Annotated in this window: 52 protein-coding genes and 1 pseudogene (1 of these 53 running past the window's edge); 31 read left to right on the top strand and 22 right to left on the bottom strand. The window is 45.3% G+C overall.

Features of this window, described 5'->3' with window-relative positions:
• Positions 1-236: the 3' portion of a Zn(2+)-responsive transcriptional regulator gene (gene zntR / locus L5M40_RS21090; RefSeq protein ID WP_113939245.1), read on the top strand. The gene continues 265 nt to the left of window position 1, outside the view; 236 of the gene's 501 nt are visible here — the last part of the coding sequence; the start codon falls outside the window, past its left edge; it ends in the stop codon at positions 234-236.
• A 2-nt stretch (positions 237-238) separates the two neighbouring features.
• Positions 239-1,744 (top strand): SO_0444 family Cu/Zn efflux transporter, encoded by a 1,506-nt coding sequence (locus tag L5M40_RS21085; protein WP_263257198.1) that lies wholly within the window; start codon positions 239-241, stop codon positions 1,742-1,744.
• A gap of 163 nt (positions 1,745-1,907) precedes the next feature.
• On the opposite strand, the gene L5M40_RS21080 is transcribed toward L5M40_RS21085, so the two are convergent.
• Together L5M40_RS21080 and L5M40_RS21075 are read right to left on the bottom strand one after the other, a co-directional pair.
• Positions 1,908-2,609, bottom strand: coding sequence for a pseudouridine synthase (locus tag L5M40_RS21080; RefSeq protein ID WP_263257196.1), 702 nt, complete (start codon positions 2,607-2,609; stop codon positions 1,908-1,910).
• 261 nt (positions 2,610-2,870) lie between these two features.
• On the bottom strand, positions 2,871-4,037 hold the full coding sequence (locus L5M40_RS21075; protein ID WP_173496227.1) for an MFS transporter: 1,167 nt from the start codon (positions 4,035-4,037) through the stop codon (positions 2,871-2,873).
• Positions 4,038-4,648: 611 nt separating this feature from the next.
• Between L5M40_RS21075 and L5M40_RS21070 the strand changes: the two genes are divergently transcribed.
• Positions 4,649-6,049, top strand: a complete 1,401-nt coding sequence (locus L5M40_RS21070; protein WP_168827785.1) for a DASS family sodium-coupled anion symporter — start codon at positions 4,649-4,651, stop codon at positions 6,047-6,049.
• Positions 6,050-6,211: 162 nt separating this feature from the next.
• Here the strand turns inward: L5M40_RS21070 and L5M40_RS21065 are convergent, their stop codons facing one another.
• Both L5M40_RS21065 and trxC read right to left on the bottom strand, forming a co-directional pair.
• Positions 6,212-6,646 carry a hypothetical protein gene (locus L5M40_RS21065; protein ID WP_263257194.1) on the bottom strand — a complete coding sequence of 145 codons (435 nt, stop codon included), beginning with the start codon at positions 6,644-6,646 and terminating at the stop codon, positions 6,212-6,214.
• A 57-nt stretch (positions 6,647-6,703) separates the two neighbouring features.
• The gene (gene trxC / locus L5M40_RS21060) at positions 6,704-7,126 is read right to left on the bottom strand and encodes a thioredoxin TrxC (protein WP_113939239.1); all 423 of its coding nucleotides are present in this window, start codon (positions 7,124-7,126) and stop codon (positions 6,704-6,706) included.
• A 234-nt stretch (positions 7,127-7,360) separates the two neighbouring features.
• Between trxC and L5M40_RS21055 the strand changes: the two genes are divergently transcribed.
• Both L5M40_RS21055 and L5M40_RS21050 read left to right on the top strand, forming a co-directional pair.
• Positions 7,361-7,696, top strand: coding sequence for an FKBP-type peptidyl-prolyl cis-trans isomerase (locus tag L5M40_RS21055; RefSeq protein WP_263143341.1), 336 nt, complete (start codon positions 7,361-7,363; stop codon positions 7,694-7,696).
• A 142-nt stretch (positions 7,697-7,838) separates the two neighbouring features.
• Positions 7,839-8,816, top strand: a complete 978-nt coding sequence (locus L5M40_RS21050) for a diguanylate cyclase domain-containing protein (protein WP_263257192.1) — start codon at positions 7,839-7,841, stop codon at positions 8,814-8,816.
• Positions 8,817-8,940: 124 nt separating this feature from the next.
• Here the strand turns inward: L5M40_RS21050 and L5M40_RS21045 are convergent, their stop codons facing one another.
• The 3 genes from L5M40_RS21045 to L5M40_RS21035 form a co-directional block, all read right to left on the bottom strand.
• Positions 8,941-9,285: a cytochrome c3 family protein gene (locus tag L5M40_RS21045; RefSeq protein ID WP_105250378.1), complete on the bottom strand. Its 345-nt coding sequence runs from the start codon at positions 9,283-9,285 to the stop codon at positions 8,941-8,943.
• A gap of 69 nt (positions 9,286-9,354) precedes the next feature.
• Complete coding sequence (locus L5M40_RS21040) at positions 9,355-11,034, bottom strand: FAD-binding protein (RefSeq protein ID WP_219253133.1); 1,680 nt, start codon at positions 11,032-11,034, stop codon at positions 9,355-9,357.
• A gap of 652 nt (positions 11,035-11,686) precedes the next feature.
• Complete coding sequence (locus L5M40_RS21035; RefSeq protein ID WP_263257190.1) at positions 11,687-12,925, bottom strand: OprD family porin; 1,239 nt, start codon at positions 12,923-12,925, stop codon at positions 11,687-11,689.
• 279 nt (positions 12,926-13,204) lie between these two features.
• On the opposite strand from L5M40_RS21035, the gene L5M40_RS21030 reads away from it, so the two are divergent.
• Positions 13,205-13,924, top strand: coding sequence for a FadR/GntR family transcriptional regulator (locus L5M40_RS21030; protein ID WP_263204286.1), 720 nt, complete (start codon positions 13,205-13,207; stop codon positions 13,922-13,924).
• Here L5M40_RS21030 and L5M40_RS21025 read toward each other — a convergent pair.
• The 5 genes from L5M40_RS21025 to L5M40_RS21005 form a co-directional block, all read right to left on the bottom strand.
• Entirely contained in the window at positions 13,921-14,325 is a 405-nt protein-coding gene (locus L5M40_RS21025) for a DUF1850 domain-containing protein (protein WP_263204285.1), read from the bottom strand. The two genes, L5M40_RS21030 and L5M40_RS21025, sit on opposite strands and share 4 nt — an antisense overlap.
• A gap of 45 nt (positions 14,326-14,370) precedes the next feature.
• A complete protein-coding gene (locus tag L5M40_RS21020; RefSeq protein ID WP_263257188.1) occupies positions 14,371-16,404 on the bottom strand; it encodes a TRAP transporter permease in 2,034 nt (677 codons plus the stop codon).
• 108 nt (positions 16,405-16,512) lie between these two features.
• The gene (locus tag L5M40_RS21015) at positions 16,513-17,469 is read right to left on the bottom strand and encodes a TAXI family TRAP transporter solute-binding subunit (RefSeq protein ID WP_105250372.1); all 957 of its coding nucleotides are present in this window, start codon (positions 17,467-17,469) and stop codon (positions 16,513-16,515) included.
• Positions 17,470-17,748: 279 nt separating this feature from the next.
• Entirely contained in the window at positions 17,749-17,871 is a 123-nt protein-coding gene (locus L5M40_RS21010; RefSeq protein ID WP_105250371.1) for a hypothetical protein, read from the bottom strand.
• Positions 17,872-18,236: 365 nt separating this feature from the next.
• The gene (locus L5M40_RS21005; protein WP_263257186.1) at positions 18,237-19,733 is read right to left on the bottom strand and encodes a DUF853 domain-containing protein; all 1,497 of its coding nucleotides are present in this window, start codon (positions 19,731-19,733) and stop codon (positions 18,237-18,239) included.
• A 490-nt stretch (positions 19,734-20,223) separates the two neighbouring features.
• Between L5M40_RS21005 and L5M40_RS21000 the strand changes: the two genes are divergently transcribed.
• The 3 genes from L5M40_RS21000 (at position 20,224) to L5M40_RS20990 (ending at position 22,165) form a co-directional block, all read left to right on the top strand.
• Entirely contained in the window at positions 20,224-20,649 is a 426-nt protein-coding gene (locus L5M40_RS21000; protein ID WP_263163732.1) for a hypothetical protein, read from the top strand.
• 130 nt (positions 20,650-20,779) lie between these two features.
• The gene (locus tag L5M40_RS20995; protein WP_263257185.1) at positions 20,780-21,658 is read left to right on the top strand and encodes a neutral zinc metallopeptidase; all 879 of its coding nucleotides are present in this window, start codon (positions 20,780-20,782) and stop codon (positions 21,656-21,658) included.
• 51 nt (positions 21,659-21,709) lie between these two features.
• Positions 21,710-22,165, top strand: a complete 456-nt coding sequence (locus L5M40_RS20990) for an NUDIX hydrolase (protein ID WP_263257184.1) — start codon at positions 21,710-21,712, stop codon at positions 22,163-22,165.
• 25 nt (positions 22,166-22,190) lie between these two features.
• Here the strand turns inward: L5M40_RS20990 and L5M40_RS20985 are convergent, their stop codons facing one another.
• Both L5M40_RS20985 and L5M40_RS20980 read right to left on the bottom strand, forming a co-directional pair.
• Positions 22,191-23,390 carry a class I SAM-dependent methyltransferase gene (locus tag L5M40_RS20985; RefSeq protein ID WP_263257182.1) on the bottom strand — a complete coding sequence of 400 codons (1,200 nt, stop codon included), beginning with the start codon at positions 23,388-23,390 and terminating at the stop codon, positions 22,191-22,193.
• 207 nt (positions 23,391-23,597) lie between these two features.
• The gene (locus L5M40_RS20980) at positions 23,598-24,026 is read right to left on the bottom strand and encodes a hypothetical protein (protein WP_263257181.1); all 429 of its coding nucleotides are present in this window, start codon (positions 24,024-24,026) and stop codon (positions 23,598-23,600) included.
• A 116-nt stretch (positions 24,027-24,142) separates the two neighbouring features.
• Here L5M40_RS20980 and L5M40_RS20975 point away from each other — a divergent pair, with 116 nt between their 5' ends.
• From L5M40_RS20975 to ubiA, 3 genes are all read left to right on the top strand, one after another.
• Entirely contained in the window at positions 24,143-24,445 is a 303-nt protein-coding gene (locus L5M40_RS20975; RefSeq protein WP_263257180.1) for a hypothetical protein, read from the top strand.
• 602 nt (positions 24,446-25,047) lie between these two features.
• Positions 25,048-27,216 carry a DNA helicase II gene (gene uvrD / locus L5M40_RS20970; RefSeq protein WP_263257178.1) on the top strand — a complete coding sequence of 723 codons (2,169 nt, stop codon included), beginning with the start codon at positions 25,048-25,050 and terminating at the stop codon, positions 27,214-27,216.
• A 138-nt stretch (positions 27,217-27,354) separates the two neighbouring features.
• The gene (gene ubiA / locus L5M40_RS20965; protein WP_168827752.1) at positions 27,355-28,215 is read left to right on the top strand and encodes a 4-hydroxybenzoate octaprenyltransferase; all 861 of its coding nucleotides are present in this window, start codon (positions 27,355-27,357) and stop codon (positions 28,213-28,215) included.
• 6 nt (positions 28,216-28,221) lie between these two features.
• On the opposite strand, the gene torT is transcribed toward ubiA, so the two are convergent.
• Positions 28,222-29,295 carry a TMAO reductase system periplasmic protein TorT gene (gene torT / locus L5M40_RS20960; RefSeq protein WP_263257177.1) on the bottom strand — a complete coding sequence of 358 codons (1,074 nt, stop codon included), beginning with the start codon at positions 29,293-29,295 and terminating at the stop codon, positions 28,222-28,224.
• A gap of 332 nt (positions 29,296-29,627) precedes the next feature.
• On the opposite strand from torT, the gene L5M40_RS20955 reads away from it, so the two are divergent.
• From L5M40_RS20955 to L5M40_RS20940, 4 genes are all read left to right on the top strand, one after another.
• A complete protein-coding gene (locus L5M40_RS20955) occupies positions 29,628-30,023 on the top strand; it encodes a VOC family protein (RefSeq protein WP_263257175.1) in 396 nt (131 codons plus the stop codon).
• A 34-nt stretch (positions 30,024-30,057) separates the two neighbouring features.
• On the top strand, positions 30,058-31,107 hold the full coding sequence (locus L5M40_RS20950; RefSeq protein WP_263257174.1) for an NAD(P)H-dependent flavin oxidoreductase: 1,050 nt from the start codon (positions 30,058-30,060) through the stop codon (positions 31,105-31,107).
• Positions 31,108-31,326: 219 nt separating this feature from the next.
• Complete coding sequence (locus tag L5M40_RS20945; RefSeq protein WP_263257173.1) at positions 31,327-32,244, top strand: TlpA family protein disulfide reductase; 918 nt, start codon at positions 31,327-31,329, stop codon at positions 32,242-32,244.
• A 223-nt stretch (positions 32,245-32,467) separates the two neighbouring features.
• Entirely contained in the window at positions 32,468-33,547 is a 1,080-nt protein-coding gene (locus tag L5M40_RS20940; protein ID WP_168827747.1) for an AI-2E family transporter, read from the top strand.
• 11 nt (positions 33,548-33,558) lie between these two features.
• Here L5M40_RS20940 and L5M40_RS20935 read toward each other — a convergent pair whose 3' ends face one another.
• Positions 33,559-33,846: a helix-hairpin-helix domain-containing protein gene (locus L5M40_RS20935; protein ID WP_168827746.1), complete on the bottom strand. Its 288-nt coding sequence runs from the start codon at positions 33,844-33,846 to the stop codon at positions 33,559-33,561.
• A 129-nt stretch (positions 33,847-33,975) separates the two neighbouring features.
• Entirely contained in the window at positions 33,976-36,036 is a 2,061-nt protein-coding gene (locus L5M40_RS20930) for a S9 family peptidase (RefSeq protein WP_263257172.1), read from the bottom strand.
• Between the two features lie 158 nt (positions 36,037-36,194).
• On the opposite strand from L5M40_RS20930, the gene L5M40_RS20925 reads away from it, so the two are divergent.
• Together L5M40_RS20925 and L5M40_RS20920 are read left to right on the top strand one after the other, a co-directional pair.
• A complete protein-coding gene (locus L5M40_RS20925; RefSeq protein WP_063883683.1) occupies positions 36,195-36,713 on the top strand; it encodes a DUF2975 domain-containing protein in 519 nt (172 codons plus the stop codon).
• A 2-nt stretch (positions 36,714-36,715) separates the two neighbouring features.
• Positions 36,716-36,928, top strand: coding sequence for a helix-turn-helix domain-containing protein (locus tag L5M40_RS20920; RefSeq protein ID WP_263257171.1), 213 nt, complete (start codon positions 36,716-36,718; stop codon positions 36,926-36,928).
• A 79-nt stretch (positions 36,929-37,007) separates the two neighbouring features.
• Here the strand turns inward: L5M40_RS20920 and L5M40_RS20915 are convergent, their stop codons facing one another.
• The 4 genes from L5M40_RS20915 to L5M40_RS20900 form a co-directional block, all read right to left on the bottom strand.
• Positions 37,008-37,586, bottom strand: coding sequence for a nucleoside triphosphate pyrophosphohydrolase family protein (locus L5M40_RS20915; RefSeq protein ID WP_105250355.1), 579 nt, complete (start codon positions 37,584-37,586; stop codon positions 37,008-37,010).
• Between the two features lie 174 nt (positions 37,587-37,760).
• Complete coding sequence (locus L5M40_RS20910; protein ID WP_263257170.1) at positions 37,761-38,345, bottom strand: TlpA family protein disulfide reductase; 585 nt, start codon at positions 38,343-38,345, stop codon at positions 37,761-37,763.
• Between the two features lie 17 nt (positions 38,346-38,362).
• Positions 38,363-38,782 carry a cytochrome c-type biogenesis protein CcmH gene (locus tag L5M40_RS20905; protein WP_028761784.1) on the bottom strand — a complete coding sequence of 140 codons (420 nt, stop codon included), beginning with the start codon at positions 38,780-38,782 and terminating at the stop codon, positions 38,363-38,365.
• Positions 38,782-40,881, bottom strand: a complete 2,100-nt coding sequence (locus tag L5M40_RS20900) for a heme lyase CcmF/NrfE family subunit (protein WP_263257169.1) — start codon at positions 40,879-40,881, stop codon at positions 38,782-38,784. Before L5M40_RS20900 ends, L5M40_RS20905 begins: the two co-directional genes overlap by 1 nt.
• Positions 40,882-41,430: 549 nt before the next feature.
• Between L5M40_RS20900 and sirA the strand changes: the two genes are divergently transcribed.
• The 10 genes from sirA to L5M40_RS20850 all read left to right on the top strand — a co-directional run bounded on the left by sirA (position 41,431) and on the right by L5M40_RS20850 (position 53,220).
• Complete coding sequence (sirA, locus tag L5M40_RS20895) at positions 41,431-43,494, top strand: dissimilatory sulfite reductase SirA (RefSeq protein ID WP_113939219.1); 2,064 nt, start codon at positions 41,431-41,433, stop codon at positions 43,492-43,494.
• 62 nt (positions 43,495-43,556) lie between these two features.
• Complete coding sequence (locus L5M40_RS20890; RefSeq protein WP_028761786.1) at positions 43,557-43,997, top strand: rhodanese-like domain-containing protein; 441 nt, start codon at positions 43,557-43,559, stop codon at positions 43,995-43,997.
• A gap of 85 nt (positions 43,998-44,082) precedes the next feature.
• Entirely contained in the window at positions 44,083-44,865 is a 783-nt protein-coding gene (locus L5M40_RS20885; RefSeq protein WP_198571993.1) for an FKBP-type peptidyl-prolyl cis-trans isomerase, read from the top strand.
• Positions 44,866-44,899: 34 nt separating this feature from the next.
• Complete coding sequence (locus tag L5M40_RS20880) at positions 44,900-45,580, top strand: tetratricopeptide repeat protein (RefSeq protein ID WP_219251000.1); 681 nt, start codon at positions 44,900-44,902, stop codon at positions 45,578-45,580.
• An 87-nt stretch (positions 45,581-45,667) separates the two neighbouring features.
• Positions 45,668-46,159 (top strand): nitrous oxide reductase accessory protein NosL, encoded by a 492-nt coding sequence (locus L5M40_RS20875; RefSeq protein ID WP_219251001.1) that lies wholly within the window; start codon positions 45,668-45,670, stop codon positions 46,157-46,159.
• 10 nt (positions 46,160-46,169) lie between these two features.
• The gene (nosD, locus tag L5M40_RS20870) at positions 46,170-47,459 is read left to right on the top strand and encodes a nitrous oxide reductase family maturation protein NosD (RefSeq protein ID WP_263257208.1); all 1,290 of its coding nucleotides are present in this window, start codon (positions 46,170-46,172) and stop codon (positions 47,457-47,459) included.
• On the top strand, positions 47,456-48,496 hold the full coding sequence (locus L5M40_RS20865) for an ABC transporter ATP-binding protein (protein WP_198571991.1): 1,041 nt from the start codon (positions 47,456-47,458) through the stop codon (positions 48,494-48,496). The genes nosD and L5M40_RS20865 overlap by 4 nt, the downstream gene beginning before the upstream one ends.
• Entirely contained in the window at positions 48,493-49,365 is an 873-nt protein-coding gene (locus L5M40_RS20860; protein ID WP_263257168.1) for an ABC transporter permease, read from the top strand. Before L5M40_RS20865 ends, L5M40_RS20860 begins: the two co-directional genes overlap by 4 nt.
• A 221-nt stretch (positions 49,366-49,586) precedes the next feature.
• Entirely contained in the window at positions 49,587-50,870 is a 1,284-nt protein-coding gene (locus tag L5M40_RS20855) for a transcriptional regulator (RefSeq protein ID WP_168827734.1), read from the top strand.
• 235 nt (positions 50,871-51,105) lie between these two features.
• Positions 51,106-53,220, top strand: a complete 2,115-nt coding sequence (locus L5M40_RS20850; RefSeq protein ID WP_263257167.1) for a M13 family metallopeptidase — start codon at positions 51,106-51,108, stop codon at positions 53,218-53,220.
• 51 nt (positions 53,221-53,271) lie between these two features.
• Here the strand turns inward: L5M40_RS20850 and L5M40_RS20845 are convergent, their stop codons facing one another.
• Positions 53,272-55,665 (bottom strand): fatty acid cis/trans isomerase, encoded by a 2,394-nt coding sequence (locus L5M40_RS20845; RefSeq protein ID WP_263257166.1) that lies wholly within the window; start codon positions 55,663-55,665, stop codon positions 53,272-53,274.
• 255 nt (positions 55,666-55,920) lie between these two features.
• On the opposite strand from L5M40_RS20845, the gene L5M40_RS20840 reads away from it, so the two are divergent.
• The 3 genes and pseudogenes from L5M40_RS20840 to L5M40_RS20830 form a co-directional block, all read left to right on the top strand.
• Positions 55,921-56,550: a flavin reductase family protein gene (locus tag L5M40_RS20840; protein WP_012588671.1), complete on the top strand. Its 630-nt coding sequence runs from the start codon at positions 55,921-55,923 to the stop codon at positions 56,548-56,550.
• 399 nt (positions 56,551-56,949) lie between these two features.
• Positions 56,950-57,291 carry a hypothetical protein gene (locus tag L5M40_RS20835; RefSeq protein WP_411569091.1) on the top strand — a complete coding sequence of 114 codons (342 nt, stop codon included), beginning with the start codon at positions 56,950-56,952 and terminating at the stop codon, positions 57,289-57,291.
• 87 nt (positions 57,292-57,378) lie between these two features.
• A pseudogene (locus tag L5M40_RS20830) lies at positions 57,379-57,552 on the top strand (transposase); the annotation flags it as partial.
• Positions 57,553-57,671: the final 119 nt, after the last annotated feature.

The following is a 57,671-nucleotide window of genomic DNA, read 5'->3' as shown; positions in this document are numbered from 1 at the left end:
AATTGGCTCAAGTACAGGCCAAAATTGCTGAGCTGAATCATTTTCAAGCGAGTTTACAAAGCTTGTCTGATGCTTGCTGTGGTGGGCCACGTAGCGCCGAACATTGCTCTATTTTAGAGGCGTTGGAGTCCAGCACTGAGCGGGTACGCGTTGAGCATCACTCTCATAATGTAAATCAGTACCAAGCGCACCAGAATAATCACGGCAAAGCCATTTATGAAGAGTCAGGGAATTAATTATGTTATTGAAGAATTTTATTGATCTGTTTTTAGACTCGGCGCCTTGGTTATTACTGGGCCTGATTTTAGCTGGGCTATTAAAAGTATTCGTGCCAATGGCGTGGATGCAAAAGCAGCTCGGTGGTCACGGTTTTAAAACCGTAGTGAAAGCGGCGCTGCTTGGCGCACCTTTACCTTTGTGTTCTTGTGGCGTTATTCCTGCGGCGGTAGGATTGCGCCGTTCTGGTGCCTCTAAAGCAGCAACGACTTCCTTTTTAGTGTCGACGCCAGAAACGGGCGTCGATTCAATCGCCGTTTCCTACGTGTTACTCGGCCCCTTTATGGCGATCGTCAGACCGATTGCAGCGATTACCAGTGCGATTGTGGCTGGCTTACTCGTTGGTCGCGATGATGACGATGGCAAGTCAGTGGTTAAGGTAAATACTCAATCAGATAAGCCATTAGAGGGGGAGGCGTCAGTGGCGTCTTGCTGTGCCTCAAAATCAGTGGCTCAGCCAGAGATGGTAAAAGCCGAAGCGGTTAAAAGCTGCTGCTCATCGACTACGCCTACGATAACGCCCGTAAAGTCTTCCTGCTGTGGTAATAACGGTGTTGATGCACCTGCAGCCGAGCCAAAGCCGAAGATCAAAATGACGCCTATGGCGGCGCCGAGCTTAATGGCGGGTCCTTCAAGTGTTATGGCTGTTGGCGGTCAAACCATGGGATCTGTTCAAACTATGGGTTCTGTGGTCAAGGTTAACGCTGCTAAAGCAGAAAGCGTGGGGTCATGTTGTGGCAGTCAAACCACAGAGCCTGAAAAAATAGTGGTGGTGAAAAAAGGCGCTTGCTGTGGTGGCAGTGCTAAGGATGCTGAGCAGGTTAGTGCTAACACTGCAGGCGATAGCTGCTGTGCGTCTACTCAAGATATGGCGACTGAGTTTAAGTCGCAATCGGTACTCAGTCGTATCGGAATTGGCCTTAAATATGCGGCAACGGATTTAGTGCGTGATACTACGCTGTGGCTGCTGGTGGGCTTATTTTTCGCAGCTCTGGTACAAACCTATGTGCCGGCTGACTTTTTAGCTAAATGGGGCGATGGCATTCTGGCTATGCTAGTGATGGTGCTCGTTTCTGTGCCTATGTATATTTGCGCGACCGCATCGACACCGATTGCCGCTGGATTATTACTGGCGGGAGTGTCACCGGGTGCTGTACTCGTGTTTATGATGGCAGGTCCGGCAACCAATATCGCGACTTTAGGCATAGTGGCTAAAGAGCTAGGTAAACGTGCGCTGTGGGGCTACCTTGGCGGTGTGATTGGCGTGGCCTTAGTGGCCGGTATGTTGGTCAATTATCTGGTTAATACCTTTGGTTTTGTGGTGATGCCACAAATTGGTGAAGAGCACCAAATGTTACCTCAATGGTTAGTGGCAACCTCTGGCATATTGCTGGCGTTACTCATGGCAAAAGTGGTTTTTGAGAAGATCCCAAGAAGCTGGGTTCGCCGCAACGATTGCTGTTCTTAGTCGATTCATATTCCACCAAGCAGTATCAAACAAATAAACATCCCAGTGTTGTTGCTAACACTGGGATTTTTTATGGGATTGATTTGCAAACCTATCAGTATTTGTTTGCTTTTTTATTGTCGATAAACGTAGGCGGCCTGTCGGCTTCAGCCTTGTTAATTGATTAGGATGTGAAGGAGCTTATCTCCGCCAAGGTTAAGTTGCGCCATTTCCCTACATCGATATCTAAGGTCACTGCGCCAATTTGCGCCCTGTGTAGGGCAACCACTTTATTGCCCACGGCGGCAAACATCCTTTTGACTTGATGAAACTTGCCTTCGGTGAGCGTGAGTAGCACGGTTTTTTCATCCACTTGCTGCAGTATTGCTGGCAGAGTGAGGGCGGTTTCGCCCTGTAGATTTAGCCCTGCGGCAAACTTTGCGGCTATGGCTGCAGTCGCTTCGCTGTTGAGTGGATCTCGCAGTTGGACACGATAGATTTTTTCGCACTGATATTGAGGTGAGATAATATTAAACGACCAGCGGCCATCGTCAGTCAGTAGCACTAAGCCTGTGGTATCAGCATCTAGGCGGCCAACGATGTGCAGGTCAAATGCACGTTCGATATCGAGCAGATGAAATAGCGAAGGGTAGGCTCCATCCACATTTGAGCACAAGGTATTAGCAGGTTTGTGCAACATGATATAGCGAGATGGGCGTGGCGCTAGCGGCTTTCCATTAAGGCTGACAGTATTATTTTCATGTACTTGCATCGCGCAGTTTGTCGCGATAGCGCCATTGACTGTGATTGAGCCGTTAAGAATGGTGACTCTTGCGGCTTTGCGATCAAGATCTGTGCTTTTACAGAGGAATTTATCGAGGCGCATAGTGAAATCTCAGGAAAAACAGTCAGCACAGGTGTTTAAGTAAGCTGCATTATCGCGACTTAGGGAGGATAAGCAACTGCCCTGTCTGAATGTTAAAACTAAGCGTACTGATTTTTAACGTTATGCCCTTTGTGGATCATCTTGCTGTTCGTTTTGTGTTGATTTGACCGCAGATGTTTTCTATTTGAGCCACTCGATGAGCATGTCGTTTATTAATTGGCTGCTTATTGAGTCGCTGTGCAATGTATTTTATGGGACTTGTTAAGGCGAGGAAAAACTTGGCTTTGTATTAATAAGTAATTGAGCAAAAATGTAAATACTGCTCAGAATACAGCATATGCCTAAATAAATGAGTAAGCCGAACTCCGTTTGGCCAAAACTGCTGGCAACTAATGGGCCTATCACTGACCCCACCGAATAGCTCAGCAGCATCACTTGAGTCGCTGAAACAATTTGGCTAGCAGGCAAGTCGTCACAAGCTAAGCTGATTGCAATCGGGTAAAGGGCAAAAGCGCTTGCGCCAAGCAATAGAAATCCAATAATCAGCGTCATATTTGAATGCTGAGTGAGCAGCAATAATGCTGCGACACCCAGTAGGCAAAAGCTTACTATCAAGCCACTTTTATTAACTCGAGGAGATAAATAACTGACTAAAGGTTGTACTAGCATGCCACCCACTATGATGAGGGCCATAAATTGTCCTGTTTGCTGATCAAGCCCCATATCCAGTGCCACATAGATGGGAAGTAAACCATAGATAGGGCCAAGCAATAATCCAGAGACTAAACATCCCATAATGGCAGGCTGACTTAGGTTTTTTAGCGCAGACAATGACATTGATTGTTGTTCGCTTACCTGAGGTTGACCGCGTTTTACCAGTAGCGCGGGTAAACTTGCCGCGGCTAATAATCCCATGATCACTAGGTAAGGTAGATTGCCCTTTGTACCTAAATAATCAATGGCTAATTGTCCTAAGGCAGTGCCTCCATAAAGCGCTGTCATATAAAGTCCAAGCCGCTTAGCGCGTTGCTTTTGGGTATCGGCCATTAATAGCCATGATTCAACCACCACAAAAATCCCTGCAACCGCAAATCCCGCTATAAGTCGAGAGGCTAACCAGACTCCACTTTTGGGGATTAATATCATAGCGACAACGCTGCAAAGAAGGATATTCAAAAAAAGGATAAAGGCTTTACTGTGGCCGATACGGGCAACAACAGGAGCAATACAAGGCGCCCCCAGTAATAAACCTAAATAAAAAATACTGGCCAGTAATGGAGCAAGTGAGGTGCTGAGTTCGAAAAAAGTGAGCGACAGTGGGATTAAGCTCATTAAGTAGCCTGATGCCAAAGCAAACAAACTTAACCCTGCTACGGGGACGAAAAGGCTGGGCTTTTGAGCCGACTGAGTTAAGGCAATTTTTTCCACGGGCGGTTCCGAAAACAGACAAATAATATACAGCTGGCGGGGTTGCGGTCGCGACTTTAGGCTGGATCGCTGACAGGGTAAAGTGAGTTAGATTGACTGTGGTGGTGAATAATATTTGTGTTTACGATTCATGTAGATATTGGGTTTTCTATGTTGCTTTGTTGCAATACGTTTGTGTTGTTCGCTTGCTGTTCACTGCGTCGCAGTTTTAGTGCACATTCAACGATACCTAGATTCGATTTAGCGCTACACACATTCAATTTTGTGCCAAATTTGGGGAATAATACCTAATCCTACCAATGATCAGAAGGTATGATTAATTAGTTTATTATCACCTTGGTAGAAAGTGTGGCGTGATCTATGTCTCAGTTTTAAACATTAATTAAATTACAACGTGGGCAAGGTTTTGTTCGATCTTTGTCCGTTTGAAATTTTAAAACAAAGGTGTCGATCAGAATTTGGTGATTATTGTCGCTAATCGGCCGTTTGTGCGTGCTAGCTCAGCAATAAATGTTGTTGCCAAGTGATAAAATTACAAAATAAACCGCTTTGCCAAGTGTGATCTATGCCCTAAATTTGCGTCAAAATAAAATGGTATTAAGGTTGTAACCATGTCTTTAACAGATTCAAGTACTGCTCCACCTAATAAAGCTCCCGTCAGCGAGGGGCTCGATAAGAAAAAAATGCTGATCCTAGTGGCTGATATTGTGCTGTTATTTGCACTTTATTACGGTTTACCTTTCGAACAAGGGGTGAATACTGGGCTGGCCATTTTGTTCTTTGCCGCGATTCTTTGGCTGACCGAAGCGATTCACATCAGTATCACTGCGATTCTCGTTCCTATACTCGCCGTATTCTTTGGGGTGTTTGAAACCAAGGAGGCAATGAGTAACTTTGCCAATCCCATCATTTACTTATTCTTTGGTGGTTTCGTATTGGCTGCGGCCTTGCATCATCAAAAGATTGATACCCTCATAGCGCAAAAGCTGCTGCTAGCCTCTAAGGGTAAACTCAGTATTGCCTGTTTGATGCTGTTTGGAGTAACTGCGCTGCTATCGATGTGGATCAGCAATACCGCGACCACGGCGATGATGTTGCCATTGGCACTCGGGATTTTGCAGCAGCTCGACCGCGAAAAATACCACAGCACCTATGTATTCTTACTGCTCGGTATTGCCTATTCGGCCAACATCGGCGGTATCGGTACTTTAGTGGGGAGCCCACCGAATGCGATTGCTGCGGCTCAAGTGGGCTTAAGTTTTAGTGATTGGCTGAAGTTTGGTATTCCAACCGTTATCCTCATGCTACCTATGATGTTGATTGCCTTGTATTGGTATTTTAAGCCTGATCTTTCTGCCAAATTCGATGTGAATGTTGAAGCTCAGAAGCTGACATTTCAGGGGAAATTTACTCTGCTTATCTTCCTGACTACCGTATGTTGCTGGATTTTCAGTGTACCGTTAGCTAAGGCATTAGGTGGCATCACTCAGTTTGATACCATAGTCGCCTTAGGTGCCGTCGTTTTACTCTCGGGCTTAGGTTTGGTCGGCTGGAAGAAAATTGAATCGACCACAGATTGGGGTGTACTCATATTGTTTGGTGGTGGTTTAACACTGAGCGCAGTACTAAAAACCACTGGCACCAGCGTATTTTTAGCTCACTGGATGACAGATATTTTCGGTAGCACTCACATGTCGTTGTTCGTCTTTGCTGTGATTGCTTTTGTGGTGATGTTGACTGAATTTGCCAGTAACACCGCCAGCGCTGCACTATTAGTGCCTGTATTTGCTGCGATTGCTGAGGCATTAGGCATATCGCCTGTAATGTTATCTGTGCTGATTGGTATTGCAGCTTCTTGCGCCTTTATGTTGCCGGTGGCGACACCGCCCAATGCTATTGTTTATGGTTCTGGCCATATCAAGCAATCGGAAATGGTGCGAGTGGGTATGATCATCAACTTTATCAGTATGATAGTCTTGGGTATTATCGCCCATACCTTCTGGGATATTTAACACTGATATAGTTCATGGCAACTTTGTGTTTCAACGTTGCCGCTAGAATAGTATTCGCCTTATGAAGAGCATAGGGCGGATACGCATTTTTCCTAGCAGAGTCGTCGTACCGAGTTTTTGGGCTTAGTGTTTCGAAGTTTACTCTATGCTTATGTTTTGCACTTAATCTGAGGTTAAGTTGCGACTAAAAGTATTTGCGCTATAAATTGCTTGATGTTGATAACGTAGATAAAAGATTTCTTTTACGTTGATGATATCAATCTGTTCAATGTCATTTTTATATAATACGGGAGCGGTATCGCCTTCAGTGACATTAACGGCTTGTAAAATAATAGGCTTATCTGTCATGGCAAAAAACACTTCTGCTTGCTGTAAATTCTCTGAAAGATAAACATAAGCTGTCTGCGGCTCGGCAGAATTATGATCACTGCGAGTAAAGGCTATCCCTTGTTCGAATGGACGAATGCATTGCTTAGTGTCATCGTTCCAAGTCCCTCCCTTGTCGAGACAAGTATCAATTGTGAGATGTTGTTGTAAACCCCATCCTGTCACCACTAGCAAGAGCACTGCGCCCAGTAAGAACATTGCTTTTTTCAATTTTCGTTACCTTTACAAATTAGCTCGGCTGAGCGTTTGTATCTTAGCTCAATCCTCTTATTTATAGGCATTTAACCATTGGTTTAACGCTGAGGAGGGCAAAGCTCCGGCTTGCTGGGCGAGTATGTGGCCTTGTTTAAAAATCATTAAGGTTGGAATAGATCGAATATTAAATTGAGCCGCGAGGGCTTGCTGTTCTTCAGTATTGATTTTACCGAAGCGAAATTGAGGCTCCCATGTCTTAGCTGCTGCAGAAAATATGGGCGCAAAACTTTTACAGGGCCCACACCAGCTGGCCCAAAAGTCAACGACAAGGGGAAGCTCTGATTTATTAGCATGGTTGGCAAAGTTTGCGCTATTGAGTTCAATTGGCGCAGCCGTAAAGACACTGAGCTTACATTTACCGCAAGTGGGTTGTTGGTTTAAACGCTCATCGGGAACGCGGTTTAACGTATCGCAATGGGGGCAGGCAATAATCATAGTAAAGCTCCAAAATAAAACGTTTATACGACTTATATATTGGGCTAACCGATAGTAATTTAAAGGGCGAGTGATGATGTTATCGCCCATGATGACTTTATTATTAAGGATTAAGCAGTGAACCGAGCTGCAGAAATGTTTAGATTGTGCCCACAAGCCCGCTCGTCGGTGATAAAATCCCGCGCAAAGTTGAATATCACGCCCTAAGTGCGAACAAGAAAAGAGAATGAAGATATGACTGAATTAGAAGTAATCGAGCTGCAAGTGGGCGAAGGAAAAGAAGCGGTAAAAGGCGCACTGATCACCACCCAATATCGTGGATTTTTGCAGGATGGTACCCAATTCGATTCATCCTATGATCGTGGTCAGGCGTTTCAATGTGTAATTGGTACTGGCCGTGTGATTAAAGGCTGGGATCAAGGTATTATGGGGATGAAAGTCGGTGGCAAACGTAAGTTGTTAGTCCCAGCTCACTTAGCCTATGGCGAGCGTCAAGTGGGTGCTCATATCAAACCAAATTCTGATCTCACCTTTGAGATCGAATTGCTCGAAGTGCTGACTCGCGACTAAGCGTGACAGGACTGCGAGAGTCTGTGTAAGCTCGATTGAGCCAATATGATTCTGGCTCATCTTGCACTCCTCGCTATGTTTCTTCGGCATTGGGTGATTTACACTGGACTCAATTTTCCCACTTAAAGGAAAGAGATTTGTCGTGGCTTCGGATACTGCAGCAGAGTTAATTGCGCAACTTCAGGCTGAGATCGCTCAGCTAAAAAGTGAAAACGCTCATTTAGCAGCGTTGAATTATCGTGCCGAAGAAAAACTCTTTGCGGCCCTCGATGGTAATGGCTTATGTCTATGGGAACAGTATATTCCAAGCGGAAATTTAACCATATTTAACATGCGCTGGGGTGAAATGCTCGGGTTTAGTCCTGAAGAGTTTGCTGCCCATGTTGATATCTGGAAAAGTAAATTACATCCAGAAGATAAAGAGTGGGTGATAAAAGCCTTTGAAGATCATGTGAATGGTCAAGCCGATTACTATCAAGCAGTTCACAGAATGCTACACAAAGATGGCAGCATAACCTGGGTGTCCGATCGCGGGCGTATTGTCGAGCGCTTAGCTGATGGAACACCACTGCGAATGATGGGCAGCCATATCGATATTACTCAAGAAAAGCGCTACGAAATAGATTTAGCCCGCTTAGCCCACAGTGATCCACTCACCAACTTAATGAATCGCCAAGCTATTGCCAAAGTATTCGATGAATCCTCGCTACCAGGTATTCGCGGTGCGTTATTTTTTATCGACCTTGATGGTTTTAAAGCGTTAAATGACCGTCACGGCCATAAGTTTGGTGACAGCCTGTTGATGCACGTTGCGCATACTTTGGTATTTCACGCAGGTGAATTCGCGCAGATCGCACGGTTAGGGGGTGACGAGTTTGTGATATTACTGCCGTCATTTGATCGTGAATCTTTAGGGGCGCTCGCACAATCTTTGCTCGATGTTTATCGAGATAAATTCCTGCTAGAAGGTTGTGAAGTGGAGGTAGGCCTGAGTATCGGTATTGATATATTTGGCTCTGGTGATAGTTTTGCCGAGAGTTGTGATCGCGCGGATGCCGCCATGTATCGCGTGAAACACCAAGGAAAGCATGGATATTGTTTTTATCAGTCGTCGGAATAATGATCCAAGCCTGCAGATCTTAGTAATACTTCATTTAGATTTGATTACAGTGCCTTATTAGAACAAAAAACCACCTTTAATGGTGGTTTTTTGTTTTTAGCTTTTTAAGCTTATTTTCATCAGCTTATGGAGTTACAAAATTAAATGGTTGATGGCAACTGACACAATAGTTTTCAGATTTTTTGTGTACATGGTGGCACTTACTGCAATCAGTTTCGGTGTCGAAGTGGCGATTTTTATGGGGATTGGTTGGTTTTACATCCGCCGTTTTTTCCGCTAATTTCTTAGTGTTGTGGCATTGTACACACTTGAGCATAGGGACGGCTTGTCGTTCTTCTGCACCATGGCAGCTTGCACATTTAAGGCCTTTCGCCATATGAGTTTGATCGAGTAAAGTACTCTCTTTAGCGAACGCGCTGCCAGCGAAAATACCCAAAATAATAGCCAATATAATTGTTAAGTTTTTCATTGTTTGATCCCATTATTCATTTCACAGGATGCCAAAATGTGAGGCATCCATTATTGATGACTATGTGTTCTATAGTTTTGCTACATATTTGCCCGCTAAATAGCCGAAGGTGTAGCAGCGACCTAAAGACAAGCCAAATACCGTTAATGGGTAGTCAACGCCACCATAGAAACCTGCTCCTAGGTTACCAACAATGAATAAACCTGGAATTTCCTTACCATCGGCATCAAGTACTTGGTGGTTGTCGTTAACGAGAATTCCTGAACATAAAGTAGAAATACGCATACGACGGTGAATACCGTAAAACGGTGGTTTGAGCACTGGTACCATTTTGCTTCTAGGTTTACCGAAGTCCTCATCTTTACCTTTTTTGCACAGCTCGTTATAACGGTTAACGCTGGCAACAAAGGTTTTTGGATCGCACTCTAACTTCACAGCCAATTCTTCTAATGTGTTAGCTGAATGGGTGTTGATCAAAGAGGGAAATACTCCTGTTTTCTCACCAGGAACTTCAGGCATATAAACTTTAAGCTCTTCAGGAGAATAGAGGTGGCCAGGCCAATCCTTCGCTTGCGTCATATAGTCAGAATCAAATACTTGTGAGTAATGCCCCGCATTCTGCTCATCTTTCAAGTAGTTATTCATTAGAGACATCTCAACCTTCTCATTCACAAAGCGCTCACCTTTACGGTTTACCGCTAAGAATGGCATGTCACACATGGAAGCCGGGCCGGCATCGAAGTCGTGCAACATTTTGGTATGTCCAACAGGTTCGATAACGCCGCCAGCCCAATAGGCCATAGCAAAACCGTCACCGGTACGATCCATTTGTTTACGTTCAAAGTTTTTCAGTTCGGGGATGAAGAAGTCACACATAGCTTTGTTATTTTGATAGTCGCCAGAGGACAGAATGACACCTTTCTTCGCCATGTATTTGTGGTACTTACCATCACGAGTTTGAGCAATGACGCCGATGACTTTTCCTGACTCATCCTGGATTAATTGTTGTGCAGGAGTATTAAAGAAAAACTTAACGCCTGCTTTTTCTGCTGTTTTAGCTAATGCGCGCATAGCATCACCCGTGGTGTAGGGTTTAGGGCCGCAGAAAGAAGTGATAAAATTTAAACGGTCATCAGTATCAGCAATTCCGCGAATACCGTGCTGCACTTTGGTACCTTGGTCAACAATCTGGCCGCCACCTTGTTTCACTCTATCGATAACCCAAGTGACAGCTTCACCTGAATTGTAAGCCCATTGCTTAAGAAGACCGGGATGTGAACGGTGCGCGTTATCCGCCATTAAACGGCTAACTAAAGCTTCAATTGCTGATTTATCACTGTTTTTCAGGTCAATTCCTGAACCAGTGTTTCCTTGAGAGACAGGGATGGCTTGCTTTTGTAAACACGCAACGGTTGCACCACTTTCTCTGGCTGATAGAGCCGCAGGCACACCAGAAGCTCCAGCACCGACGACGACAACATCAAAGGTTTGGGTTGTTGCAATATCTTTATCAGCAATAGGTTTTGGCTTAGGTAGAAAATTGAGCGTTGCGCCGCCAATTTCGCCATATTCAGTGCCAACTTGAAGGGGTGCAGCACTCGCTGAAGCAATACCAAGACTTGCAAAGGCTAAGCCACCACTTCCCACTGCAGCTCGAGTTAGGAAACTTCTTCGAGATATACCATTTTGCAGGACGCTAGCAGTGTATTGATCGATTTCTTTCGGTTTCTGTGAATGCTCTTTACTCATTTTGATACTCCTTGGGTCCTCATTGCTAAGGTCGATATGACATCGTTAGCAACGACAATGGATCTGGCCATAACCGCATGTGATTTGTTTGCTTTAAAAACTAGAAGTGCAGTTGTGTGAAAGTGATTAAATTCTCATTCATTAACAACATACGTTTAAATGTATGACATATGACAATAAACCAAAAGAGGTATTAATTACATCTTTGCAGTGCTTCACAAAATGCTGGAGTTTTGAGCTGTTAATATGATTATTCTTTTTGAAACAAGCTAATGTAGGACTTTCTTTATTAAATAATGCAGTGAATTTTTTGAGGAAGATGTATTTCTTAAATACAGTGATCAAAATAAAATATGTGTTGTTAAGCTATTTCACTACATATATTTAGTGTTCTAGGTTTACGGGAGTTAATTGTGGTAATGAGGCGTTAGAGTCATCGTTATTTCCGCATCCGCTAAATAAGACACATGAAATAGCCATGGCTGGAATAATTAAGAAATTATTTTTTCCATTTTTGATCTCAATAATTAAGTCAACGCATTCACCGCAACGTTTAAATGGAGATGAGAATTTTGCGGTGTAAAAACCGGGTGTATCCAACAAGGCGCGATACACCCGCATTAAGTTTGGTGCAGGGGAGTTGTATTTGTGACTATTTACCTAAGGCAAATTTATAAGTGACATATAAACGCAGATCGTCAAGATCTTCAGCTTGATCAAAATCGACCATGGCATAACGCGCCTTAAGACCTAGGCCCGATAATATGCCTGAAAATTTATAGGCGATTGAAAAGTTTGTTTCATTAAAATCTGACGCAGTCCCCTCTGGCACATCGTACTGCCCATAAAAGGCATAGGCTTCTAATCCACTCGCCCCTAATTTTTCAAAGTCATAGGCCAGCTTTAACGCGTTGACCTCTTCATTCGCCCGTGCAGATTGATATACCTGTTGAATGACCACTTTTTCATCGCCCCATGGGGTCAGCACTGTGTCATCCCCGGTTTTGGCGTACATATAAGTGAGATCTGCCCCCGCCAATTTGGCGCCTAGATGGAAGCCATATTGATAGGTATCGAGTGGGCCGCCGGTTTCATCACCTATTGCCTGTTGAGTTAAATAGGAAGGTGTTAAGTACAAATTCGTTGGACCAACATCAGCGGCTAATTTCACTTTGGCATAGGTTTGATTGAAAACATCTTCCATGCTGTAGTGCCAAAGATGGGCTTCAGTTTGGACTGTTTTAAAGGGCAATTGATATTTAGCACCTAGGGCATAAACTGGGTTATCGGCAACATCTGCCACAATACCCGCTCTTGCTAATTCGCTTTGTACCGCCTCTTTTACGGATACGAAGCTATTGTCAGACCACCCCATGGAATCTGTAATATAGAGTGCTGATAACGTTAGATTGTCAACACTCTTATTTTCTGCTGAAAAGCCGCGAAAAGTTCGTGGGATCGCACGAATGTCATGGGGATTCATCATTGGTGTGCGCAGTTCTTGTGCACCTAATTTGAATTGAGTATCCCACCAATTACCTTGGACAAAATACTCCTGTAAACGGTTGACGCTGTCATGGTCGCCAGCGGCATCGCGAGCAACTAGGCCGTAGACATCATCTGAATCATTGGTCCAAATGGGATTTGCAGATGCGAAGCTGGTCCCAAAACTGAGGCCATTCACTTTTGCGGTATTGTAATAAAACAGTCCGCCAAATGACGTATCGTGTTTAGTGTTCGTCGTATTATCAAAGTCACGGGTAAAATCGAATAAGCGTAATTCTCCTTTTAACGTACCTTGGCTAAACATTTGATCAATGCTGGTATCTGCTGTAGCTGGAATCGCTAGCGTAGATAGCACAAGCAAAGATAAATAAGATTTTTTCATCATCATCTTCCCTATTATTAGTAAGCCCTGATCAGAATTGTCTGAGCTAGTTAAAGAAATTATGTTTAACATTCTTAGGTTAAATGTATGACGTATGACTAATGTCGACAACGAAGTTAAGATGAATATGAGAAACTAGTTACGAAATTCGCACAGATGTTACTTGGATCAACAAAGATGAATGTTTTTTCATCACTAATGTAGGAAAGATGAGAGTACTTTTTCTGCGTTAATGCGGTTTTATGCTAGTATGGCGACACTAAGCATATTTGGGATAATCAAGTGCATATCTTCAAGCCAATTAAGCAGATAAGAGCATCGAGTGAAGTCGGGCAGCAACTGAAAAATGCTATTTTAGACGGCGAATATAAGGCTGGCGATAAATTACCCTCTGAGCGCGAATTAATAGAATTATTTCAAGTTAGTCGCACTGTGGTGAGAGAGGCGATCAAGAGCCTCGAAGCAGGTGGATTAGTGGAGATTCGCCAAGGTGCAACAGGCGGCGCATTTGTTAAGCACTTAACCTTTGAACGTTTAAGTGATGCTTGCCAAGATTTATTTCTAATGGGGAAACTTTCTCTTCCTGAACTGTGTCAAGCACGCATGCTGATTGAGCCGCAAGTGGCTAGAATGGCTGCTAAAAATTGCACTCCAGAGCAAGCTAAAGCTTTGCAAGAGGCGAATCGTCATGAAAGTGACTCATTGGCTTATCCCGAAACTGTCATATTGCGATCTCAAGTACATTATTTGCTCGCTGAAATGTCTGGAAATCGCTTTTTAGAAGCGATCGTAAAATCCTTGTTGGTTTTATTAAGTAATCAAACGACTAAGTTTCAGCCACCGACTGATGAAATTCATCCTTTAGGCTTGCATGATGTCATTGTCGAAGCGGTTATCGCAAAAGATGGGGCGAAAGCTGAGGCCGAAATGTTTGCACACCTTGAGGATTTTAATCAGCGCCTAATAGAAATTGAGCGTAAATATATGGATAAACGTGCTTAAGGCAAAGAGTTGCAACCCCAAAGTTCAACCGCGGCAGTTTGTTTGTTGGGTACGCCAATCCAATGACTCATGGCTTGGCATTGCACTTTTCCTGAGATTTGAGTGAAGCAAAGTTCAAAATCCCCTGCTTCGGGCGTGCGACCTAAGCGCAACACAGGCAAAATGGGCAGCTTGGGCTGATAATGCCAGCTGCCATTTTTAAGATAAGCATCATCTGGGATTTCCATTCCAGCACCCGTACCTTTCACTCTTGCTTCGACCAACACTAATCCTTGTGGCATGACGTTATAGTCTTCCTCCCAGCGAATTTTTTCTATGCTGTGGTTCCATGCCAAGGTGAAGTTGTCTGTGGGCACTTGGGCCCACAGTGTGCCCGCTAGGCCTAAACACAGGCCTAGCATCTGTTTACCTTCAAAGACTGATTAACGACCAATAATCTCAAGAGCTTATCCTTGCTCTGCGAGACGTTTGAGTTTGCGTGCTCGCCAGCTGTGTTGCACGATAAATAGCAGCGCGAGCCCAAAGCCAATTTCATCACTCAACGGCGTAGCAAGAATTAAGCTCGCACCCGCAAGGAAGCCGATAACGCGTTCCCACCAGTAGAGTTTTTGTAATAGATATCCGGTAAAGATGACGCCCCAAATACCAATACCCACAGTCGCTTTTAGCAGGACAAACCTAGTGGCTAACCAGCTATCACCTTGAAGCATCAAAGCGGGATCGTAAACCGCCATAAAGGGGATCACAAAACCTGCAATGGCGATACGGATTGCCCAAAGGCTGATCTTAAGGCCTGATTCCTTAGCGATTGGCGCCGCGGCAAAACAGGCTAAGGCAACGGGAGGCGTGAGATCGGCCATGATGCCGAAATAAAATACAAACATATGCGACACAATCAGTGGCACACCGAGGTCGAGTAATGCGGGAGCGGCAATCGAGCTAGTAATAATGTAGTTAGGGATTGTGGGGATCCCCATGCCGAGTACTAGGCAAGTGACCATAGTTAACACGAGTGATAAGAACAAGTTATCTTGGCCAACGGCAAGAATATAGCTCGCGAAGGTCGAGGCAATTCCTGTCAGTGACACTATGCCGATAATCACACCGACTAAAGCACAGGCGATACCCACAGGCACGGCATGACGGGCGCCTTCTACCAGTGCATGCAAGCAGATGGTGAGAGTATCTCTGCCGCCTTTAATAAACCAACAAATGGCGACTAATAAGGCGATAACCCCAAATACGACCCCGATCCCGAGTTGGAAGAAGCCAGCGCAAAGGATGCCAAGGGCAATCCAAAAGGCAATGCGCATTGCCATTGAGGAAAGCCGCAGTACTATGGCTGAGCCTAAAATTACTATCGATGTGAGGGCGAGTCCTACCATGCCTGAGAACAGCGGCGTTCTACCCGAAAACAGCAAGTAGACTAAAATAAACAAGGGGATAAGGAGATACCAACGCTCTTTAATTGCCGCCCATGGATTAGGGCACTGATCTTTAGGCAGACCACAGAGATTGGCGCGTTTGGCTTCTAAATGAACCATCCAAAATACGGAGCAGAAATAAAGTAGCGCAGGGATCAATGCCGCTTTGGCTATCTCGATAAAGGGGACGTTAATGGTTTCGGCCATGATAAAGGCCACCGCGCCCATGATCGGCGGCATGATTTGGCTGCCCATACTCGATGTTGCCTCTACCCCGCCGGCGAAGGCTGGGCGATAACCGAATCGTTTCATGAGTGGAATGGTAAATTGGCCCGTTGTGACCACGTTGGCAACACCTGATCCTGTAATCGTCCCCATCAATGCCGATGATACTACCGCAACTTTTGCTGGACCGCCGAGCTTGTGGCCAAATAATCCCATGGCAAAGTCGGTAAATAAACGGATCATTCCGGCTTGTTCTAAAAAGGAGCCGAAGAGAATAAACAGGAATATATATGTCGCCGACACATAGGTTGGTGTGCCGTATAACCCTTCGGTACCGAAGGCTAATTGATTGATGATCTGATCGAATCCATAGCCGCGGTGCATTAAGTCACCGGGTAAATATTGGCCAAATAAGCCATACATCAAAAAGATGCTACAGATGATAGGTAGTGCCCAGCCCATGACTCGGCGCGCTGCTTCAAACACTAATACGATCAAAGTGATACCTATCACTATATCCGCATCGATCAGATCGCCTGAACGTTGAATTAAGTCGGCTTCGAAATACCACTGATAAGCCGCTGTGGCCATGCCAGCTAGACCGAGTAGCCAAGCGAGTGGCTGCCAAGGCTGAGATTTTCCTCTAGCGGGATAACTTAAAAAAACCACTAACAGTAAAAAGCCCACATGGGTGGCACGCAGTACTTGAGTCGAGACGGGATGAAAAGCGGCAGTGATGATTTGAAAAATAGAAAAAATTAAGGCTGTATAAAATAGAGCCTTGGGCCAATCGCCAGTATTTGCGCTGAGACCTTGTTGGGGATCACTCATATTATGCCTCACAGCATTAGACTACAGAGATGATATAAACGAGATGCCGTTATTTAACGGCATCTCAATTGCTTAGTTTGGAATAGGATGCACAGATATCAGTAAAACTTAGAGTGCACCAACTTCTTTGTAATAACGTTCTGCACCTGGGTGCAGTGGTATTGGCAGATTTTTCGTCGCTTTATCTACGCTGATGGTCTTCGCGGCGGAGTGCGCGTTACCGAGTCGGTCTAAGTGCTCGAACATGAGTTTTGTCATCTGATAGGCTAAATCATCCGATACACCGCTTTGAGTCACCAGTAAATTTTGAATGGCGACGGTAGAAACGTCGGTGGTTTGGCCTTCATAGGTGGATGCTGGGATCACGCCATGTTGATAGGCGGGATTGTTAATCTTAGCGATCACATCTTCTGGAATTTCAACAAAGTTGATTGCCATAGTCGCAGCTAAGTCACGGATAGCAGCCATGCCGAGACCGGAAGATTGTAACGTGGCGTCTAATTGACGATTTTTGATTAGCTCAACGGATTCGGCATAGGGTAAAAACTCGACTTTCCCCATGTCTTCGTAACTTAGTCCCGCAGCCTTGAAAATCGATCTGGCATTGAGTTCTGTCCCTGATTTAGGGGCACCCACTGAGATACGTTTTCCTTTTAAATCGGCCAAGGTTTTAATACCAGACTCTTTATTGGCGACGATTTGAATGTAGTTAGGATAAGCCGAGGCAAGTACTCGGATTTTATCCAGCGGCGTTTTAAAGCCTGCATCAATATCACCTTGATATGCTGCTGCGACTGAATCACCTAAAGCGAACGCTAATTCGCCACGACCCGCTTGCAATAAATTGAGGTTTTCTACTGAGGCTTTAGTTGCTTGAACTGAGGTTTTAGAACCTTCTATTCCTGTGCCATAGAGTTGCGACAGCGCAACGCCAATAGGGTAATACACACCACTGGTGCCGCCTGTGAGAATGTTGATAAAGGCGGGGGCAGCAGCCATAGCGGCAGCACTGAGTGTGAGAGTCACTGCTGCGCCGACGGCGACAAAACGTTTTTTGATTTTCATTATGAAATATCCTTATTTTTTATAGTGTTATGTAGGGTCTTTCGAGCGGTAAATACCGTAATCAGCTCAATATAACTACATAAAACCTGGAAAAGGTCAATTAGGCTATAGTCGATAGCTGCTACTTTTGTATCACAAAACTGAGATCTGAGACTGTTTTGAGCAAGGTTGTATTGTGAGGTAAAACTTGGTTGGTTCAATGAAGCGGGCAATAAAAAGGGCTAACCTAAGTTAACCCTATTTGTGTTATTAGAGGACAAACCTCCTAATAACAAGACACTATTTAGTGTTATCTAAGAAACCTTTAGTTGCGTTTTTCGCATGTTTTGCTGCTCTTTTCTCTTTAGGAGACATCAGCGGTTGTTTCTTCGATTCTTTACGGTTTTTTTGCTCTTTACTCATATAAAACTCCATGTACTCTTTGGTTATTCATCAGGCTAATCATGTAAGCCGTACTTAATTGAACCTATTCCATGACGTCCTGATTGAAGCGAAATTTTTATCTCGAATTACAACATTTTAAATTACAAATATCTAAAATCATTGATAATTATCTGTGAATTTATTTGCCTCAATGAGCGATTACAGCAAAATAATCTTATCACCGAATTCCGTACCATGATCCATCTATCACTTAGAATAATTAATGCTAATGCTAGCGTTAACCTGTATAAGAAATATGCGAACAAGGACACAGTACCTCTATTTTCGTCATTGTTTGTGGTTTTAGTGGGCCCTAATTGGAGGCATAACTAAGTACCATATGCCTAACGTCGGCTCGATTTACCTAGCATGCCACCTAATATACCGCGCAAAATTTGTTTACCTAATTGGCTGCCAACCGTGCGTGCCGCTTGTTTTGACAAGGTTTCAGCTAACCCTTGGCGGCGCTTATTACCAAAAATAAGTTCACTGAACCAACCTTGTTCTTCGGCTTTTTGGCCCGTTTGCACATCACTTGCTGTGGATGTGGTGTCGCTGGTGGCGTTACCAACTCGTCTTTGGTTAAGGCGTTCGTAGGCCGATTCGCGGTTGATTAACTGATCGTATTTACCTCCAATCGGGCTTTGGACACGGACTTGTTGTAACTCCTCACTTGTGGCGGGTCCCATGCGGCAACGTGGCGGTGCGATGAGCGCGCGCTCGACCATAGTTGGCACGCCTTTGTCGGCTAACATAGACACTAAGGCTTCACCTACAGCGAGCTGGGATATGACGTCGCTAACAACCAGTTTGGGGTTAGGCACAAAGGTTTCTGCGGCGGTTTTGACCGCCTTTTGATCCCTTGGCGTGTAAGCTCGCAGGGCATGTTGAATACGATTGCCTAATTGTCCGAGAATTTCGTTTGGGACATCATCAGGAAATTGCGAGCAAAAATAAACGCCTACGCCTTTTGAGCGAATTAGGCGCATGATCTGTTCGACGCGTTTTAATAGACTCGGTGGGCAACCCTCAAAGAGTAAATGCGCCTCATCGATAAAAAACACTAACTTAGGTTTTTCGGGATCGCCGACTTCGGGCAGATTCTCAAATAATTCTGAGAGTAGCCAGAGTAAAAAACTTGAATATAAACGGGGTGTTAAAATCAGTTTGTTTGCTGCTAATAAATTGATAATGCCGCGTCCTTGCAAATTAGTGCGCATTAAATCTTCAAGCTGTAACGCGGGTTCACCAAAAAAGTCTTTGCCACCATCGCGCTCTAATCCTAGTACCGAGCGTTGAATCGCTGCGAGGGATTGGGCGCTGATTAAACCATATTTGGCGGAGATTTCTTTGCGTTCCTCGGCAACTAAGGCCAGCATGGCCCGCAGATCATCTAAGTCGAGCAGTAATAACCCTTGGTCGTCCGCTAGTTGAAAGACTATGTCTAAAATACCGCTCTGGGTGTCATTCAATTCTAAAATTCGGCCGAGTAAGGTTGGGCCCATTTCGCTGATGGTGGTACGCAGCGGGTGGCCTTGAACGCCCGCTAAATCCCATAACACCACAGGGTTGGCTTCGTTGTGATAATCCTCAATGCCAATTTGAGTTGCCCTTTGTAATAGCTTTTCACTTGGAGTGCCGGCCATAGCTAGACCCGAGATATCGCCTTTAACGTCTGTGATAAAAACTGGCACGCCTTGGCGTGAAAAACCTTCGGCAATACTCATCAGCGACACGGTTTTGCCTGTCCCTGTGGCACCGGCAATTAACCCATGGCGATTGGCATACTTAAGATTTAAGTGAACCTGTTGTTCACCTTTTCCTATTAATAGCGTATTCAAAGGCATTCCTTAATGTTAACGGTAGGGCTTATATTGGAATCGTTGCAGCATCCTTATTTTAGCCTCTGTGTATTTAATCCACTTTAGTGTCGTCGTTCATGCGTATAAAAATTCATCATTGAGTGTTGGCCTTAGCGTAATTTATGTCAACATGGGGCCTGAATAAGCTTGATATCACTTAGCAAAAATGTGTGATTGGCAATATGGGCGTTACCTATGAATGAGGTGTGTTATTTGGGTCATTCACTGAGGCGTGCTTGATGGTGAAATTCCCTTTGATTATGCTGCTCTTGTTCTTTACTGTGCTGACATCTGCCTGCACCGAATGAGTCAATCTTATGAGCCTATGCGAGATAAACAGCGCTGTGTTGCTGAGGCGGATAAAAGCCGTTATCAGTATGCAAAAGTAAAAGCAGTAGAAGAAAATCAACGGCTGAAAATGGCCAAAGAACAAGCCATTCAAAAATTGTTAATTGTAGAAAGGATATCTATGAAAGGTGCGGGCGGAACACAGGGCGGGACGGGACAATTTTTTATGGGTCTTGCCATGATGTGTGGTGGATTTTATTTATTGTTCAATGCAATACAAGTGAGCTCTAGTTTTGGACTGGGCTATGGCTTATATCGAGTGAATGCCTTTGGGCAAGGCATGTCGATCACCACTGGCATGGTGATGCTACCGTTTATTATCGGTATTGTGATGGTGTTTTTTGACGCTAAGAGTAAGTTAGCTTGGCTGTTGAGTTTAGGTTCGATAACTGCTCTGATTGTAGGGGTTATCAGCTCGATTCAATTCCACTTTAAATCTATGTCGGCCTTTGAACTGATTGTGATCCTCGTTTTGGCCTTTGGTGGTTTAGGGTTGTTTTTACGCTCACTGAAAGACGCGCCCACAAGCGATACACAGGCGAAATAATTACTAGACACTTAATCACTAGACTCTTAACCACTAGGCGCTAGAGTGCAAATACGAAATCAGAGTTGTGCATCTAAGCGACTTTAATAGCGGTTTAATGAAAGTTTTAACTACAGAGTGAAGGAATGCGATGCGCTGGCGTGACACTGATAGAAGCTCCAATATCGAAGACAGACGCGGCCAGCAAATGGCATCTGCGGGTGTGCCGAGTGCCTTGTTACTCAGGTTCTTGCCCTTTTTGCTGAGAACTAAACTTGGTCGTGTGGTGTTACTCATCGGCGGCATTTATATTGCTTTTCAGTATTTTACCGGTGGTCTGTCACTCGACCCGAACGCTCAATCTCATCTTAGCCAATCCCAATCTAGCTCAACGACCGCGGTACAGGATGAAAATGCCCAGTTTGTGGCGGCCATTTTAGGCACCACAGAAACCGTTTGGGGCCAGTTACTCAAAGGGCAATATCGAGAGCCTAAGTTAGTGCTTTATCGCAATATGACCTCCACTGGCTGCGGTATGGGACAGGCGCAGTCTGGGCCTTTTTATTGTCCGGCCGATAGCAAGGTGTATATCGATCTTAGCTTTCTTGATGAGCTTAAAACCTTAGGCGCGCCCGGCGATTTTGCCTTTGCCTATGTGATTGCCCACGAAGTAGGCCACCATGTGCAAAACCTGCTTGGCACTAGCACTAAGGTGCGCCAAGCCCAGCAATCTGGCAGTAAAGTGCAAGCGAATCAATTGAGTGTCGCACTTGAATTGCAGGCTGATTGCTACGCGGGTATTTGGGGGCATTATGTCAATCAACAACTTAACTTACTTGAAGCGGGCGATTTAGCGGAAGGTATTGCCGCCGCCAGTGCTGTGGGTGACGATCGTCTGCAAAAGATGGCGGGTCGCGCCGTACAGCCTGATGCTTTTACCCATGGCAGTTCGGCGCAGCGGGTGAAATGGTTTAAGACAGGGTTTGATTCGGGTAATCTCGCCAGTTGTAATACTTTTGCGGCGAAGTGATTTAGTCTGATATCTCAAATACGTACCGAACAGAAATGCAAGGATAACTGAGTGGCCTTTAACGATACCTTTAGATTGAGCAGCCACGCGGTTATCACTAATGCGCAGGGACAAGTGCTGTTGCTTAAGGCCAATTATGGTAATTTTGCTTGGGGTTTGCCCGGTGGCGCACTTGAGCCCGGTGAAACGATTCACGAGGCCTTGGTGCGCGAATGCCAAGAGGAATTAGGCTTAAGTGTGCAGGTTAACTATTTGAGCGGCGTGTATTATCACAGCGCCTATCAATCCCAAGCCTTTATTTTTCGTTGTGAACTGCTATTGCCTGAGGGGCCTGATGGATCTGAGGTGGCAAAAAATGTGGCAGAAGGTGAGCCATTGCCGATCCACTTAAGCCACGAACATTCAGAGTTTGCCTTCCACGATATCGACACCCTTAGCGCGGTTCAGCAGCAAAGAATTAAAGATTGCCTCAATTTCAACGGGGTTGTCATGAGCGCAAAGTTTTAATGCTTTGCCAGTAAACCGCCGGCCGTTAATCGGCTTGGGTTTGCGCGAGTAAGGTTTCTAAGCAGTGTTCCTTGATACCGTAATAGGCTTTAATGTCAGCAATTTGCGCGAGGATTGCGGCGCTGTCTTTCTGATTGTGTTGTGGCTTTTTAACGGCCAAAATCATCTTATTTTTATTGGTATGTTCTAGGCTGATAAATTCAAACACCTTAGTCGCATAACCATTGGCTTCCAAAAATAGCGCACGTAATGAATCCGTCACCATTTCAGCCTGTTGGCCCATGTGCACTCCATATTGCAGCATAGGTTTGAACAATTCTGGGCTGTGCATCTGTGGGCGAATTTGTTTATGGCAGCAAGGCGAACACATGATGATGTCGGCATTGGCGCGAATACCATAATGAATCGCATAGTCAGTGGCGATATCGCAGGCGTGCAGCGCGATCATCACATCGGTTTGCTTAGGCGCATGGGTTCTTACATCGCCGCAGACAAATGATAATCCTTGATGGTCCAGCGTTGCCGCTGTTTCATTACATAAATCGGCCAAGGCTTGGCGTAATTCCACCCCAGTCACTTGCGCATCGTTGTGAAGGCTGTGGCGCAGGTAATCATGGATTGCAAAGGTGAGATAACCTTTACCTGAACCAAAATCGACCACATTGATCGGTTGGTCATTCTTGTGGGGTGAGGCTTCCAGTGCTTGGCTGAAAACCTCAATAAATTTATTGATTTGCTTCCATTTACGCGACATCGCAGGGATAAGATTATGTTGGCTGTCCGTCACACCTAGCTTGGTCAGGAAAGGCCGTTCGATATCCACAAAACGCTTTTTCTCACGGTCATGTTCTAACGGCGCAGCTACGGTTTGTTTAACGTTATGTGTGCTGATTTGGACTTTGCCTTTTTTGCTGATCTCAAGCTGAACTTCTGCCTCTGCCGTGGCTAAGTGCGCGCTCTTAAAATCGCTACCGAGTAACTGTTTTATGCTGGCTAAGCCTTCGTCATAACTCAGGTTTTTAGTGATGTGATTTGTCTGGTGTTGGTACACAAACGACAGCACAGGTTCATTCTGCAAACTGATCGGCCGAATCGTAATGCGCTGCAGGCTTTTATCTGCCCCTCGGTACTTACTCAACAATAGTTTGATCAGACTATTCTTCGCCAAGCTGTCAGCCAAAAGCTGGTAAAAATCATCAAAAGAATTAAGCGCTGAATGGGACATTATTGTTTCCGAAAAAGTAACCAAGAAAAACAGGGTGAGTATTCTAACCGCGATCCGCCGCTACCTAAAGTTATTCTCACCGAGAAGGGGGGGGTTGAGTTTCGATACATTACTATCTATTTCAGGTAGTCGTGTTAAGCACAGCTACTCCTGTTACAGTCCCAACTCTTGTTTGAATTATTTAATCAAAGTCAAAGTCGTGGGGCTTCACCCCACACCCGACCAAGGAGGACTGCTCGTCCTATCCTCCTTGGATGCTCCATGACGCCCCCAACGGAGTTGAAAGCCCCTTGGGCTCATTGCCAAATTTGCTATCGCTTCCGAAGGATGCGTCCCTGCACCTGCGAAAGCTAGCTCGCCATCCATGGCGAGACTCACGCAATTTGTCATTTCGCCCTGCGGCAACTCCGAGGGTATGGCGTATTCCTTTGATTGTTGAGTTATCTGATTACCATTAACAGCAATAAAGAGTTGTGGATCTCCTGTTTCACCATGCTTCATAGTCGGTAAATAATGATTTGATTTTATACCGCCAAAATTTAGTGAGCCAAAGATAGAAACGGTAAACATCTTCTCGCTTTCTTGGTGTAACAATGTATTGAACGTGATGCGATAGCAGTGATAACTTACTGTCATATATTAATTTTGCCCTAAAAGTTTAAACCTACTCGTATCTTTGTTTGGGTTTAACTATAAGTACGGGGAAAACTCCCCTTAGGCATTAAAGTCAAAGTCGCAGTACAAGGAATATTATGAAACCGTGTATGTTCATTCTGTTAACAGCCATCCCTCTAACAATTGCTATTACTGGTTGCAGTGAAGAACTTGCAAACAAGAAAGCCGAGCAAGCAAAATTACTGCAGCAACATATAAGCTCAATTGTTTCTGCTTGTACAGGAACACTATCGTTATCAACTCAGATAACTGGCGACTTTGAAAATCCGGCCACAACAACAATAAGCTGTTCTGAAATGGATAAAAAAAGTGATTTTTTTCATGAAATGACCGAAAAGGACTTAGAGGTAATAAAAAACAATGTCAAAAAACTCAATTAGCCTTAATCAAGACGCTTAATGTTTACAAATTAAAGATTGGATAGGCATGTTTTCCATAATAGCAACTATATTGGTTACTTTTGGAATCCAAGCTTCAATAGATATGTCTGTTGAGATTGCCGCCCCAGTCTTGTTATCGCAATCCGCTATGATTTAGTTATAAAAGCGGGAATAAAGATAAGAGGGGGTCACTTTTCGCCTTTGATCTTTGCTGGCTGGCAGTTACGCAAAGGTTAATAGGATTAAGCACTGTCATGGAAGTGACCGTTGACGGCATGGATGCCGTCGTCGAGCCCTCAGGGATGAGTTAATGGCGTGTCACTGGAATGACAGTGCTTAATCGCTGAAACAGAATGATGAACACCCTCTTTATGAATAATTAATACAGCCTTACCCTTCTTTAATACCTACCCTAAACAAAGATCTAATGGGCTGCTGTTACCTAAAAGCTGGATAGTGCTTAATCAATGTCGTCATTACAACACAAGCGCAAAGCAAGATGCGGCAACTTGTCATTCGTCTTGTGGCCCTTGTCTAGTGGATCAAGCGCGCAGGCGGGTTTTCTTCTGTTATAATGCCCCCTCGATTTTTTGGAGGCGAGAATGGACGTATCTTCTTTACTAGACGGCCTGAATGACAAGCAGCGCGAGGCTGTCGCGGCACCGCAATCTAGCATGTTAGTGTTGGCGGGCGCGGGCAGTGGTAAAACTCGGGTGTTGACCCACCGCATTGCGTGGCTGATGCAGGTTGAACAGCAGAGTCCTTACTCGATTCTTGCGGTGACATTTACCAATAAAGCTGCGGCCGAGATGCGCGAGCGAGTTGAAAAAGTCGCTGGCACCAATATGGGCCGCATGTGGATTGGCACTTTCCACGGTTTGGCGCATCGTTTGTTACGCACTCACTTCCAAGATGCGGGTTTACCGCAAAGCTTCCAAATCCTCGATTCTGACGATCAAGTACGCTTGATCAAACGTATTCTAAAAAGCCTTAATTTGGATGAGAAACAATATCCTCCACGCCAAGCTCAGGGTTATATCAATGGTAAAAAAGACCAAGGATTACGCCCTAAACATATCGATGCGGGCGGTTTTCCGCTTGAGCAAAATCTGTTAAAAATCTATCAGGTTTATCAAGAGTCTTGCGACCGCGCTGGTTTAGTCGATTTTGCCGAAATCCTATTACGTGCCCATGAGTTATGGCTCAATAAACCGCACTTATTGGCCCATTATCAAGACAGATTCAAGCATATTTTGGTGGACGAGTTCCAAGATACCAACGCGATCCAATATGCGTGGATCCGCGTGCTTGCCGGTCAAACTGCCAATGTGATGATAGTGGGTGATGACGACCAATCGATTTACGGCTGGCGTGGTGCTCAGGTTGAAAACCTACATAGATTCTTAAAAGATTTCCCGAGTGCGACCACGATTCGCCTCGAGCAAAACTATCGTTCTAAGGGCAATATTCTTAAAGCGTCCAACGCCTTAATCGCCAATAACCCAGAACGTATGGGCAAAGAGTTGTGGACGGATGAAGCCGATGGAGATCCGATTTCGCTCTATTGCGCCTTTAATGAAATGGACGAGGCGCGCTTTATCGTCGGTCGAATTAATGATTGGCACGAAAAGGGCGGCAACCTCAGTGATTGTGCGATTTTATATCGTTCTAACGCTCAATCGCGGGTATTGGAAGAAGCCTTGTTACACAAAGGCTTAGCTTATCGCATCTACGGCGGTTTACGCTTCTTCGAACGCCAAGAAATTAAAGATGCTATGGGTTACCTGCGGCTGATTAATAACAAAGACGACGATGCGGCGTTCGAGCGTGTGGTGAATACGCCGCCCCGTGGTATTGGCGATCGCACTTTGGATATTTTGCGCTCCACGGCGCGCCAGCATGAGTTAACCTTGTGGCAGGCGAGTGTGCGTTTGCTCGACGAGAAAGTGCTCGCGGGTCGCGCAGCAAATTCTGTGCGTGGTTTCATGGACTTAATCATGACGATGCGTGAAGACACTCAAGATATGGTGCTGTATCGCATGGCCGATACAGTGATCCAAGCGTCGGGCCTTAAGGCAATGTATGAAGCCGAAAAGGGTGAAAAAGCCCACGCTAGAATCGAAAACTTAGAAGAACTCGTCACGGCGGCGCGTACTTTTGAGCTACCAGAAGAGCTGGAGGAGATGGGCGAACTTAACGGTTTCCTATCCCACGCGGCGCTCGAAGCGGGCGAGGGCCAAGCCGATGCCTTTACCGATGCGGTGCAGCTAATGACGCTGCATTCTGCCAAAGGGTTAGAGTTCACTATGGTGTTTATGGCGGGTGTCGAAGAAGGGATTTTCCCGAGTAAAATGGCGCTCGAAGAGGGCGATAGACTCGATGAAGAACGCCGTCTCTGCTATGTGGGCATGACCCGCGCCATGGAAAAACTCTACATAACCTATGCGGAATCGCGGCGCATTTATGGCCGCGAAGATTACGCTCGGCCGTCGCGTTTTATCAAAGAGATCCCGCCGCAATATGTGGATGAAATCCGTCTTAAGGCGCAGGTTTCAACGCCGATGGCGAATAATCGTTTCAGCGCACAAAAATCGGCTGCCACAAACGATACGGGCTTTAACGTCGGCCAACGAGTCAATCACCCTAAATTTGGTGAAGGTAAAGTGACCAACTTTGAGGGCAGCGGTGCCCAAGGGCGAGTACAAGTGAGCTTTACTGACTTTGGCAGCAAGTGGTTAGTGGTGGCTTACGCTCGGTTAGAGGCGCTTTAATGCCAGCCCTGAACGCGATAAATGTCAGCTTTTTATGACACGATTTCAGGGCGTAAATTCGCATCGGGAGAAGCATGGGTATATGATGCTAATCCAGAAACCGAGTGGAAACTTGAGGGTATTGGGAGTACCTAGTTAATGAATTTAAAGCAGAAGTGGGATGTGTATTCCCGTCTTACTCGAATCGACCGTCCCATAGGTACGCTATTGTTGATGTGGCCATGCTTGATGGCGTTGATGTTAGCGGCGGGTGGTATGCCCGATCTTAAGGTATTGATCATCTTTATTATTGGCGTGGTGATCATGCGTGCCTGTGGCTGCATTATTAACGACTATGCCGATCGCGATCTCGACTCTTTTGTGGAACGTACTAAATCTCGGCCGCTGGCCAGTGGTGAAATCAGCACTAAAGAAGCCTTGATACTGTTCGTCGTTTTAGGTTTGTCTGCTTTTGGTTTAGTCTTATTACTCAATGGATTAGTGGTTAAATTATCCGTTGTTGGTATTATCCTCACGATCATTTATCCCTTCACTAAACGCATCACCAATATGCCGCAGATGTTTCTAGGCGTGGTGTGGAGTTGGTCTATCCCTATGGCTTACGCCGCGCAGACGGGTGAAGTACCCATCGAGGCTTGGTGGTTATTTGCGGCCAATTGGTTTTGGACTGTCGCCTACGATACCATGTATGCCATGGTCGATAGGGATGATGATTTAAAGGTGGGCATTAAATCCACTGCAATTTTGTTCGGTAAATATGACCGCCAAATCATAGGGCTATTTCAGCTTGCTGCGCTGGCTTGTTTTATCGCCGCCGGTTGGAGCGCCGATCGTGGTTTACTCTATGGCCTAGGTTTACTGACTTTTGTCGGCTTTAGTACTTACCAGCAAATGCTGATCTTTGATCGCGAACGAGCCCCTTGTTTTAAAGCGTTTCTCAATAACAATTGGGCGGGACTCGCATTATTTGTTGGGCTGGGCGCCGATTATTTAGTTTAGTGAGCATCATTTTTGTTGTGGAAGATCCTGATGGATCATCCACTGATTCTGTGGCGCTAATATTTGTTTTAAATCAATCTGGTGGATGTTGTCTTGGGAGATAACCTTGATAACTGGGCTCACTTTGTGGGGATAAGGCGCACCTTCGAGTGCGCGTATTGCGAGATCGATGGCAATCCGAGCCTGCAATACTGGTGAGTCGCTGACCGTCGCGAGTAACTGTTTTTTCTGCACTAATTCTATGGTCTGTGCATTCGAGTAGAACGCGATGACCTTTCCCGTTTTATTCCTACGCCCGTCTAAATAGCGCGCCGCGAAAGTGGCGGCAACTGCATTGGCGATCACATAATCTACACTTTGTTTAGTAAGCACTTTTCGCACTAAATCAGCTTGAATAAATAACTCCGTAGTGCCAAACCCTCCTTCAATTGTGTCGAACTCTTGTTTGGCTGCCGCCCGCCTAAATCCTTGTTCTGCTGCCATAACCCAAGAGGCGTCCTTAGGCCCTGGAAACCAAGCAACTTTAAGTTTCGCAGGCGCTTTATCGACAGGGTCTCGTTGCTGCGATGCAATATACTCAATCGCTGCCGCAGACATATCTTCAAAGCTGACTAAGGAGCGACTCGTGAGTTTGTCGGTCGCGATACCATTCACTAAATCAATAACAGGAATGCCCGCAGCAGAGAGTTGTTCGATATCCGCAATCAGTCCATCAGCCGTATTCGCAGCAATAATATAGGCTTGAGCTTTGAGGGCTTGGCAAGCATAGAGTTGTTGTTTTTGTTGCTCAATATTGTCATATCCTCCAGCATCATAAATGCCGAGAGTTACACCTTGGCGTTCGGCTTCCTGCGATAACCCAAAGGCGACACCCCACCAATATTGGTCTTTACCATGGGGAAGTAAGGCGCAGATCCGCCATGCTTTTTGGGCTTGAGTGAGTGGTGTGTATGCCGTTTTTTTGCCATCAGCAATCACATCGGCGGGATACCAAGTTGCCTGCACTGCAAAGGCGAAAATATAGAGGATTAAGGTGAGGCAAATCCTGAGGGAGTAAGCGAAGAATGCAGTAAAGTGCATAGGATCATCATGTTAAGTTAACAATAGATTAAGCATAGATGAATGATCCATAGTTGCTAAGTCGATGCTAAATAAAGCTGATTTATTCTTAATAACCAGTGTCATGAAGTGTTATGGCACTTTTATGATGGGCTGCAGAGTGGTTGAAATTGTAGGGTCGTCTTACATTAGCAGGCTTTACGCTTTGACTTGTTCACTGAATGCTTAAGTTTACATTTCACGCTAAAGGCTTAATTGCCACAGCTGGTTTTTGCCATAGTGCTTAGTCTATAGTCATTGGCTTATAGTGGTTTTTTATGATCAATTTCATGCTTAGGTAACAAGGAATCGTTATGTTTATTCCGTCAGGATTTGCACGGGTTAGCCCGTATATGATGATCGCTGATGCCGATAGTTTAGTGGTTTTTTTACAGCAAGCCTTTGATGCTAAAGCGCTACATATTTCCCGTCGGGCTGATGGCAAAATAGCTAATGCACAGATGCAAATCGGCGACTGTTTATTTATGTTGAGTGAGGCGAGTGAAGCTTTTCCGCCTATGCCCGCATCCTATTATTTATATGTGGAAAATGCCGATAAAACGGTGGCTCAGGCACTCTTCGCTGCGGGTGAATTAGTGATGGAAGTGGCGAATATGCCCTATGGCGATCGCCAAGGTGGAGTGCGGGATCCCGTGGGCAATCTGTGGTGGATCTCCCAGCGTTTAACCGTGGGGCCATATCAGGATTGAGCATCAAGTGATAACAAGTCAAAGGAGGTGATGTATGCCGTGCCAGTTAACCCGATTATTTGGAATCGAATTACCGATTATTCAAGCGCCGATGGCGGGTGTTCAGGGCAGTGCCTTAGCTATAGCTGTGTCGCAAGCGGGGGCGTTGGGATCTTTGCCCTGCGCCATGTTATCCCTCGAAGCCTTAGATACCGCCTTGACACATATTCGCACCCAGACGGCTAAGCCCATCAATGTAAACTTCTTTTGTCATTATGAACCTGAACCGCAAGCAGCGAAACAAGCCGCATGGCTTAATCAACTCGCGCCTTATTTTTCTGAGTTGGGTGTCAATCCTGATAGCCAAACCGTGGGGGCACAACGCGCGCCATATACCAGCACCCAGGCTGCAGTGTTAGCTAAATTTAAACCTGAGGTGGTGAGTTTTCATTTTGGCTTACCGAATGAAGATTTGTTGCTGGAGATAAAGTCTTGGGGTTCAAAAATCATTTCGACAGCGACAACTGTAGAAGAAGCACTATGGCTAGAAGCGCGTGGTGCGGATGCCATTATTGCGCAGGGTTTAGAGGCCGGAGGTCACAGGGGGCATTTTTTATCCGATGATTTAACCGAGCAGTTAGGCACTTTTAGTCTATTGCCGCAAATCATTGCCGCCGTTGATATTCCTGTTATTGCAGCGGGTGGCATAGTCGATGCAAAGACAGTGCGCGCTGCTATGGCGATGGGCGCTTCGGCGGTGCAAGTGGGGACGGCATACTTACTCTGTCCCGAATGCACCACCAGTGATATTCACCGTGCCGCCCTGCAAAGTGAGGCGGCGCAACACACTGCACTGACTAACTTATTCACCGGTCGACCCGCCCGTGGCATAGTGAACCGTTTTATGACAGAACTTGGGCCCATCAATGATGCGGCCCCGGATTTTCCGCTCGCCTCAAGTGCTGTCGCAGGGCTGCGAAGCGCCGCTGAACAACAAGGATTCGGTGATTTTAGCCCGCTTTGGTGCGGCCAAAATGCAACAGGCTGTCAGGCTATTCCCGCCGCAGAGCTGACGAGGCAATTGGCGTTAGGTTTGATGGTTTAAGAGATTGTTGCATAGGCTATAAATACTCATTGGTTGCTCACCAAGGCTTACATTTTGGCTAGCTAAATTAGCGGCTTGTTAGTTTATACTCGTCGTTTAAAGGTTGGTTGTTGGTGAGACTGCCGCTTCTTTTAAATTATGTTTTTCTGTACAAATGGCTGCAAATCACTAGCCCTATAGTCGTGGGTGCGAGTGTTCTATAGATTTAAGGAAAGCAATATGTTGTTACGTAAAATCATTGTTATGTGCCTTGCCGTTATGAGTTTTGCTACGTTTGCGGGCAATAAAGCCTATCAAGATATCGCACTTAAAACCTATCCAGATCAGCAGCAAGTGACTTTAGCCAGTGTTGCGGGTGACAAGCCGATATACCTAAAGTTTTGGGCAACCTGGTGCCAACCTTGTATGGAGCAAATGCCGCATTTTGAAACCCTGCAGAAGAAATATCAGGACAAGATTAATATCGTCGCGGTGAACATCAATATTAATGAAGAGGAGCCTAAGATTGCTGACGTTATCGCGCGTTTCGGGCTCACTATGCCCGTGTGGTTGGATAATGAAGGCGAGCTGGGTGTGGCTTTAGGTTTGGTCGGTACACCCTATAGTGTATTAATCAATCGTGCTGGTGATGTGGTTTACACTAGCCATGAGTCTGATGCCAATTTAGATAAATTTATCGATATGTTGGCGAATGGCCAAGAGTTGACTGCGCAGACAACGGAGGCACCCAGTGCCGAACAAACAGCTAAGTTACTGAAATCTTGGGAACAAGGTGAGCATTTACTTTTTTTCACCGCAACATGGTGTGATTGGTATTTGGCTGATAGCCGCCCAGAAATGTCTAAAGAGTGTATTGCCGTTCAAAAAGGTTTAAATAATCTCGCGCAAAAAGTGCCTAATAAATCGTGGCACGGTGTGGTCAATCACTTGTGGACAGACAATAAAGCGCTCGAAGATTTTAAGCAGCTTTATCAAACTCAAGTCGATTTTAGTATCGATGAATTAGGTGTGTTATTTAATCATTTTAAAATCCGCAATATTCCTACTTTACTGTGGGTTAAGGATGGTAAAGTTATTCAGCGTATTTCCGATTTTAGCCAGCCAGAGAAAGTAGTTGAGCAGCTTTCGGCTCAATAAGCTCATTCCAAATGTTAGGCCTTTGATAGATATCTAAAGGCCTTTTGTCTTCAAAGATTGAATAGATACACAGCTCAATATTCGGTGTTAAAGTCATTGCCCATGGGAAGCACTGCGCAATAAACTGATTCGTAGAACGAGTTGGTTAAGCGTTAACCTTGTCTGGTAATGCAGAGTGTTTTCCATTTTATCGTTGAATTTTATTGTGGGGGGTTTTAGCACTATGACGCCGATTTTCAGTAATGCCGCTATTGGCCGTAGTTTGTTGGTTTTGCTCTTGTGTGCTGGCGTATTCTTTTTTATCGATTTTTTAGTGCCCGCCTTAGCTGCATTGATTGTGTGTTTTTCAAGTTGGCCTCTCTATCAAAAACTATTGGCAAAATGCGGTGGTCGCTCGGCGTTGGCGGCAACCATTGCCCTGTGTTGTATTGTGCTCGGGCTGATTATTCCGCTGGTGTTTGTATTTTCCTATGCGTTACAAGAGATTAGAACTTGGGTTGATTGGTTGGTGTTCACTAACCAACATGGTTCGCCCGTGCCCTTGTGGATCAAAGACTTGCCTTGGATGGGCGAATGGTTAACCCTGCAATGGCAGCAGTTTATTGGTGAACCCCATGAATTAGGCCAAATTATCAGTGCCATTAGTGGCCAGAATTTGAGTGGCATTTCCCGTTGGGTGCTGCAATTGGGTTGGAATACTTTAGGGTTGTTGTTGACCTTACTTTTTATGCTGATCACTTTGTTTTTCCTCTATAAAGATGGTCCGCAAGTGGCTAAACAGTTGGATATCGTGGGTGAGCGAGTGCTGCCTGCTCGCTGGCATAGTTTTTCCCGTGTGGTGCCTGCAACAGTCAGTTCTACCGTGATAGGTATGACGCTTATCGCAATTGGTGAGGGCATAGTGCTGGGGATTGCCTATTGGATTGCGGGAGTACCTTCGGCCGTGGCTTTTGGGGTGTTAACCGCCTTTATGGCCTTGGTTCCTGGCGGCGCGCCAACCATGTTTACCTTGATTTCACTCTACCTTGTCGGCACTGGCGATATGACGGCGGGGGTCGGCTTGTTTCTTTGGGGCAGCATAGAGTTGTTTATTGTCGATAAAACCTTAAGGCCTAATCTTGTCGGTGGGCCGATTAAATTGCCTTTCTTACCGACTTTTTTCGGTTTGATCGGCGGCGTAAAAACCATGGGTTTTGTCGGTTTGTTTGTTGGTCCAGTATTGATGGCCCTGCTGGTGGCTATTTGGCGTGAGTGGTTAAGGGAAGAGCCCGAAACGATAATGGGTAAACAGGAGGATAAATAGTCGCTAAAGCTTCATTTCTCTAAGGTATTTTTGCGCTCATCGGTGTAAAACCACCAAGGTTTAGGATCTTCACCTGCCATAAAACGGGTGATGGAGATAAACACATCGAGCATACAGGGGTCGTGTCTCTGGCCCGTTTTGTCGCACAGCGTTTGATACAGCTCGTAGGGGTTTCTATCTAACAGCTGCTCAGGCTTATCTATGCCAAGCAAACGTAAATCCGCCGCACAGGCTTTGCCAATATTGGGTAAATCAGTCAATTGCTTAACCTCGGCACGCACGACTTTTGCTGGATTCATTTTTATCTCTTGGGGTGTAGTCATACTTGATAGATTAGTCTATTGGCCCACAGTTAACCGCGTTAGCCTGTTAAGATATTTCGCCTTCCTTGGCAAAATCTGTATTGCACTTCTAACGCTTTATTAAGGTTACAGTTTTTCTATATCAACATTTAAGCTATTAAGATGTTCAAGCAAAGCTGGATTGACATTATTATCCACTTTTCCGCCTAAGTACTTACCAAAGAAACGTTCAGTCGCAATTATCGCGGCGAGCTTGTTGGCACGTTTGATAAATCCATGACCTTCATCTTTGGCGAGTAAGTATTCAACGGGTAACGATTTTTGGTACATCTTTTTCGCAATATTATCTGATTCAACTTGAGTCACTCGCGGATCATTCGCTCCTTGGATAAGCATCAGCGGTGCTTTTATGTTATCAACAAAATTAATTGGGGAGCGGTTCTCCATATCTTGTTTTTGTTCAGGAATTAACGGGTCTCCTACTGATTCAAACCATTGACCTAAATAGGGGCGCCAGTAATCGGGGAAAGACGCCATTAACGTGACTAAGCTTGACGGCCCCACATAGGCGATCACAGCTTGGTAAAGATCTGGGGTAAAAGTCGCGCCGGATAAAGCCGCATAACCACCGTAAGATGCGCCAAAGATCCCCAAGCGATTTTTATCCGCAATCCCTTGTTCGACCAAGTAATTTGCACCATCAGTCAGGTCATCTTGCATACTGCCAGTGCCCCAATTGTTATTGCCTAAGTTGAGGAAGTGTTTGCCAAATCCTGTCGATGCGCGAAAGTTTGGCTGTAACACGGCATAACCACGGTTGGCATAGAACTGAGCAATCGCATGGAAGTAACCAGAGTCTAACGCCCAGTAGTCCCGAGCCCAAGGGCCGCCATGGGGCAGAATGATGGTGGGTAAATTGCGCTGGTTTCCCTTTGGTAATGTCAAATAAGCCTGAATTTTTACACCATCCCTTGCGGTATAGACTAGGGATTGTCTTGGTGATAGCAGTTCTGGTTGTATACTTGGAGGAATATCCGCGAGTAAGTGGATATCACCATTAATGGCATTGTATTGGTAATCTAAGCTCGATGCCCTATCGCTCGCGACGTTGATCTGCCAGAGATTATTTTTCTCGTTACGTTCGGTAATGGTTATTTCAACATCTTGATTAAAATGCTTATTGATCACATCCCAGTGCTTAGCAAACTCAGTATCAAGTGGATAGGTTCTTAAGCGCCCGCCGTAATAGGAAATGGCTAAAGGTTCACCAGCATCGTTAAACAATACCTGATAAACATCCGCTTCATCCTTAGGATCTTTATGTAAGGTTTCATATTTTCCCGTCATAAGATCAACTTTGAGCAGTTGTTGTTTATCCCGCTCACCGATGTTGGCACTGATATAAGCGAGTTTTTTCGCATCGTTTACTTTTAAGATATCAATGCTTTCACCCTTAGCTGTGTGGATTATTTTACGCCAAGTGCCATCAATGAGTGTGTAGAGGCTATAGCTGTTATCTAGATTAGTGCTACTGCCAATAACGGGATGCCCTTGTTTATTAAACTTCATTTGCACCAAGTTTAAGTGGTTTTCAAAAATAGGCGTTAGCTTGCCATCATGGGTGTTGAGCCAATAGATATCCATCCGACTCGATTCATCGTGGTTCGCCATCACAACCAGCTGCTCAGGGTTATCCTTAGGCTGTTCCATGACGCTGTATTTCACCTTGTCATTGTGCGTGAGTTGCTGCTCTTTTGGCGCTATTTTGCCTTGGGGAGTTTCAAAGCTGAGTTTAAAAATTTGGGTGTTTTCATTCCCCCCTTTATCTTTCATAAAAAAGAGTTCGTTACTGTTTGATGACCATTCAAATTCTTTAATAGGTTCAATGGACTGCGTTAAGAGTGTCGCACTTGCAAGATCGCTTTTATCCGCCATTACATAAATATTGCTCGCACCTTGGTATTCCTTTGTGAAGGCTAACCATTTACCGTCGGCGGACATTTTTAAATGGTGAATATTTTGCTCATTGAAAAAATCTTCGATGGGAATGAGCGGCACTTGGGCTTGCTGGCTGTTAAGCCTATCCGTATTGGCTTTTTGCTCAGTGGTTGAGGCTGAACAGCTTGCGAGTAGCATAGCGGCAATAGCAGCACTGCATAACTGGCTTGTGAAGGAGGATAATCGCATTGTTGTAACCTTGAGTTGTTAGAAGTGACATCATGTTAATACGAAAATTAATTATCGTAAAACAATAAAATTATATTTCTTTGCAATATATTTTACCGAACGAGTATACTAGCCAAGGTTAAAGAGCACTGGGATTGGATTAAATTTAGGATTGAGTGATGAATAAAAACATAGAAAAGTTAATAAAAATCAGTGCATTTTTCCGGTGGGTGATTTTGTTAGCCGCTACGATTGTGGTGGTGTATCTGGGTTATAGCTACTTAGTCCATGATGAGATACGTTTTGGATCGAATAATGGATTGTTCCAAGCGCTATGGGTATCGCCTGATGCGAGTCAAACCCTGTTGCTGTTAATGTTAAGTCCATTGTTTATCACGTTTTTACTGGGTGTTTATTGGCTGCAAAAATTATTAGCCTACTATCAAGATGGCTTGTTTTTTAGCGACGAAAGTATGCATTGTTATTTGTGGTTGGTTTGGCTTAAGGTTGCCGCCTTAGTGATAGAGATACTGCAAACCTTAGGCGTAGGTTACTATCATAAGTCGCTTTTTGAGGATACCCGTATCGACTTGGCGCTCGATTTTGGCAATATCACTACGATTTTATTGATGTTGCTGATTGTTTATTTGCTTAAAGCTGCCCGAGATTTTGAGGCAGAAAACAAAGAGTTTGTGTAATTTTGGACATTATCGTTAATTTAGATGTCATGATGGCGATACGGAAGGTGAGTTCTAAGGAGCTTGCCAAGGCGGTTGGCATTACCGAAGCGAATTTATCCCTGCTAAAACGTGGCAAGGTGAAAGGCGTGCGTTTTGAAACGCTGGCGAGTATTTGTGAGTACCTGTCGTGCCAGCCTGGGGATATTTTAGAATATCGTAAGAGTGATACATAGGACTGAGTTCTGCCGTTTTAGCCTTGTTCAACACATCCTAGGACGCACTTAGTTAAGTGCTATCCTAGGCTTGCCGTGGTTAGGCTTTAACCAGTGTTGTCAGATCCGCTGGGCGATAGTAAACCGATTTTAGTACCTTACCTTGGCGCACCACTTTACCTGCCATTTCCACATCTTTAGCGCATTTCGCTATGATGAAATCACCTTGCTGACTACCGACAATTTCAACACCTTGTTTGGCATAGAAGGCAATGGTCTCGGCCAGTTCTTGCTCGTTACGGCATACTTTACTCATATTGCTCGAATGCACTTCATCCCAGCAGCTAATAAAGTCGATTTCACGGTTTTGAGCCACGCAAAGCAATAAGTCAATCAGGTAACTGATTTCGAGTCTATCCGTCATTGCTTGCGCGCCTAAGTGCACTAGGCGGCCCATTAATACGTATACAGAATCGACGATGGCATCGGCCTGTTCGATACGGCTATCGGCTTCAGCAAGTTCAGTTAACTCCTCAATAATCAGTGAAGTATGTAAAGTGTCGGCCTTGTCATCTAAAGAATCAACATCATTAACGGGCAAGTCGAAGGTGCTACGAAACTCACTGATATCACGATATAAGTGGTCATAAATAGGTTGAGTTAAGCGGGTGAGTTTCATCTGATTTGCCTTGAAATAAAGAGTTTGGCGGCAATTTTAAAGAAATGCGTCGCAGAATACAAAGATGGGGTAGAGATAAAAATACCCGCAGCCAAATAGGCGGCAGCGGGTTTCGGTAAATTTTGGCGGATGACCGAATGGAGAAATATATTGTGAGTCTGTGTTACTTGGTGATTATTGGCCGTATTTTGCAATCAGTTGATCAAGATAAGGGCCAACGTCTTTATCAGCCCAATCGAGATATCCCCGCACAAAACCGACAAGATTACCTTTAGCATCAAAAATATAACTGGCGGGTACGACATTCGCAGGAATGATTTGTTCTATGTTTTGCTCTGGGTCAAGCCAAGTGGCGTAGCCGCTAAAGCCATGTTGGTTAAGAAAAGGGCGTACATCTTTAGATTCTTCATCGATAGAGATTGGAATGATGGCGATATTCTTCCCTTGATACTGCTGCTTAAGTTTTTGGAGTTCTGGAATTTCCCTTAAACAGGGGGCGCACCAGGTTGCCCAAAGATTAACTAAAATCAATTTTCCTTGGTGCTGTTTTAGGGTTTGGGTTTGTCCTGATTCATCAATAAAGGGAACTTCTGGTACGCCGCGTGCGTGCTGCATTTCTATAAAACCAGTCATCACAAGGGGCTTAGGGAGGGGCTCTCCCGTACTGTAGAGTTTATTGTCTAGTGAGTGGGCTGGGCTGTTATTAGAAAACAGACCCAAACACACGAGTAGAACAAAGGGAAAATATTGTAATTTCATCTGGTTATCCTTTACTTTTAAATAGTCGTTTGTGTTTTTCTACGGGTTACCAATGCGAGACACAACCCAACACCAAGCACTAATAACAGCAGTGGCCCAAACCAAAGTGCGAAGGTGGAGGCTTTAAATTCAGGTTGATAACGGATTTTTTGACCATAGCGTTGCACCATAAAATCGATAATCTCATCTTGGTTTTGCCCCTGTTCCAGCATCGAGAATATTTGTGCTTTGAGCTCGTGGGCGATTGGCGCCTGTGATTCAAATAGGCTCTGATTCGTCGCCATAGGGCAACGCAGCACTTTACTGATATCTATTGCCTGTTGCTGGTAGGAAAGGCTTGATATGGGCTGAGCTTGCGCGACGGATAAGCATGGGATCCCTATCCCACATAAGGTGATAGGGAGCAGTAAGACTAAAAAGCGCAATATTGGATTCATTAGGCAAGCGTCTCCTGTGGCTTGTGATGGGATAGGTTAACTAAGGTTGTTAAATCAGCTTGGTAGCTAAAATGGCGAGTAGGCCAAGCGGCAATCGCCCCACCTAGCATCATTAATATGGCGCCCAGCCAGATCCAACTCGCAAGGGGTTTATAGCTGATGCGGATAAGGTATTCGCTGTCACTTAATTGCAGCCCCATAGACACATAAATATCCCGCCAGAATCCATGATCGATACCCGCGTGGGACATTTCCATCCCATTGCTTTTAAAGGTTTGGCGTTGCGGCCTAACGTAACCGAGGATCACTTCATCATTCGCACCATCGCGGATACTGATATTGGCCTGAATGGCGGTAAAGCTGCTCGTTTCAACATTCTCTGTGCTTTCATACACTAAGATATAACCCGCCAACGGTTTACCTTGGCCAGGGCCCATTCTGAGGAGGGCTTCCTGTTCAAAAAAGGAGACGGATGTTGCACCAATAATAGTGATAGCCACCCCAAAGTGGGCGAATAGCATGGCTATAAACCCTTGTTTTGATGATTTAACGGGAGGATTTAAGCCGTGCTCATTGCGGTTTTGGGTTAATTGCCGGGCATATATTCGTTTACCTAATCCCGAGGCTGCCAATATCGTGAGCAATAAACACACTAGCAACCAAAGTGCTGCGGCAGTGCCAAGGAGTAAAAATAAGCTACTGCCCGAGGCGGCCTGTAAGCTTACCCAGCCTGCGACGGCTAATATCACTAGGCTAGGAATGAGCAAGGAAGCGATACGAGTCTTTGAGGCATTTTGCCATTGCACTATTTGCCATTGCACTAAGGGCGCAATGCCCATTAACAGGACAAGCAAGAAAGTGAGGGGGACAAATATAGCGTTGAAATAAGGGGCCCCCACTGAAAGTGTACCTAAATCGAGTAGCTCATAGATCAAAGGGTAAAATGTACCGAGTAATACGGAAAACCCTGCTACGACTAAGATAACGATCCCGAGCAGTAACAGCGTTTCCTTACTGAAAAGCGAGAAAGTCACATCCTGTTTTAAATGATGGGCTTTGAGTGCAAAAATGAGTAACGCAACCCCAACAAAAATCACTAATAAGCAGAGGATTGACATGCCACGGGTCGGATCGGCGGCAAAGGCATGTACCGATTGCACTATGCCGGAACGCACCAAAAAGCTGCCGAGTAAACTGAGTGAGAATGCCAATAAGCACAGCAGTAAAGTCGTGAGTTTAAAGCCATGAGTACGTTGAGTGAGAATGAGGGAATGTACTAATGCTGTTGCCACAAGCCAAGGAATAAAGGAGGCGTTTTCTACCGGATCCCAAAACCACCAACCACCCCAACCCAGTTCGTTATAGGCCCACCAAGATCCAAAGGCATTGCCGCCCGTTAGAAACACCCACGCTAATAATACCCAAGGTCGTAAATAGTTAATTTGACGAGTATTAAAACCACCACCGAGCAGTGATGCTAACGCTGCGGCAAAGCAAACTGTGAGGCCAACATAACCAAGAAAGAGCATGGGCGGATGCAGTATGAGTCCTATGTCTTGCAAAATGGGGTTAAGATCTCGCCCTTCAATCGGAATGTTAGGTAATAAACGGGCAAAGGGATTAGAGGTAAAGAGTAAAAATAAGTTAAAACCAAGGATTACTAATGCCAAAATGGCCAACAGCCTCGCAAAATACAGGGCGTCTTGGTATTTATCGCTGGCCTTATCTTGAGTGCAATCCGCCATTTTTATGCGATAACTGATGATCGCGCCCCAAAGTGCAATCGCAAATATCCAAAACAGCATTGACCCTTCGTGGCTACCCCAAACGGCGGCCACTTTATAACCCAAGGCTAATTGGCTATTCGAGTGGTTTGCGACATAAGCAACAGAAAAATCATCAGTCATAAAGCAATAAATTAAGCAAAGAAGTGAAGCAAATACTGAGGTAAATATGGCTCTAAAGAGTGTCGGGCTTAATCCCACCAGATAGGCATTATTCTGCTTAACACCGATTAAGGTCAGTGCTGCAGAAAATAATGCCAATACGCTACTAATGATCAGTAATATATGTCCAATTTCTGGAAGCATAGTTGTCATTTATTATGCCTTAGAATAATGTGGTCGCGGTAATATAGTGTTTACAGTTGGCTATTTTACCCGTGTGATTTTCACATGCTGATTTTTATTAAGTTCGCTCAGAAACTTGAGTTATTTTATTGTGATTTTAAATGTACATATAAGTTCTTCGTAGTAAAAGTCAGTTTAATCACAAGCTTTAATCACTGTTGATTTTAAGATTAGTCGAGTTTTGCATTTAATAATGTGATCTTATCCGTTATTAAATCATTCCTTTTTACGCTTGATGTTTTTTGAAAAGTAAAATGCATTTTTAGTTTTTTTTATAACTAAAATGTGCTTTTTAACTTCTAAAAAATAAATGGCATTAATTTTGTAAGTTATTGTATTTAATTAATTTTAATTGATTTTATTCATCTTGATTTATCAGCGGGAATTTAGTGTGCTCTAGCTCTGATTTTTAATGGTTTTTTGCCTCCACCATGCTGTAACTGGTCAATTGTTTATGTCGTTCAGTGAGCAGTTAGGTTCAGTGGAAAATATAAAACTAATGATAATTAGGAGTGAATGATGAAACGATGGAAATCCAAAATAGCACTCAGCGTGCTGTTTTGTTTAGGTACTATCGTCAGTGTGGCCGGAATAGCATCCGATGCTAAACCGGGCGAGGTAAAGCCTGGCTATGGTAATAAACAAATGAGTGCGGAAGCTCAGGGAATTATGGCTAATCCCGATCTAACACTAGAGTCCCGTGGTGTAAGAACACTGCAGGATTATATTGTTCAGGAAAAAGAGTTGTTTGATTTTCTTTTTGAAAATCATCCGGTATTTAAATATGCCGAGCAAGGTCGTTTAAAAGGAACCTATAAGGTCAGTGACCGTGGTGAAGAATACTTACACGGTGGTGATAGCCAAAAATATAGCCAACATCAAGAGGGCAATCGCCCTATGGCATTGCAATATCGCCTTGGTGCCAAGTCGATTTTGGATTTCCCAAATAAGTTTGTTGGTCCTGAAAAATGTGGTGAGTGCCACGGCCCACAATATGAAAAGTGGAAACGTTCACGCCATTCAAAAACCTTACGTTTTCCGGGGAGTCATCCCGAAGTCGATAACGATTTAAACAAAACCATGTATGGCACTAAGGATACTTCTATCCTGCCAGACGGCATTACCCCTGATGCAATTTATGCGACGGTGGGAACACCAAGAACCAAATACGGCTTTATCGATAGCTACTTAGTACGCGGTACTTTCCATGTGAAAGACGGTTTACTCAAAGATGGTACTGGCACTATGGTCGCCGGTGGTAACCAATTCTCCCGTGGTTGGGCTGAATGGTTAACCCCTGAAATGGCGAAGAAAATTCAGAAAGTTATTCCTGAATTTCCAACTAAAATGGAAGATTTTGGCGCGAGTGGTTCACACCAGTGGGGTATGAGCTCCTATGGTGCTAAATACGAGAAGGAATTCTTATTCCAACCTGCGAGTTCCTATTGCGAAATGTGCCACACCTTTAAGTTTGATTTTAAAACTAAAGATGAGTTTTTTGCAGCCCTTGGTAATCCTAAAGAGCTACAAAAACATACAGTGTCACTCGGTATTACCTGTGAAGAGTGTCATGGCGCAGGTGGTCATTTAGACGGCGGTATCGGTGGTGGTATGCCTTCTAACTGTGAGCGTTGTCACCAGCGTTTTAACTTCGTAGAAGAACTTGCGCAAACCCCACAGGGTAAAGAAAAACTGGAATATGCCTTTAACGTGAAGATGAAATCTTCGTGCCCATCTTGTGGTACAGAAGGTTCGCAAATGTTTGCCTCATCTCACTACGATAAGGGTATGCGTTGTTCTACCTGTCATGATCCACACGAAGTGACTGATGGTGATTGGAAATCCGGTATTACTAAACCAAAACTCATCAAAGAATGTACCGATTGCCATACGGCACAGGCTGAAATTGCGAGTAATACCAAGACCCACAGTAAACAAACTTGTCAAAGCTGTCATATGCCAAACATGGGTAGTTGTGAAAACTTCACCGCGATCCAGTTCCCTGATATGGCCGGTTTCGACAACGTTCGTAAGTCGCACATGTGGAAAATCGATGTCGATCCATTGCGTAAGACGCTTAACCCACCTGAAGGTAAGTCTCGCGACTCATCCACTAAGGGCTGGACTGTGGCGAAGGACGAAAATGGCCATAACTACCTCGATCTGATGTGGACCTGTGCTCGTACTTCCGCTTCTGATCACGATGTAGTGGATAACAAAGGCTGCCATAGCCAATTCCAATCTAAGTTGGGTGAGGGTCTGCACTTTAAAGATCAACAGCAAATTTACGGCAAAGTTCAGAAGTGGCAAAAACCAGTGAAAGAAACCTATGCCAAAGTAGAAAAAGCCCTTATTAGCATCGATAAGTCGCCCAATATGGCGAAGTTATCGGTAGAAGATAAGACGCAAGTGCTGTTGTTGACCGATAAAGCTCAAGATGTCCTCAAGCTGATTAAAGCCGATGGTTCATGGGGTGTTCATGGTGCGCGTTACTCACAAAAACGCTTAGATGCCGCCTTGACCTATGTGACCCAAGCCCAAGCCATTATTGATGGTAATGCGCTGAGTGCGAAGAAAATATAGTTTAACTTGAGTCCTAGTTATCCCCGACACCTTTGGGTGTCGGGGAATATGAGAGCCTAATTATGCATAACATGCTTCGTCAAAGTGTAAGCCGAATATTGATGGTGTTGGCCTTAGGCGTGACTGCTATGCCAGTCATCGCCGGTGGTGGCTCAGAAATGTCTGAAGTGCCCTATAACGAAATCCAATTAAATCCCATTTCGATGATGGAAGCGGAAACCTTAGTCGGCAAGCAAGGCGTTTATTTTTTCGACGTAAATACACTGGAGATATGGGCAGAAGGTTTTATCCCCGGAGCAGTTTTTTTCAATGTTCAGAATTGGAGAGAGTTACTTCCAAAGAATAAAGATGCAGTCATGGTGTTTTACTGCGCTAACCGCCTTTGCACCAGCAGCAATATGGCGGCGAGAGAAACCATGAAGCTAGGTTACACAGGTGTGCGTCATATGGCCGATGGTATTTATGGCTGGCGTATGTCAGGTCGAGTAACAGAAAAACCTTAGTAACACACAGGACCGATGTTTTATCGGTTTGGTTTGCAGGGCCAAAAGGCGAAACCCACAGGGTTAACATTGTAGAGAACATAAAATGAAAACACGTATGCCAACTTCTTTTATCCCCAAAAGCATCACAGTGGCGACCTGCGCCGCATTATTTGTTTCGGTAGCCAGTTTTGCCGCCACAAGTCTGAAAACCGATGCAGATAAAACCTCCTACAGCATTGGCGCTTCTATTGGTAATTACATTTCTGGTCAAGTTTACAACCAAGTTGAATTGGGTTCAGAGGTGAATGTCGACTTAGTCGTGCAAGGTTTTGTGGATGCGCTTAAAGATAAACAGCAATTAACCGACGAAGAAGTGCTGACCTACCTGAACCAAAGAGCAGAACAACTCAATGCCGCAAGAACTGTCGTTGCTGAAAAACAAATGGCAGAAACTAAAAAGGCAAGTGCGGCATATCTTGCTGAAAATCAAAAAAAGTCTGGCGTTAAAGTTACCGCCTCTGGTCTTCAATACGAAGTCTTAACCCAAGGTAAAGGTCATAAACCCAATCCAGAAGATGTGGTCACAGTGGAATATGTTGGCACTCTTATCGATGGGACTGAGTTTGAAAATACGGTTGGACGTAAAGAGCCCACTCGCTTTGCATTAATGTCGGTGATCCCCGCTTGGGAAGAGGGATTAAAGTTGATGCCTGTGGGGTCTAAATACCGTTTTGTGGTACCAGCAAGCCTTGCCTATGGCACTGAAGCCGTAGGTATTATCCCTCCTGAGTCAGCACTTATCTTTGAAATTGAACTGAAAAATATTGAGAAACCCAGCGAAATGAAAGAGATGAAAAATAAAAAGATGATGCCTGCACACGGTTAATCAGGCTCCTAAAACGAGTTGTTTGGAGAGTGAAATGGAGACTGGAATGGTGAGCTTAGGACTAGGCATTGGCATCAGTTTACTGTTGTTTGTTGCTTACATTTATTGGCAGCACATGCGTCTAAACCTAGTAATGGGAATCGCACAGTTGCCAAACATGTCGAGCAAAGTGCCCTTTGCGATGGGAATCGTCCTAGTGCTGCTGACCCTTGCTATCTACAGTCAAACAGGCCGTTTTAGGGATTGGGATCAAGGTCGGCTTGATGAAAATATTGATTATTTAGTCGCGGCCGAGATCACCAAAGCCAGTCGTTGGGCTCAGAGTGAGCCGCAAAACACCTTGGCACTTATGTCATTAGCTCAGGCTTACAATGCGGGAGGTTTGTACTCAGATGCGGTGCTGACCTTAGATAAATTACTCGAAATAGGGGGGGATGATGCCGAAGTGTTAGGGGCAAAAGCTAACGCGCTTTATTACCGTGAGCTTCGGCAAATGACACTTGAAACCCAAGGGGTGATTGCCAAAGCATTATCACTTTCTCCCTTTGAGCCTCAAACCCATATGTTACTCGCGGCAGATGCTTACTTGCATGCTCGTAACCAAGAGGCCATTGACCATTGGCAGCTTTTGCTCAAACACAATGGGGACAGTATCAACCGTGAAGCAATCAATAATGCGATTGCAAAAGCACAAAGCAAAATGAATGAAAGATGAAACCCGTTCTATCAACCCTCGCCGTAAAGATCTGTCCCTGCAAGGAATCTGGCGAGGCGTTGATATTTTAATAAAAGGATAAATAGGATGAAGAAATACTATGCATTGTTGCTGTTAGTGCCCTTGCTATTTGGCTGTAATAAAAGCGAGGCCACAGACCATGTTCATAAAGCCGAGATGATCCACGAGCATGACCGTTGCCATTTATGCGGCATGGTGATCACTAAATATCCCGGACCTAAAGGGCAAGTGCACCTCAAGGCTGAGAAAACGGTACCTAAGTTTTGTTCGGCTCGCGATATGTTTAACTTTGCATTACAGCCTGAAAATAAAAGACAAATTGATTACATGATGGTGCATGACGCGGGCACGACCGATTGGGATCAGCCAGATGATGGCGCCTTTATTGATGCTCAAAGTGCCTTCTATGTTTACGGTACGACCAAGAAAGCTGTGATGGGACCTGCCGTTGCCCCTTTTAGCACTAAAGCCGCCGCCGAAGCCTTTGCTAAGGAATACGGTGGCCGAGTGCTGAGATTTGATGACATCACCCTAGAACTGCTCGCGGGTGATAAATAAGGTTGTGATGATGAAGCTGCGTCTCGTCCTTATCTGGCTGCTGTGCTTTGCCTCTTTCGGTACTTGGGCTGCACTCATTCGGGTAACAGATACAGATTCACTCACCCTTGCCCTTAACAAAGCTCAAGCAGGTGACACCTTAGTGCTAGCCACTGGGGTGTATGAAGGCTCCTTTAAGGTGACGCAATCCATTTCGCTAAAGGGGGAAATAGGCGCGACATTAGATGCACTGCGCCAAGGCAGTGCGTTGGTCATTGAGGCGCCTCAGGTGAGTATTGAAGGGCTAAATATCCGCCACTGGGGACGGGATCTGTATTACCGTGATGCCGCCATTTTACTCAAAAAAGGGGCGGATAATGTGCTGATTAAGGGAAACCGCTTGGTGGGTGATGGTTTTGGTATTTATGGCGAACAGTTAAACTCGCCCATCATCACGGACAATAGTATTAGTGGCAACGGTGCCATTCATGTGCTTGATCGGGGTGATGGCATTTATCTTAAGCATGTTAATTCGCCACAAATTGACCGAAATCAGCTGATTTTTGTCCGTGATGGTGTGTATTTAGAGTCCGTTACCCACAGCCGCATTTATGAAAATCAATTCACTAAGCTGCAATATGGTATTCACTACATGTATACCCAAGACGACGAAGCGTGGCAAAACCAAGCGATTGCCGTCGATGGAGGTTATGCCCTAATGAATTCAACCAATATTTACCTGCACCACAACCGTGTGACTCAGGCGCTGGACTTTGGCATTTTGCTCAACATTACTGAGGCATCCCATGTGCAAGCCAATGTTGCGAGTCAAATCCATAACCCTAAGGGCACTGTGGAGCTTGGCAATGAAGGGAAAGGTATTTTTATTTACGCTGCTCAACATAACCGTATTCAAGATAACGAGTTTAGCTACAGTGACACTGGGATCAGTATGGCCATGGGCGGAGAGGAAAATCGCCTTTGGCATAATCGTATTATGGCCAATCAAACCCAAGTCAAATATGTCGGAGAAACTCAACTTGAATGGAGTTATCAGGGGCAGGGGAATTACTGGTCGGAATATCAAGGTTGGGATCTGAATGGCGATGGATTAGGGGATATTGTCCATAGGCCGAATGACAGTTTAGATAAACTGTTTTGGCTTTATCCTGAAGCCAAACTGTTGATGGAAAGCCCCGTTGTGTTGTTACTGCGCTGGGTGGAACGCCAATTTAAGCCCCAAGTGACGAGCGGTATAAGTGATAGTTTTCCCCTAATGCAAAGTGGCGCGCACGTACTGATTGATGGAGGTTCGCGATGAATCATCAAACTATGACCTGCTCAGCGAATAAGCCTGTAACGAGTGCAGATGTGGTTGTTAAAGCGACAAATATCAGTAAATGCTATGGCAAGTTTAAGGCACTGGATGATGTGAGTTTTGAGGTGCTAGCGGGTCAAGTGATCGCACTCCTTGGGCATAATGGTGCGGGTAAATCTACGTTACTCAAGCTTATTTTGGGATTACTTACCCCCACAAGTGGCTTGCTCCAAGTTCAAGGTCATAGTGTCGGAAGTATGAATGCCAGACAGAGTTTGTCCTTAGGCTATTTGCCTGAAAATGTGAGTTTTTATGACAATATGACCGCCAATGAGCTGCTGCGATATTTCGCTAAGCTTAAGGGCGTTGCCTTGCCTAAAGTGCATGAATTACTTGCTGAATTTGGTTTAGAGGCCGCTAAAGATAAGCGTTTGAGTACTTTTTCTAAGGGGATGCGGCAACGTCTTGGGCTCGCGCAGGCGATATTGGCTGAGCCTAAGGTACTGTTACTCGATGAACCGACAGTTGGCTTAGATCCCTTGGCATCGGCTTTCCTGTATCAAAAAATCGCTCAGCTCAGGGCGCAGGGCTGCGCCATTATTATCAGTACCCATGAGTTGGGATTAGTGCAAGATCAGATGGATCGCGCTTTGATCTTAGGTCGAGGGCGAATGTTGGCTTCGGGAAGCTTAACCTCCCTGAGGGCGGCGACTCAGTTGCCAAATCATATCTTGTTGCATTTTCTATCTAATACTCAAAGGCAAGCATTGCTAGCGGATCCCATTTTAGCGGCATGTGTTAAGGCAAATGCGGGGCAGGGACTCACGCTCGCCGTGCCACAGGAGCAAAAGTCAGCCGTGTTAAATCACTTATTACAAAAAGTGCCAGCGGGGGATTTTTCTATTGAACCTCCTAGTTTGCAGAGTGTATTTCATCATTACATGGAAAGTCTTTGCCCCCTTCAGTCGTCAAAAATGCCTACAAAGACTATTAACATAACAGATATAAATCAGGCGATTAATTTGGAATCAGTCCTATGAACCGTTCCGAGGTTTTGCACCATCGTTTAAGTGCTCTGAGAATAGTGAGCACCATAGCCGCCAAAGAGTTTAAGGATAATTTACGTAATCGTTGGTTATGGATGATGGCGGGAATCTTGTTGCTGCTATCTCTGTGTGTGAGTTTTATGGGCAGCGCTGTGTCCGGCAACTTAGTGGTATTTGAGCCTGCCCAAATCCTTTCTGGGTTAGTCACTTTATCGGTATTTATGCTCCCTTTAGGTGCGATTTTGTTGAGTTATGACAGCTTTGTTGGTGAAAAAGAATCTGGCACTCTGCTGTTACTGCTGACCTATCCATTAGCACGTTGGCATCTGGTGTGTGGCAAGTTTTTAGGCCATGCCTGCGTGATGACCATTGCCTGCATTTTGGGCTTTGGTTTAACAGGATTAATACTGATATCACTGGGTGATACTCAGGCCCAGTTATCCATAGCGATCGGGTTTAGCCATTTGATTATGAGCAGTATTTTGCTGTCATTAGTGTTCGTGCTCTTGGGTTATTGGGTTAGCTTGTGTGTGCGAGAAAAAGCTAAGGCACTGGGGATATTACTCATTTTATGGTTTGTGCTTGTGCTGGTTTATGATCTGATTTTACTCAGTGCTGTGGTTGGAATGAGTGAGATGTTTAATCGTACTGTATTCAATCTACTGATTTTGTTGAACCCTACTGATCTGTTCCGTGCTTTAAATTTACTCGCGACTCCCTCGGATACACTCGCGGCTAAAAGTAGTCTCACTCTGCTTGCTCAAACTGGGCTGGGCTTACCCTTAATGTATGGTTTGCTGGGTGGCTGGATTGGTGCATTACTTTTGTGTTGTTCTTGGATCTTTAAATACCAAGAAATCTAGTTTAGCGACCTCTGTATTAGTCTAACTTTGTACTTATTAAACAATGACTAAACTGAGTATAGAGTCACACTCTTATATGTTGTTAAAAGGTAAAATAAACCATCTTGACTTGGTGATTGCATATCATCGTTTTCTTGGAAAGAAACAATGTCACATGATGATTGCATGTTGTTAGTGTAATCAAACTTTATCAGTATTGGCTGATCTTTCAGGCGTTTAACATGCATAAAATCACATCTTATTTAATGTTAGATGAACAGGCTAAGGAATTAGTCGATCATGTGAATGGGACAACCATCAGCCTGACTTTTTCCGAAACGGCCTTATTAGTGCTGTTGTTATCATCCACGAATGCCATTTTTACTAAGGAAGAATTGCTGCAGGTCGGCTGGCCTGAAAGGGTGGTTGCTCCTACCTCTTTAACGCAATGCATCAGTACCTTACGTAAAAAGCTCGAACCCTATACCGAAGTGCAGCTTAAAACCGTGGCACGCCGCGGTTATCAATTGCATATCTCTGAACAATCCCATGTAAAGATGCTGGCGATCAATGATGCGAATGCAATTCGTGATGCCTTAGTGGGGGTGTCGGTTTGGACTAAAGTTGCTGGTATTGCCCTTTTGTGCGCTATCTTGACAATCGTTTGGTATGTGAGCGACCACCATGCGGTGGTTAAACAGGTGGCTAAATGGCATGCCGATAAATATATCAGCCTCAATATTGGTGGCACGCTGGGGACGGCGCGAACCTTCTATATTGGTGATGAGGATCGTTTACATCCTTCATGGTGGCAAAAACATTTAGCGCCAGAGGGAAATCACATCAATAACCTTAATTACTTCAGTGCATTTACCTCAACTGATGGCAAAAATTATTCGATGGCGATTTGCCCTGAGCTGGACGCCGATGCCTGCAGTGGTCACGGCATCATCAATATCACGGCGATAGATGCAAAACCCGCAGGATTAAATATGGCGGAGTTTATTCCGCTGAGCCAAATAATGGAGCAGCGCATTCGCTATAACCGTATCGTCCTCCCTGCGGATGATAAAGGAATGGGCGAGTTACTTGAGCATAATTACCATGCGGATATTTATTTTCCCGTCGCGGGCGAACTCCTAGTTCGTAACGATCTCAGTATGTCTCTGGTCTATGAAGGGCAAAATAAGGGTAAGTTTTATTCGACCTCCTGTATTACAGATCAAGATTGTTTAACGACACCGATTAAATACACTATCCGCGGTGAGTTTGAGCAGTACCAGACCACAATTGATGACCTTAAAGTCGATGTTTTTCACGTTAAAGTGTTACAAAAAGAACTGACAAAACCGGATGAAGTCAGCCATTCTGCTATGCAGTTCTACCGTGAAATTCGTAAGCATGATATCCGTGATGAAGATTTATTTTATTATCGTGTTTATCAAAATGAGCACACGGCAGTATGGATCATTCCTCAGATGGGACAAGTACTTGCGTGGACTCAGTACACTCAGATCAAATTATAAAGTAGTCGTTAGCCAAACTTGATTAAGCCGACATAGCGTCGGCTTTTTTGTGCCTGCAGTTGAGCGCGGTCGTGATGATGCTAAGCTGCGTGTTTAAGCGTCTGGCTCAAATTGTTTGCATTAACTTTCTATCATAAAAATTGGCTTTGTTTTACTTCTTCATTCAGTGCCAGTTACACTGCCAAACTTAGCAATCACACTATAAATACAATAATAAAAAAGAGAGGAGTCATTCATGTCGGACCGTCTTATTCCCGTGCTGTTACTGTCAACTTCAGTACTGGCTGGGCTCACTGCTTGCAGTGATAACACCACAGAAAACACCGTAAAAACCAGCGAAAACGCACCAAAAAGTCAAGACATTGCGGCTCAAATGCCGATTGGCATTAATGTCGCGGCTATGACGCCAACGGTAAAACCAGGGGATGATTTTTATACCTACGCCAATGGCGAATGGATGAAAACGACGATGATCCCCGCCGATCGCTCCAGCACTGGCGCTTTCCTCGTTGCCTTTGAAGCAACCGAAAAGCATAAAACCAGTTTGATTGCCGATCTGGTGAAAGCGCAACATGCGGCGGGAAGCGACGAAGCGCGTATCGCCGATTTCTACAAGGCTTACACAGATACCGCTGCTATTGATGCCGCAGGAATGAAGCCTGCCGAGGCGGATATTGCCCGTTATGAGGCCATTGCGAGCAAGCAGGATTTATCTGCGGCGTTAGGCGGAAATCTGCGCGCCGATGTCGACCCTCTCAACGCGACTGACTTTTATACCGAAAACCTATTTGGGATCTTCGTCACCCAAGGTTTAGCCACGCCGGGCGAAGTCTTACCTTACTTTTTACAGGGCGGTTTAGGCTTACCTGAGCGCGAATATTACCTGTCTGCCGATCCTAAAATGGTCGACATTCGCACCGCTTACCGCGCTTACATTGAAACTTTGCTCAAAGATGCGGGTGTGAGCGATGCCGCTGTCCGTGCCGATCGTATTTTTGCCCTTGAAAACAAGATTGCCGTAGCCCACGCCAGCCGTGAAGCAAGCGAAGATTTTACTCAGTCTTCGGGTGTATGGAGCCGTGCTGACTTTGATGCCAAAGCACCGGGCATCGATTGGACTGCCTTTCTAGCGGCGGCGCAACTGGGCAATCAGCCTAAATTTGCGGCCTACCATGCAACGGCGATTACGGGACTTTCTGCGCTTGTGGCCTCTGAGCCTTTAGAGGCATGGAAAGATTGGCTCGTGTTCCACCATATCAACAGCCATGCTGATGTGTTGCCATCGGCTATCGACAACGCTTCGTTTGCCTTTAATGGCACTAAGCTTTCTGGCACGCCAGAGCAGCGCACCCGCGATAAACGTGCCTTAGCGGCACTCGACCAATATTTAGGTGATGCCGTAGGCCATGCCTATGCCGAGCAATATTTCCCCGCTTCGGCCAAAGCAGAAGTCAGCACTATGGTGGATAACATAGTGACCGCCTTCGGTCAGCGAGTGGAAAAACTCGATTGGATGGACCCTTCAACCAAGAAAGAAGCCCTTGCAAAAGTGGCCACTATGGCGGTGGGCGTGGGTTATCCCGACAAATGGCGCAATTACGACAGCTATGCTGTGACTGCGACCAATGCCTACGCCAATGCCATCAATGGCGAAAAAGTGGAGTACAGCCACCAGTTAGCCAAGATTGGCAAACCAATGGATAAAGGCGAGTGGTGGATGACGCCGCAAGTGGTGAATGCGGTGAACTTGCCGGTGCAGAATGCGTTGAACTTCCCCGCGGGTATTTTGCAACCGCCATTCTTCGATGCTAAGGCCGATGCTGCTTACAACTATGGCGCGATTGGCGCTGTGATTGGTCATGAAATCAGCCATAGTTTTGATAACAATGGTGCGGCTTTTGACTCGACTGGTGCTATGCGTAACTGGTGGATGCCCGCTGACTTTGCTCAATTTGATAAGCAAGGCGATGCGTTAGCGCAGCAGTTTGATGCTTATGCGCCTTTCCCTGATTTACACGTGAGTGGCAAGTTGACCTTAGGTGAAAACATTGCCGACGTAGCAGGTTTAGCCGCCGCTTATGATGCTTATCATGCCTCGCTTAAAGGCAAAGATGCGCCTGTGATTGGAGGCTTTACGGGTGATCAACGCTTCTTTATCGGCTTTGCGCAAACTTGGGCTACTAAGATGCGTGACGAAGCCCTGCGTGCTCGGGTGGCAACCGATGGACATGCCCCCGGCATGTACCGCGCGCTGACCGTGCGTAACTTAGATGCTTGGTATACTGCATTCGATGTTAAGCCTGGCGATAAGCTGTATTTGGCTCCAGAAGATCGCGTTAAGATCTGGTAAGTTTACTGGGTTGATTTGAAAGGAAGGGGAACACTAGCGTTCCCCTTTTTATTAACGATTTTGCAGTCGGTTGTAATCCAGCCACCCACTTTCTATCGGGTGATTGTCGAAAAAGATCTGATTGAGTTTGTCACTAAAGGCCCAAAACTTCGGATCGGTACGGCGTACACCCACCATATCTAACAGTGCCTCATAGTCTTTTTCAGTTTGCATTTTCTCTACTGTCGCCACGACGTTAGGCAAGTCCTGTTCTTTCACTTGCCAAAATGCCTCAGGATAACTGCCCAATAAGCCATGCACTAAAGTGACGTCATCTTTAGCGGGTTCGCGGTTACTCGCCTCATTAAACAGGCTCGAAATATTCCGATGGGCGCTATTGCGAACTAAGGTAAATATCTCAGCTTTACCCGCTTTTTCAGGTTCGACCATGATCATGGTTAGTTCAGGTAACAGGGTCGCTTGTGTGCCTTTTAATCGATCTAATGTGTGTAAAAGCGCTTTGCTATGTGCTTGCAAGCTACTGTTTTCTATGTGATATCGATTGGGTTGAACCATAGCAACCTTCTGTCCGAGTTTTTGATACAGCTCGCCCTTTAGATCGTCGCTAAAGTAGAGTACGCCCGTGGGCTGATGAAAGGTGTTGATATCCCCTGCGATAAAGGCCGTGAGCTGAGTACCAGCCCCTTGATACCAATCACTCAACTGTTTGCGCCTTTCCTCCTGTGGCAACAGGGTCAGGAAGTTCGATTCCCCCTCCATACGTAAAAAATCCATGTATAAGCGAGTTAATAGCTGGTGGCCGTAGTTACCATAAACATCGAAACCCGCGACCAATAAATAGTGGATACGCTCCAGTAAGGCATAATCGATAATCCAAGCCGTTTTGGGGGGCTCGCCGACTAAGCCTTTGACCACAGTGGCATTGTCGAAGTGGCGCAGCACTGTCAGGCTGGCATTATCATTGGTGTCGTCGCCATCCCAGAGTCCGTCGATAGTGAGGTGTTGGCCGTTTTTAAACTTCTCGTTTAAGAACTGATTACGCGCCCGCATATATTTGCCTTGCTTGGCGGCATATTTCACCCAAGTTACTGCAAGTGCAGTGCTTTCTTCCTCCGCTGGCATACGTAGGTTTTCAAGTTGGGAATGGTAAAAGGCGCTAAAGTCAGTGTCGTCCATATAATCTGGGGTAACAAAGTACACCCAGAATCTATCGTTAATGACATTGAGCGCCACCTGACCACGGCACACTGGGCCTTTGATAAAGCCCATAATGGTATCTTGGGCGCGGGTCAGCATAAATCGATAGCGCGCACTGGCAGGAATTTGAATAAAGGCTTCAAAGGGATTGGCCGCAACGCTCGGCTTGTAGCTCGGCAGTTGAGTGACTGAGTAATCCGCATCGATAAACCATTGTTGCCAGTTATTTAGCAAGCCGGTATTTAAAACGTAGGGGATGTGGGTTTTATCGACTATGGTTGCCCGATAAGGCCGAAAGCGGTAATAGACTCGCTCCACCTTAGGATCGTCGAAGGGACGACGGGAGGCGATAATATCCAGCGCTTGCCCCGGCGGCGTCCGAGAACGCACTAACTCGAAGAATAAAGGCTGGGCGTTTGGTTGATTCAAAGATTCAAAATATAAATGGAAGGCAAACAAATGCTCATAAATGTAACGTGCACTTAATTGGCTTTTTAAACTGTCGCCGTTTAAAAACTCTTCCCAGTGGGTTATTTCTGCAATAAATTCAGGTGTAAGCGCTTGTGCAAACGGCAGTGGCGCACCTTGCTCGAGCCAGTGCATCAACACTTGATGTTCATTCGCATTCAGTGCTGGCAAGCCATAAGGCATACCTGCAAGGGGCTGGCTTTGCTCGTATTTGTCCATTTCCTCTAGGCTGGCGCATTGCTGAACTCTGTCTAGGCTGAAATCAAAACGCTTATCTAAAATCTTGTCTTCGGGCAGGGGATGCATTTGCTTAAGCGTGAGCATTCTGGCTAATACTGAGGCTTGGGTATTAGCTTCTGGGGTTTGATCGCGCTCGTTTAGCATGGGGTAAAACCCGCGTTGACGCCAAGCTTCTGGGGTAAAGGCATCGACAAATAAGCGATTAGGTGTGGCAGCGACTAAGCGTGTGCCTTGGTAGACCTTTTCCTTACTCGCCCCGCGTTCTATACCTTCGCTCGAGGTCATTTTTAACTGACAGGGGGCATCGTAACAGGCATGACATACCACGCAGCGGCTATTGAGAATAGGCTCGACTTCTTTGTGCACAAACTCGGCCTGTTGAATAAATTGGTCGTTCAGCTGTGCATTTTCGACGCGTTTTTGCGGTGAGCTAGTGCCAAACAGGCTATTGAAATCGATTTGCGCTACGCTGGCACAACCTGTCGCTAACAGCACTGCGACCAACAACAACCTCTTCCATCCCCCTTTTATCGCGCCCATTCACCGCTCCTTCATTTGCCGCATGCTATTTAGCAGAGTTAGGCTTTTTAGCCCACTGATAAGTATCACTTTAGCAGAAGAGTGTGTTGGATTTGAAATTTGCAGCCAGATGTTGTTCAAGGAGCTGACTTAAATTGCCCTACAGACTTTTGGTCGCTGCTCGAAACTTGGGTAAGATAGCGGCTATAAAAGCGTACCTGTGACGGCTGTATTAATTGCACCAGTATTGTTGTGGCAATAACAAAAGGATGAAGTATGACTGCTGATAACCGCTATTTTTACGAACCGAGCAAAGGCCATGGCCTTGCACACGATCCTTTAAATGCGATTGTGGGGCCTCGACCGATCGGCTGGATTTCATCACGCAATGCCGAGGGGCAACGCAATCTCGCACCTTACAGCTTTTTCAATTGTTTCAACTACAAACCGCCCATCATCGGCTTTGCCAGCACAGGCTGGAAAGACAGTGTCGCCAATATCGTCGAAACAGGGGAGTTTGTGTGGAACCTCACCACTCGCGGCTTAGCCGAGCAGATGAATCAAACCTCCGCCATGCTGCCACGCGGTCAAGATGAGTTTAGTTTTGCCGGACTCACGGCTAAAGCTGGCACCATTGTTAAGGCCGATTTAGTGGCTGAAAGCCCAGTAAACTTCGAATGCAAATTGTCCCAATGTATTCAACTCACCGCCGCCAATGGCGACAAGATCGATACTTGGTTGGTGTTAGGTGAAGTGGTTGCCGTGCATATTGCTAAGCATTTACTCAATGCCGAGGGGATTTATCAAACCGCCCTTGCCGAGCCCGTATTACGTGCCGGCGGCCCATCGGCTTACTATGGGATCTGTGAAGATCTGCGTTTCGATCTACATAGACCACAAGTGTAAGGGGCTGCTCAGGTGCCGCAGGGCAGGGTGTTTAACCCTGAGTTGGTTTATGGTTGTGGTGTTAAAGGTTTATACATTAGTAATTAAAAGCTAAATCAAAGTCGTGGGGCTTCACCCCACACCCGACCAAGAGGGGATCAACAGCAATTCCCTCTTGGATCTCCCTTGCCGCCCCTAGCGAAGTTACATGCATTGGTTACTGGTCTCATACTCCAATAAAAATAGCCTAACGGCTCAGATGGGACATCCATGTCCCCCCGAGCCTGCGCCATCATCCATGATGTCGCCACGGCATTTTTATCTGCGTATTTCGACAACTTCGCAGGGAGGTGAACTCCTGCTATTTCTGGGTTAGCTGCTTATCTCAAAAGAGTTCTGCCTGTCCTATCTTTGCTATCTTTGTCGGCAACTGTAGAACGTGAAGAAGGTTATTGGACCCATCCAGATTTACCCGAGTGGGATGAAGGCTTGACCCGTGTGGAGTGCGAAGCATCGGCGGCCGAAAACGGTGGCGAGTTTGTGGCGATTTGGTTTGAACTCGATGCAACTGAACATCAGATCGAGCGCTACTTTGACGAGGGCGACAACGATATCAGCGATTGGCACCCCGTTTGCGAAAAGGCCGGCTCATTCTTGCTGAGTATTCACGATACCGAAGATGGCCCCGTCGCGCTGTTCTTTGCGCCGAAGGAGTATGTGAAGACACAAAAACCTAACTCAGAGTGCTGCGGCAGTTTATGAAGAGACGTGTTGTTGTAGTGGCACACTAATTTTGGCCACCTAAATAGAGGTGATATTATTACCTCGTAGATGACTTTAGGTGAACACATGAGATCGACAACCAGAAAAACATTTAGTGCTGAATTCAAACTTGAAGCAGCCCAATTAGTCCTCGATAAAAACCATAGCATCATCGAAGCTGCAAAGGCGATGAACGTAGGTAAGTCCACTATGGATAAATGGGTGAGACAGTTAAAACTAGAACGCCATGGTGGGCAGCCCAATTAGTCCTCGATAAAAACCATAGCATCATCGAAGCTGCAAAGGCGATGAACGTAGGTAAGTCCACTATGGATAAATGGGTGAGACAGTTAAAACTAGAACGCCATGGTGGCACACCA

The sequence above is a fragment of the Shewanella sp. SM68 genome (assembly GCF_025653925.1).
GTDB lineage: Bacteria > Pseudomonadota > Gammaproteobacteria > Enterobacterales > Shewanellaceae > Shewanella > Shewanella oncorhynchi.
The sequence above is the reverse complement of the archived record's forward strand: the minus strand, read 5'-3'. Positions and strand labels throughout refer to the sequence as shown.

Excerpts from the sequence above, each read along its gene's own strand:
- L5M40_RS21085 (WP_263257198.1), top strand. The coding sequence starts at position 239 with ATGTTATTGAAGAATTTTATTGATCTGTTTTTAGACTCGGCGCCTTGG.
- L5M40_RS21080 (WP_263257196.1), bottom strand. The coding sequence starts at position 2,609 with ATGCGCCTCGATAAATTCCTCTGTAAAAGCACAGATCTTGATCGCAAA.
- L5M40_RS21070 (WP_168827785.1), top strand. The coding sequence starts at position 4,649 with ATGTCTTTAACAGATTCAAGTACTGCTCCACCTAATAAAGCTCCCGTC.
- trxC (WP_113939239.1), bottom strand. The coding sequence starts at position 7,126 with ATGATTATTGCCTGCCCCCATTGCGATACGTTAAACCGCGTTCCCGAT.
- L5M40_RS21055 (WP_263143341.1), top strand. The coding sequence starts at position 7,361 with ATGACTGAATTAGAAGTAATCGAGCTGCAAGTGGGCGAAGGAAAAGAA.
- L5M40_RS21045 (WP_105250378.1), bottom strand. The coding sequence starts at position 9,285 with ATGAAAAACTTAACAATTATATTGGCTATTATTTTGGGTATTTTCGCT.
- L5M40_RS21040 (WP_219253133.1), bottom strand. The coding sequence starts at position 11,034 with ATGAGTAAAGAGCATTCACAGAAACCGAAAGAAATCGATCAATACACT.
- L5M40_RS21035 (WP_263257190.1), bottom strand. The coding sequence starts at position 12,925 with ATGATGAAAAAATCTTATTTATCTTTGCTTGTGCTATCTACGCTAGCG.
- L5M40_RS21025 (WP_263204285.1), bottom strand. The coding sequence starts at position 14,325 with ATGCTAGGCCTGTGTTTAGGCCTAGCGGGCACACTGTGGGCCCAAGTG.
- L5M40_RS21020 (WP_263257188.1), bottom strand. The coding sequence starts at position 16,404 with ATGAGTGATCCCCAACAAGGTCTCAGCGCAAATACTGGCGATTGGCCC.
- L5M40_RS21015 (WP_105250372.1), bottom strand. The coding sequence starts at position 17,469 with ATGAAAATCAAAAAACGTTTTGTCGCCGTCGGCGCAGCAGTGACTCTC.
- L5M40_RS21010 (WP_105250371.1), bottom strand. The coding sequence starts at position 17,871 with ATGAGTAAAGAGCAAAAAAACCGTAAAGAATCGAAGAAACAACCGCTG.
- L5M40_RS21000 (WP_263163732.1), top strand. The coding sequence starts at position 20,224 with ATGAAAGGTGCGGGCGGAACACAGGGCGGGACGGGACAATTTTTTATG.
- L5M40_RS20995 (WP_263257185.1), top strand. The coding sequence starts at position 20,780 with ATGCGCTGGCGTGACACTGATAGAAGCTCCAATATCGAAGACAGACGC.
- L5M40_RS20985 (WP_263257182.1), bottom strand. The coding sequence starts at position 23,390 with ATGTCCCATTCAGCGCTTAATTCTTTTGATGATTTTTACCAGCTTTTG.
- L5M40_RS20980 (WP_263257181.1), bottom strand. The coding sequence starts at position 24,026 with ATGACAGTAAGTTATCACTGCTATCGCATCACGTTCAATACATTGTTA.
- L5M40_RS20975 (WP_263257180.1), top strand. The coding sequence starts at position 24,143 with ATGAAACCGTGTATGTTCATTCTGTTAACAGCCATCCCTCTAACAATT.
- uvrD (WP_263257178.1), top strand. The coding sequence starts at position 25,048 with ATGGACGTATCTTCTTTACTAGACGGCCTGAATGACAAGCAGCGCGAG.
- ubiA (WP_168827752.1), top strand. The coding sequence starts at position 27,355 with ATGAATTTAAAGCAGAAGTGGGATGTGTATTCCCGTCTTACTCGAATC.
- torT (WP_263257177.1), bottom strand. The coding sequence starts at position 29,295 with ATGCACTTTACTGCATTCTTCGCTTACTCCCTCAGGATTTGCCTCACC.
- L5M40_RS20955 (WP_263257175.1), top strand. The coding sequence starts at position 29,628 with ATGTTTATTCCGTCAGGATTTGCACGGGTTAGCCCGTATATGATGATC.
- L5M40_RS20950 (WP_263257174.1), top strand. The coding sequence starts at position 30,058 with ATGCCGTGCCAGTTAACCCGATTATTTGGAATCGAATTACCGATTATT.
- L5M40_RS20945 (WP_263257173.1), top strand. The coding sequence starts at position 31,327 with ATGTTGTTACGTAAAATCATTGTTATGTGCCTTGCCGTTATGAGTTTT.
- L5M40_RS20940 (WP_168827747.1), top strand. The coding sequence starts at position 32,468 with ATGACGCCGATTTTCAGTAATGCCGCTATTGGCCGTAGTTTGTTGGTT.
- L5M40_RS20935 (WP_168827746.1), bottom strand. The coding sequence starts at position 33,846 with ATGAATCCAGCAAAAGTCGTGCGTGCCGAGGTTAAGCAATTGACTGAT.
- L5M40_RS20930 (WP_263257172.1), bottom strand. The coding sequence starts at position 36,036 with ATGCGATTATCCTCCTTCACAAGCCAGTTATGCAGTGCTGCTATTGCC.
- L5M40_RS20925 (WP_063883683.1), top strand. The coding sequence starts at position 36,195 with ATGAATAAAAACATAGAAAAGTTAATAAAAATCAGTGCATTTTTCCGG.
- L5M40_RS20915 (WP_105250355.1), bottom strand. The coding sequence starts at position 37,586 with ATGAAACTCACCCGCTTAACTCAACCTATTTATGACCACTTATATCGT.
- L5M40_RS20910 (WP_263257170.1), bottom strand. The coding sequence starts at position 38,345 with ATGAAATTACAATATTTTCCCTTTGTTCTACTCGTGTGTTTGGGTCTG.
- L5M40_RS20905 (WP_028761784.1), bottom strand. The coding sequence starts at position 38,782 with ATGAATCCAATATTGCGCTTTTTAGTCTTACTGCTCCCTATCACCTTA.
- L5M40_RS20900 (WP_263257169.1), bottom strand. The coding sequence starts at position 40,881 with ATGACAACTATGCTTCCAGAAATTGGACATATATTACTGATCATTAGT.
- sirA (WP_113939219.1), top strand. The coding sequence starts at position 41,431 with ATGAAACGATGGAAATCCAAAATAGCACTCAGCGTGCTGTTTTGTTTA.
- L5M40_RS20890 (WP_028761786.1), top strand. The coding sequence starts at position 43,557 with ATGCATAACATGCTTCGTCAAAGTGTAAGCCGAATATTGATGGTGTTG.
- L5M40_RS20885 (WP_198571993.1), top strand. The coding sequence starts at position 44,083 with ATGAAAACACGTATGCCAACTTCTTTTATCCCCAAAAGCATCACAGTG.
- L5M40_RS20880 (WP_219251000.1), top strand. The coding sequence starts at position 44,900 with ATGGAGACTGGAATGGTGAGCTTAGGACTAGGCATTGGCATCAGTTTA.
- L5M40_RS20875 (WP_219251001.1), top strand. The coding sequence starts at position 45,668 with ATGAAGAAATACTATGCATTGTTGCTGTTAGTGCCCTTGCTATTTGGC.
- nosD (WP_263257208.1), top strand. The coding sequence starts at position 46,170 with ATGAAGCTGCGTCTCGTCCTTATCTGGCTGCTGTGCTTTGCCTCTTTC.
- L5M40_RS20865 (WP_198571991.1), top strand. The coding sequence starts at position 47,456 with ATGAATCATCAAACTATGACCTGCTCAGCGAATAAGCCTGTAACGAGT.
- L5M40_RS20860 (WP_263257168.1), top strand. The coding sequence starts at position 48,493 with ATGAACCGTTCCGAGGTTTTGCACCATCGTTTAAGTGCTCTGAGAATA.
- L5M40_RS20855 (WP_168827734.1), top strand. The coding sequence starts at position 49,587 with ATGCATAAAATCACATCTTATTTAATGTTAGATGAACAGGCTAAGGAA.
- L5M40_RS20850 (WP_263257167.1), top strand. The coding sequence starts at position 51,106 with ATGTCGGACCGTCTTATTCCCGTGCTGTTACTGTCAACTTCAGTACTG.
- L5M40_RS20845 (WP_263257166.1), bottom strand. The coding sequence starts at position 55,665 with ATGGGCGCGATAAAAGGGGGATGGAAGAGGTTGTTGTTGGTCGCAGTG.
- L5M40_RS20840 (WP_012588671.1), top strand. The coding sequence starts at position 55,921 with ATGACTGCTGATAACCGCTATTTTTACGAACCGAGCAAAGGCCATGGC.